At 73.1% G+C, this 54,795-nt stretch carries 44 protein-coding genes and 1 pseudogene; 23 read left to right on the top strand and 22 right to left on the bottom strand.

All coding sequences use genetic code 11. The annotated features are described in order from the left end of the window. Nucleotides 1-108, top strand: a 108-nt coding sequence (locus ACZ4FV_RS37940) for a hypothetical protein (protein WP_402237517.1), incomplete at its 5' end; no start/stop codon positions are given. Nucleotides 109-199: 91 nt separating this feature from the next. Here the strand turns inward: ACZ4FV_RS37940 and ACZ4FV_RS37935 are convergent. From ACZ4FV_RS37935 to ACZ4FV_RS37925, 3 genes are all read right to left on the bottom strand, one after another. Next, nucleotides 200-919 (bottom strand): YqeB family protein, encoded by a 720-nt coding sequence (locus tag ACZ4FV_RS37935; protein ID WP_465325130.1) that lies wholly within the window; start codon nt 917-919, stop codon nt 200-202. After that, complete coding sequence (locus ACZ4FV_RS37930) at nt 897-1,595, bottom strand: TetR/AcrR family transcriptional regulator (RefSeq protein ID WP_465325128.1); 699 nt, start codon at nt 1,593-1,595, stop codon at nt 897-899. Before ACZ4FV_RS37930 ends, ACZ4FV_RS37935 begins: the two co-directional genes overlap by 23 nt. 121 nt (nt 1,596-1,716) lie before the next feature. Further along, nucleotides 1,717-2,214: a MerR family transcriptional regulator gene (locus tag ACZ4FV_RS37925; protein WP_402237502.1), complete on the bottom strand. Its 498-nt coding sequence runs from the start codon at nt 2,212-2,214 to the stop codon at nt 1,717-1,719. Between the two features lie 274 nt (nt 2,215-2,488). Between ACZ4FV_RS37925 and ACZ4FV_RS37920 the strand changes: the two genes are divergently transcribed. From ACZ4FV_RS37920 to ACZ4FV_RS37900, 5 genes are all read left to right on the top strand, one after another. Further along, the gene (locus tag ACZ4FV_RS37920; protein WP_395870313.1) at nt 2,489-3,538 is read left to right on the top strand and encodes an aldo/keto reductase; all 1,050 of its coding nucleotides are present in this window, start codon (nt 2,489-2,491) and stop codon (nt 3,536-3,538) included. A gap of 251 nt (nt 3,539-3,789) precedes the next feature. Then, entirely contained in the window at nt 3,790-4,869 is a 1,080-nt protein-coding gene (locus ACZ4FV_RS37915; RefSeq protein ID WP_402237499.1) for an ABC transporter substrate-binding protein, read from the top strand. Between the two features lie 101 nt (nt 4,870-4,970). Then, entirely contained in the window at nt 4,971-5,972 is a 1,002-nt protein-coding gene (locus tag ACZ4FV_RS37910) for a FecCD family ABC transporter permease (RefSeq protein ID WP_395870338.1), read from the top strand. Then, on the top strand, nt 5,969-6,877 hold the full coding sequence (locus ACZ4FV_RS37905) for an ABC transporter ATP-binding protein (RefSeq protein WP_395870309.1): 909 nt from the start codon (nt 5,969-5,971) through the stop codon (nt 6,875-6,877). Before ACZ4FV_RS37910 ends, ACZ4FV_RS37905 begins: the two co-directional genes overlap by 4 nt. Before the next feature lie 19 nt (nt 6,878-6,896). Further along, nucleotides 6,897-7,700 carry an SAM-dependent methyltransferase gene (locus tag ACZ4FV_RS37900; RefSeq protein ID WP_395870307.1) on the top strand — a complete coding sequence of 268 codons (804 nt, stop codon included), beginning with the start codon at nt 6,897-6,899 and terminating at the stop codon, nt 7,698-7,700. A 90-nt stretch (nt 7,701-7,790) separates the two neighbouring features. Here ACZ4FV_RS37900 and ACZ4FV_RS37895 read toward each other — a convergent pair whose 3' ends face one another. The 4 genes from ACZ4FV_RS37895 to ACZ4FV_RS37880 all read right to left on the bottom strand — a co-directional run bounded on the left by ACZ4FV_RS37895 (nt 7,791) and on the right by ACZ4FV_RS37880 (nt 15,655). Beyond that, the gene (locus ACZ4FV_RS37895) at nt 7,791-9,119 is read right to left on the bottom strand and encodes a cytochrome P450 family protein (RefSeq protein ID WP_465325125.1); all 1,329 of its coding nucleotides are present in this window, start codon (nt 9,117-9,119) and stop codon (nt 7,791-7,793) included. Nucleotides 9,120-9,509: 390 nt separating this feature from the next. Continuing rightward, nucleotides 9,510-12,596 (bottom strand): poly(A) polymerase, encoded by a 3,087-nt coding sequence (locus ACZ4FV_RS37890; protein ID WP_465325123.1) that lies wholly within the window; start codon nt 12,594-12,596, stop codon nt 9,510-9,512. Further along, nucleotides 12,596-14,377: an RNA ligase family protein gene (locus tag ACZ4FV_RS37885; RefSeq protein ID WP_402237489.1), complete on the bottom strand. Its 1,782-nt coding sequence runs from the start codon at nt 14,375-14,377 to the stop codon at nt 12,596-12,598. Before ACZ4FV_RS37885 ends, ACZ4FV_RS37890 begins: the two co-directional genes overlap by 1 nt. A 333-nt stretch (nt 14,378-14,710) precedes the next feature. After that, entirely contained in the window at nt 14,711-15,655 is a 945-nt protein-coding gene (locus ACZ4FV_RS37880) for a D-alanyl-D-alanine carboxypeptidase family protein (protein ID WP_395870300.1), read from the bottom strand. Between the two features lie 122 nt (nt 15,656-15,777). Here ACZ4FV_RS37880 and ACZ4FV_RS37875 point away from each other — a divergent pair, with 122 nt between their 5' ends. The 4 genes from ACZ4FV_RS37875 (at nt 15,778) to ACZ4FV_RS37860 (ending at nt 20,899) form a co-directional block, all read left to right on the top strand. Beyond that, entirely contained in the window at nt 15,778-16,458 is a 681-nt protein-coding gene (locus ACZ4FV_RS37875) for a response regulator (protein WP_395870298.1), read from the top strand. After that, nucleotides 16,455-17,927 (top strand): ATP-binding protein, encoded by a 1,473-nt coding sequence (locus tag ACZ4FV_RS37870; RefSeq protein ID WP_395870296.1) that lies wholly within the window; start codon nt 16,455-16,457, stop codon nt 17,925-17,927. The genes ACZ4FV_RS37875 and ACZ4FV_RS37870 overlap by 4 nt, the downstream gene beginning before the upstream one ends. Then, entirely contained in the window at nt 17,927-18,436 is a 510-nt protein-coding gene (locus tag ACZ4FV_RS37865) for a GerMN domain-containing protein (RefSeq protein WP_395870294.1), read from the top strand. The genes ACZ4FV_RS37870 and ACZ4FV_RS37865 overlap by 1 nt, the downstream gene beginning before the upstream one ends. Nucleotides 18,437-18,742: 306 nt before the next feature. Then, nucleotides 18,743-20,899 (top strand): acyl-CoA dehydrogenase family protein, encoded by a 2,157-nt coding sequence (locus ACZ4FV_RS37860; protein ID WP_465325120.1) that lies wholly within the window; start codon nt 18,743-18,745, stop codon nt 20,897-20,899. Here the strand turns inward: ACZ4FV_RS37860 and ACZ4FV_RS37855 are convergent. Continuing rightward, a complete protein-coding gene (locus ACZ4FV_RS37855) occupies nt 20,882-23,620 on the bottom strand; it encodes a helix-turn-helix transcriptional regulator (RefSeq protein WP_465325118.1) in 2,739 nt (912 codons plus the stop codon). The genes ACZ4FV_RS37860 and ACZ4FV_RS37855 overlap by 18 nt on opposite strands. Nucleotides 23,621-23,779: 159 nt before the next feature. Beyond that, nucleotides 23,780-24,220 carry a VOC family protein gene (locus tag ACZ4FV_RS37850; RefSeq protein WP_395870288.1) on the bottom strand — a complete coding sequence of 147 codons (441 nt, stop codon included), beginning with the start codon at nt 24,218-24,220 and terminating at the stop codon, nt 23,780-23,782. Between the two features lie 427 nt (nt 24,221-24,647). On the opposite strand from ACZ4FV_RS37850, the gene ACZ4FV_RS37845 reads away from it, so the two are divergent. Then, complete coding sequence (locus ACZ4FV_RS37845; protein ID WP_465325115.1) at nt 24,648-25,187, top strand: polysaccharide deacetylase family protein; 540 nt, start codon at nt 24,648-24,650, stop codon at nt 25,185-25,187. A gap of 133 nt (nt 25,188-25,320) precedes the next feature. Here ACZ4FV_RS37845 and ACZ4FV_RS37840 read toward each other — a convergent pair whose 3' ends face one another. Continuing rightward, nucleotides 25,321-26,040, bottom strand: coding sequence for a response regulator (locus ACZ4FV_RS37840; RefSeq protein WP_395870284.1), 720 nt, complete (start codon nt 26,038-26,040; stop codon nt 25,321-25,323). Then, entirely contained in the window at nt 26,037-27,665 is a 1,629-nt protein-coding gene (locus ACZ4FV_RS37835; RefSeq protein WP_402237478.1) for a sensor histidine kinase, read from the bottom strand. The genes ACZ4FV_RS37840 and ACZ4FV_RS37835 overlap by 4 nt, the downstream gene beginning before the upstream one ends. Nucleotides 27,666-27,922: 257 nt before the next feature. Between ACZ4FV_RS37835 and dctA the strand changes: the two genes are divergently transcribed. Then, entirely contained in the window at nt 27,923-29,380 is a 1,458-nt protein-coding gene (gene dctA / locus ACZ4FV_RS37830) for a C4-dicarboxylate transporter DctA (protein WP_465325113.1), read from the top strand. Nucleotides 29,381-29,444: 64 nt separating this feature from the next. Here dctA and ACZ4FV_RS37825 read toward each other — a convergent pair whose 3' ends face one another. Continuing rightward, nucleotides 29,445-30,821 (bottom strand): tannase/feruloyl esterase family alpha/beta hydrolase, encoded by a 1,377-nt coding sequence (locus ACZ4FV_RS37825; protein WP_465325111.1) that lies wholly within the window; start codon nt 30,819-30,821, stop codon nt 29,445-29,447. A gap of 253 nt (nt 30,822-31,074) precedes the next feature. On the opposite strand from ACZ4FV_RS37825, the gene ACZ4FV_RS37820 reads away from it, so the two are divergent. Next, the gene (locus ACZ4FV_RS37820; protein ID WP_465325109.1) at nt 31,075-32,361 is read left to right on the top strand and encodes a sensor histidine kinase; all 1,287 of its coding nucleotides are present in this window, start codon (nt 31,075-31,077) and stop codon (nt 32,359-32,361) included. Then, nucleotides 32,358-33,098 (top strand): response regulator, encoded by a 741-nt coding sequence (locus ACZ4FV_RS37815; RefSeq protein WP_395870274.1) that lies wholly within the window; start codon nt 32,358-32,360, stop codon nt 33,096-33,098. Before ACZ4FV_RS37820 ends, ACZ4FV_RS37815 begins: the two co-directional genes overlap by 4 nt. A 70-nt stretch (nt 33,099-33,168) precedes the next feature. Here ACZ4FV_RS37815 and ACZ4FV_RS37810 read toward each other — a convergent pair whose 3' ends face one another. The 9 genes from ACZ4FV_RS37810 to pgfA form a co-directional block, all read right to left on the bottom strand. Next, nucleotides 33,169-33,957 (bottom strand): FkbM family methyltransferase, encoded by a 789-nt coding sequence (locus tag ACZ4FV_RS37810; RefSeq protein ID WP_465325107.1) that lies wholly within the window; start codon nt 33,955-33,957, stop codon nt 33,169-33,171. Next, a complete protein-coding gene (locus ACZ4FV_RS37805; protein WP_395870271.1) occupies nt 33,954-34,163 on the bottom strand; it encodes a Trm112 family protein in 210 nt (69 codons plus the stop codon). Before ACZ4FV_RS37805 ends, ACZ4FV_RS37810 begins: the two co-directional genes overlap by 4 nt. Further along, entirely contained in the window at nt 34,153-35,082 is a 930-nt protein-coding gene (locus tag ACZ4FV_RS37800; RefSeq protein WP_465325105.1) for a DMT family protein, read from the bottom strand. The genes ACZ4FV_RS37805 and ACZ4FV_RS37800 overlap by 11 nt, the downstream gene beginning before the upstream one ends. A gap of 2 nt (nt 35,083-35,084) precedes the next feature. Then, nucleotides 35,085-35,804 (bottom strand): class I SAM-dependent methyltransferase, encoded by a 720-nt coding sequence (locus ACZ4FV_RS37795; RefSeq protein WP_465325103.1) that lies wholly within the window; start codon nt 35,802-35,804, stop codon nt 35,085-35,087. Further along, the gene (locus ACZ4FV_RS37790) at nt 35,801-37,186 is read right to left on the bottom strand and encodes a condensation protein (protein ID WP_465325101.1); all 1,386 of its coding nucleotides are present in this window, start codon (nt 37,184-37,186) and stop codon (nt 35,801-35,803) included. The genes ACZ4FV_RS37795 and ACZ4FV_RS37790 overlap by 4 nt, the downstream gene beginning before the upstream one ends. Further along, nucleotides 37,183-41,628 carry an alpha-(1->3)-arabinofuranosyltransferase domain-containing protein gene (locus ACZ4FV_RS37785; protein ID WP_465325099.1) on the bottom strand — a complete coding sequence of 1,482 codons (4,446 nt, stop codon included), beginning with the start codon at nt 41,626-41,628 and terminating at the stop codon, nt 37,183-37,185. Before ACZ4FV_RS37785 ends, ACZ4FV_RS37790 begins: the two co-directional genes overlap by 4 nt. Before the next feature lie 84 nt (nt 41,629-41,712). After that, a complete protein-coding gene (locus ACZ4FV_RS37780) occupies nt 41,713-42,438 on the bottom strand; it encodes a class I SAM-dependent methyltransferase (RefSeq protein WP_395870261.1) in 726 nt (241 codons plus the stop codon). A 4-nt stretch (nt 42,439-42,442) separates the two neighbouring features. Continuing rightward, entirely contained in the window at nt 42,443-43,621 is a 1,179-nt protein-coding gene (locus ACZ4FV_RS37775) for a glycosyltransferase family 4 protein (RefSeq protein WP_395870259.1), read from the bottom strand. Nucleotides 43,622-43,774: 153 nt separating this feature from the next. Then, entirely contained in the window at nt 43,775-44,875 is a 1,101-nt protein-coding gene (gene pgfA, locus ACZ4FV_RS37770) for a cell envelope lipid trafficking protein PgfA (protein ID WP_465325132.1), read from the bottom strand. 180 nt (nt 44,876-45,055) lie between these two features. Between pgfA and ACZ4FV_RS37765 the strand changes: the two genes are divergently transcribed. Together ACZ4FV_RS37765 and ACZ4FV_RS37760 are read left to right on the top strand one after the other, a co-directional pair. After that, nucleotides 45,056-45,220, top strand: coding sequence for a hypothetical protein (locus ACZ4FV_RS37765; RefSeq protein ID WP_395870255.1), 165 nt, complete (start codon nt 45,056-45,058; stop codon nt 45,218-45,220). An 89-nt stretch (nt 45,221-45,309) separates the two neighbouring features. Continuing rightward, a complete protein-coding gene (locus ACZ4FV_RS37760; protein WP_395870253.1) occupies nt 45,310-46,524 on the top strand; it encodes a PucR-like N-terminal domain-containing protein in 1,215 nt (404 codons plus the stop codon). A gap of 59 nt (nt 46,525-46,583) precedes the next feature. Here ACZ4FV_RS37760 and ACZ4FV_RS37755 read toward each other — a convergent pair whose 3' ends face one another. Then, nucleotides 46,584-46,889, bottom strand: coding sequence for a hypothetical protein (locus tag ACZ4FV_RS37755; protein ID WP_395870251.1), 306 nt, complete (start codon nt 46,887-46,889; stop codon nt 46,584-46,586). A gap of 281 nt (nt 46,890-47,170) precedes the next feature. On the opposite strand from ACZ4FV_RS37755, the gene ACZ4FV_RS37750 reads away from it, so the two are divergent. The 7 genes and pseudogenes from ACZ4FV_RS37750 (at nt 47,171) to ACZ4FV_RS37720 (ending at nt 53,866) form a co-directional block, all read left to right on the top strand. Continuing rightward, the gene (locus tag ACZ4FV_RS37750) at nt 47,171-47,383 is read left to right on the top strand and encodes a DUF5999 family protein (protein WP_331770600.1); all 213 of its coding nucleotides are present in this window, start codon (nt 47,171-47,173) and stop codon (nt 47,381-47,383) included. Nucleotides 47,384-47,578: 195 nt separating this feature from the next. Continuing rightward, a complete protein-coding gene (locus ACZ4FV_RS37745; protein ID WP_402237457.1) occupies nt 47,579-48,691 on the top strand; it encodes a type III polyketide synthase in 1,113 nt (370 codons plus the stop codon). Next, nucleotides 48,676-49,185: pseudogene (locus tag ACZ4FV_RS37740) on the top strand (cupin domain-containing protein); the annotation flags it as partial. The gene ACZ4FV_RS37745 and the pseudogene ACZ4FV_RS37740, both read left to right, overlap by 16 nt. Nucleotides 49,186-49,319: 134 nt before the next feature. After that, a complete protein-coding gene (accD, locus tag ACZ4FV_RS37735) occupies nt 49,320-51,326 on the top strand; it encodes an acetyl-CoA carboxylase, carboxyltransferase subunit beta (RefSeq protein WP_465325096.1) in 2,007 nt (668 codons plus the stop codon). Continuing rightward, nucleotides 51,323-51,853, top strand: coding sequence for an acetyl-CoA carboxylase biotin carboxyl carrier protein (accB, locus tag ACZ4FV_RS37730; protein ID WP_402237453.1), 531 nt, complete (start codon nt 51,323-51,325; stop codon nt 51,851-51,853). The genes accD and accB overlap by 4 nt, the downstream gene beginning before the upstream one ends. 6 nt (nt 51,854-51,859) lie before the next feature. Then, nucleotides 51,860-53,206, top strand: coding sequence for an acetyl-CoA carboxylase biotin carboxylase subunit (locus ACZ4FV_RS37725; protein WP_402237450.1), 1,347 nt, complete (start codon nt 51,860-51,862; stop codon nt 53,204-53,206). A gap of 15 nt (nt 53,207-53,221) precedes the next feature. After that, nucleotides 53,222-53,866, top strand: a complete 645-nt coding sequence (locus ACZ4FV_RS37720) for an NADPH-dependent FMN reductase (RefSeq protein WP_395870242.1) — start codon at nt 53,222-53,224, stop codon at nt 53,864-53,866. Nucleotides 53,867-54,795 lie beyond the last annotated feature (929 nt).

Here is a 54,795-nt window from a genome sequence, read left to right as displayed (position 1 = left end):
AGCACGTTGATCAACTCGCTGCAGTGGCACGACAAGCAGTGGGGCCTGGAGACCATGTGCGTCGGCGGCGGCATGGGCATGGCGATGGTGCTCGAACGGCTCAGCTAGGCCCTGTCCGGCGGACAGGACCTGTGGGCGGGCCTTTTGGGCGTGCCTTCGGTCGAGCCGCCGAGATCCGCGGACAGGCTCCCGGGTCGGGTCAGTCGGTGTCGTCGCCGTGCCCGGGTGGTTGCCGGCGGTACTGCTGGGCTCCGTGGCGGTCCCGGACGGTGACGCCCAGTTCGCGCAGCCCGTCCAGGGCCTCCTCGGCCGCGCCGGTCCGCTTGTCGGCCAGTGCCCGCTTGCGCGTGCGCAGCAGGGTGTGCGCGGCCGGGTCGAGGTCGGGGGTGCCGTCGACCCACGCGCCGAATTCCGTCTCGCGCGGGTCGGTCGTACCGCGCCACGGGTAGTCGAATCCGGCGAAGGCCTCGCGCAGTCGTTGCGTCGGCAGGTCGGTCGCACGGACCCGGGCGAGTTCGGACTCGGCCCCGTCCAGGGCGACCAGGTCTCGGCCGTCGGTGAAGACGGCGTCGATCCGGTCCCGGCGTACGTGCAGGCCGGAGCCGTCCCGGTGGATCGCGACGTGGTCGGCGGCCACGGTCACCACGGGGCTTTCCCGGAGGGCCTCGGTGATCAGCCACGCGCCGGTCACCGCGCCGAGCACGGTCGCGATCGGTACCGCCCAGACTGTGGGCAGTCGTGCGGCGAGTCGAAGCGGGCCGGGTGCCGCGCCGACCCGGTCGATCAGCCAGTCGACGAGCGGCCCGACCGCGAAGCCGGCGCCGAGGCCGAGCAGGGTGGCGCCGATTCCGATCACCCAGAGCCACACCGGTGGCATCCGGACCGTGACGGTCTGCTTATCCGTCGCTGCGCTGCCCATCGTGCCCCCATGGCTCGTCCGGTGTCGCTTTCGGTCTGTGGTCCGGGTTCGCGTTCGGCGTTCGGTCGGGTGCCTCGTCCCGTATCTCGCTCGGGGCGGGTGCCAGGTACCGCGCGACGGTGCGGCGCAACGCGGGCGTGGCGTCGCGGGACGGTTCGGCGTTCAGGTACACGGCGTCCACGACGGTCTGGAGCCATTCGGCCGCCTCGATCGGGTCGAGCGTCGCGTCGATCGTGCCGTCGGCGATGCCGCGCTCGATCAGGTGGGCCAGACCGTCCCGGACGATTCGGGCGGTGCGGGTGACCACGTCGACCAGTTCGGGATCGCGGTCGACCTGGCGCAGCAGTTCCACGAGCAGCCCGACCGCGCTCGGGTCCCGGGCGTCGGAGGCGAGAGCGGTGGTGAGTTCGACGATCGCCTCGACGGGGTGTTCGGCGTCGGCGAAACGGGTCACCAGGTCGCGGGACAGCGGCAGATCGCGTTCGAAGATCGCGCGGAACACCGCCCGCTTGTCCGGGAAGTAGTAGAAGACGCCGGCCGTGCTGATGCCGGCTGCCCCGGCGATGTCGGCGACGGTCGTCGGCTCGAACCCCTGCTCGGCGAACAGCCGCGCGGCGGCGAGCGTGATGGCCTCACGCCGCCGGGCCGTTCGTGCGGCGTCCACGGTGCGGGGCACGGGGCTGCCTTCCGATTCGATAACCGATTGATCACTCTAAGAATAGCAGCCTCGCTCGGTCGCTGGTGGGGATGTCGTCGGGGTCGGGGCGGGCCGACGGGGGAGCGGGTGGGTCGGCGCGCTACGGAGTCGGTATTTCTCGCTGCGCGGGTGCCGGATCCGGGTCCGGGTCCGGGTTCGATTCGGGTTCGGGATCGGGTTCGGGTTCGGATCCTCGGTGGGGTTCGGATTCGGGTTCCGTCTCGGCGAGGTAGTCCTCGTAGACGCCCACTTTGTAACCGATCAGGTCGAGGCACTTGTGGAGCTGGGCGATCTGGGCGTGGATGCGGGACTGGTGTTCGCGCAGGATGGCCAGGCGCTCGCGTTCGGTGCCATCGCCGGTGCGGGCCAGTTCGGTGTAATGGCGGATGGCGGGGATGGGCATGCCGGAGCCGCGCAGGATCACGCACATGTTGAGCCAGGCGATGTCGTGCTCGGCGTACAGGCGTCGGCCGCCGGGGTCGCGACGGACCGGGTTGGCCAGGATGCCTTCGCGTTCGTAGAAGCGCAGTGTGTCGATGCTCAGGCCGGTACGGGTCGCGACCTGGCCGATGGTCAGGTCCTTGTGGGTGTCTGTCACGGGTCCAAGGATGGGACTTGACCTGGAGTCGGGTCCAGCTCGTAGATTTCCGGTCGGGAACGCCGCCGGGATCGGGGGCGGGAGCACTTCCCGTCGGGCTGCCGGGGTCGTGTCGCACGCGACCGGCCGGCCCGCGGACCATCGTCGAACACGTTCGCAGGGCCATGCCCGGACGCGAGCGCCCACACGCACACGCCCGCACCACGAGGCCGGTGGAACACGCCGGTTCGAGCATCGGCGCCGGCAGGAACACCGAAACAAGAGGAGCACGAACATGCGCTACCGCACCCTCGGCCGCACCGGCATCCAGGTGAGCGTGCAGGCCCTGGGCACGATGATGTTCGGCGCGGTCGGCAATCCCGACCACGACGACTGCGCCAGGATCGTGAACGCCGCGCTGGATCACGGGATCAATTTCGTCGACACGGCCGACATGTACTCGGCCGGTGAATCCGAGGAGATCGTCGGCAAGGCGCTGCGCGGTCGGCGTGACGACGTGGTCCTGGCGACCAAGGTGCACTTCGCGATGGGGGAGGGGGTCAACCGGGGCGGCAACTCGCGGCGCTGGATCACCACGGCGGTGGAGGACAGCCTGCGGCGGTTGCGGACCGATTGGATCGACCTGTACCAGGTCCATCGCCCGGACGACTCGACCGACATCGAGGAGACCCTCTCCGTCCTGACCGACCTGGTGCGGCAGGGCAAGATCCGCACGTTCGGCTGTTCGACCTTCCCGGCCGAGGACGTGGTCGAGGCCCACCACGTGGCCGAGCGGCGCGGATTGCAGCGGTTCCGGACCGAACAGCCGCCCTACTCGATCCTGGCCCGGGGCATCGAGGCATCGCTGCTGCCGGTGTGCGAGCGCCTCGGCATGGGCGTGCTGACCTGGGGCCCGCTGGCGTCCGGCTTCCTCACCGGCAAGTACCGCAAGGGCGGCCCGATCGATCTGACCTCCGGTCGGGCCGGCCTCAACCCCGGACGCTTCGACCCGAGCCTGCCGGTGAACGCCGCCAAGCTCGACATCGTCGAGCAACTGGTCGAACTGGCCGAGGAGATCGGCTGCACGCTGCCCGAACTCGCGGTGGCCTTCCCGACGGCGCACCCGGCGGTCACCTCGGTCATCATCGGGCCGCGCACCATGGCGCAGCTCGACGCGTTGGTCGAGGGGGCGACGCTCACCCTGGACGACGCGGCGCTGGACCGCATCGACACGATCGTCGCGCCGGGCACGAACACGTATCACCCGGACGGCGCGTGGACCCACCCGGCGCTGGCCCGCACCGCCCTGCGCCGACGCCCGGTGACCGATCGCGCGGCCGGCTGACCTCCCCGGACGCTCCCCGGACACCGGATGCGGACCGTACCCGTTCCGGTGTTCATCCGCGGAGTCCGGCACGGGCGTTCCGGGTGGGGGCCGGTGGGCTCGGTGGGCTCGGTCCGCGGGAGAGGCGGGAACCCGACCTCGGTGGGAACTTACCCGGGGTCTCGGCCGACTGAGTGTCCGGGTTCGCGTTCGCGGGCCGACCGTCGGCACTTCCGGGGAGCAAAACTGTGCGGGGCAGCAAGGTGTGTGGCATGGCCGCCGTGGTGGTTTTGTTCGCGACGGCGTGTGGGGGTGACTCGAAGGACACGAACACCGCCGCTTCGGGCCCGACCGCGTCCGCGACGGGAGCGGGCGGAGGCGGGGCGTCGGGCTTCCCGGTGAAGGTGACGGACTGCGCCGGTGCCGAGACGACGTTCACCGAGGCGCCGAAGAAGGTGGTCACGAGCAACGCCTCCAGCCTGGAGATGTTGTTCTGGCTCGGCGCCGGGGACCGGGTGGTCGGCACCGGCTTCCCGCCGGGCAAGGGCACGATGCCGGCGCAGTTCGCGGCGCAGGCCGACAAGGTCCGGGTGCTCGGCGACATGGTGATCCCCAAGGAGCAACTGCTCGGCTCGGGCGCCGACCTGTACATCGACACCTTCGCCGACATGGGCGGCATGGGAGCGATGGGGTCGGGGCCCTCGGCCAAGGAGTTCGCCGCCGCCGGCATCAAGCACATCTATCTCAAGTCCACCGCGTGCGCGACCAAGCGTCCCGGCCCGCAGCAGGACCTGAGCGCGGTCGAGGCGGACATCAAGGAACTCGGGGCGGTGACCGGGACGTCCGCCCGGGCCGACGAACTCGTCGCGGGCATGGAACAGACCGTGGGCACGGTGCGCACCGCACTCGCCGGCCTGCCGCAGGATCGGCGGCCGAGCTACTTCTTCTTCGACTTCGACGCCGGTACCAAGCAGCCGATCGCCGTATGCGGCAAGCAGGTCGCCAACGCGGTGATCACCCAGGCCGGGGCGCGCAACGTGTTCGCCGATTGCGCCGGCGACTTCAAGCCCGTCGCGTGGGAGGACGTGGTCGCCAAGAACCCGGACTGGATCCAGCTCGGCGTCCGGAACAAGGGCAGCGCCGAGGCCAACGCCAAGGCGTTCGACGACGCCGAGCGATTCCTGCGCACTTTCGACGCGACCAAGGGCCTGAACGCGGTCCGGGACGGCAGGTTCGTCCGGATCGGCTCGGAGAGCACCACGATCGCCGGGGTCCGCAACGCCGAGACGGTGCGGCGGATCGCGAGCACGATCCACCCGGACCTGGTCCGGCCCGCACCGGCCGCGGGGTAGGCCCGGTGTTGTCGGTATCCGAGCGCACGACCCGCCGTCGGGACCGGGCGGCGCCGCCGCCGGCCGACGAGGAGCGGGCCCGCCCGGCGCGCACCGCGTGGGTGGTCGCCGTCCTGGCCGTGCTCCTGGTCGTCGCGTTGACCTCGGCGGTGTCGTTGGGTTCGGTGGACATCCCGATCGGTGAGGTGTGGTCGGTGGTCGGGCGCCGGCTGACCGGCGAGCCGCCCGAGGCCGGTACGCGCGACCTGATCGTCTGGCAACTCCGGCTGCCGCGTGCCCTGTTGGCGGCGGTGGTCGGCGCCGGGCTGGGCCTGGTGGGCACCGCCGTACAGGCGCTGGTGCGCAATCCGCTCGCCGACCCGTACCTGCTCGGCATCTCCTCCGGCGCCTCGCTCGGCGCCATCGCGGTGATCGTGCTCGGCGCGAGCACCGGTGGCCTGCTCGGACTCGGCCTTTCCGCCTCGGCGTTCGCCGGTGCGTTGGCGGCGTTCGCCCTGGTGTGGGCCCTGGCCCGACGAGGTGGCGGGTTCTCCCCGCTGCGCCTGGTCCTGGCCGGGATCGGGGTGGGCCAGTTCCTGTCCGGATTCACCAGCTTCCTGGTACTTCAGGCGGGTGACGAACAGCAGACGCGCGGCGTGCTGTTCTGGCTGATGGGCAGCCTCAGCGGCGCGCAATGGGAGCAACTGGCCCTGCCTGCCGCGGCCGTGGCCGCGGGGCTGATCGGGTTGCAGGCCCGGGCCCGGGCGCTCAACGCGTTGCTGATGGGCGACGAGACGGCCGCCGGGCTGGGCGTGGACGTGGCCCGACTGCGGCGCGAACTGTTCGCGGTGACCAGCGTGTTGACCGGTGTCCTGGTCGCCGTGTCGGGGGCGATCGGCTTCGTCGGACTGATGGTTCCGCATGTCTGCCGGCTGCTGATCGGCGGTGACCACCGCCGACTGCTGCCGGTGTCGGCGTTGTTCGGCGCGGTGCTGTTGGTCGCGGTGGACACCGTGGCCCGGACGGCGGTGAGTACGCAGGAGTTGCCGATCGGCGTGGTCACCGCTGTTCTCGGCGCCCCGGTCCTGCTGCTCCTGCTCGATCGACGGCTGGAGACACGATGACGGGCGGCGGCGTGGGCGATCGCGCGGATGGCGGGCCGGGCGAGGAGGTGCGCGGCGTGGGCGCCGAGCAGACGCGAATCACCGTGCACGATCTGCGCGTCGCCCTCTCCGGCCGGGACATCCTGACCGGGGTCGGGCTGATCGCGGCGGGTGGTGAGATCACCGGCCTGGTCGGCCCCAACGGCAGCGGCAAGTCCACCCTGCTGCGCACGATCTACCGACACCTGAAGCCGCAGGCCGGCCGGGTCCTGCTCGGCGATCGGGACCTGCGTGCGATGACCCCGGCGGCGGCGGCCCGACATGTCGCGGCGCTGCCGCAGGAGCGGGAGAACGACTTCGATTTCACCGTGCGCGAGGTGGTCGCGATGGGGCGGACCCCCTACCAGAAGGCGTTCGCCGGGGACAGCGCCGCGGATCGGGCGGCGGTGCTGATCGCGCTGGTCCAGGCCGGAGTCGAGGCACATCAGGGCCGGCGCTTTTCGACCCTGTCCGGCGGTGAACGCCAACGCGTCCTGCTGGCCAGGGCGTTGGCTCAGGAACCGGACGTGCTGGTGCTGGACGAGCCGACCAATCACCTCGATGTGCGGCATCAGGTCGAACTCCTGGCGCTGTTGCGCGCCCAGGATCGTACGACGCTGATCGCGCTGCACGACCTCAACGCGGCGGCCTCGGTGTGCGATCGGCTGCACGTACTGCACCGGGGCCGGTTGCGCGCGTCCGGGTCGCCGCGCGAGGTGCTCACTCCGGAACTGCTCGCCGAGGTGTTCGGCATCCGTGCGGTGATCCTCGACCACCCGCTCACCGGTGATCCGCTGATCGCGGTCGACCACCGGACGACGGCGGCTCCGGTGACTCCGGTGACAGCCGGGCGAGGCGGCGAATTCGGGTTGCGCTCGGGCGGATGATCGGGTTGGGTTCGTGCTCGTGAGTGCCCTGAATGATCTTGTGCGTCCGGACCGCTATCCGCGCTCCTCCCGCTATGACCCCGCCTGGCTGCTCGACCTCGACATGGGGCCGAACCCGTTGTGGTTGCTGGAGGACCTCGCCCGGGACCTCGACCTGCGCCCCGGGATGCGGGTTCTCGACCTCGGCTCCGGCAAGGGTGCCACGTCGGTGTTCCTGGCTCGCGAGTACGGCGTGCAAGTCGTCGCTGCCGACTTGTGGATCGCCCCCGAGGACGCGGCGGCCGTTTTCGCGGACGCGGGTGTCGGCGACCGGGTGGAGGCCGTTCGCGCCGAGGCGCACGCCTTGCCGTTCGAGCAGGAGAGCTTCGACGCCGTCGTGAGCGTCGACGCGTTCGAGTATTTCGGCACGGCGGACAACTATCTGCCCTATCTGGTCGGGTTTCTCCGTCCGGGCGGACAACTGGGCATGGCGACTCCCGCGATGACCCGGGAAGTCCGGGAGATCGGGGCGATCCCGCCGCACATCAAGCAGGTGGTCGGCTGGGAAGCGATCGCCTGGCACACGGCGCAGTGGTGGCGCTTCCACTGGGAGATCACCGAACTGGTCGAGGTCACGTCCGCGCGGTTGCAGCAGGACGCCTGGCGGGACTGGCTGTTGTGGGCTCGGGCAGGGGCCGAGCATCAGCCGGACGGACCAAGCGCGAACCGGGCCGTCATCGACATGCTCACCACGGACGGTGGGGAGTTCCTCTCCTTCGCGTTGGTCACCGCACGCAGGAACCGCGCGGGATCGAGTCGCCCCGATGGGGTGGCCCCGGGCTGATGTCGGTGGTTCGGTACGCGACCTCGGAGGGCGAGGGCGGCGAGGCCCGGGAGGACACGTTCGGGAGATGGACAGGTGACCCGCGCCGGTTCACCTCTCCCCGAAGCCGGGGACAGCGGGTACGGCGGGCGGGCGCCGACCCGGGGTTTCGGGTCGGGCACCGGCCGGGGTCTCGGGTCGGGCGTGGGCCGGTGGTGTGGGGACGATGTCCAGCCGGCTCGGGCCGTTGACCATCAACGACGGGATGGGCGTCGGCGGTTGTTCGGGGTGCGCGAGCGCGAGGTCGGGGAAACGGTCGAACAGGGTGGTCACCGCTATCCGGGTCTCCAACCTGGCCAGGTGCGCGCCGAGGCAGAAGTGCGGGCCGTACCCGAAGGCCAGGTGGCTCTTGTCGGCGCGGGTGGCGTCGAACGCCTCGGGGGCCTCCGGGTGTCGCGCGGGATCGCGGCCGGCGGCGGCGAAGGCGATGATGATCGGATCGCCCCGACCGATGACGACACCCTCCCCGAGGTCGATGTCCTCGATCGCGTAGCGCAACGGGAGATGCATGACCGGGCCTTCGACCCGCAGCGTCTCCTCGATGACGTCCGCCCAGTCGATGGCGTTCGCGCGGAGTCGGTCGAACTGATCCGGGTGGGCGAGCAGTTCGGCCAGGACGTTGGTGATCAGGTTCACCGAGGTCTCGTAGCCGGCGCCGAGCATCAGGAAGAGCGAGTCGAGGAATTCCTGTTCCGAGGGCGTCGTCCCGACGCTCGCGGCCGCGGTGAGCAGGTCACTGGTCAGGTCGGCGCCCGGGTTCGCCCGCTTGTGCTCCAGCAACTCGACCAGCCGGCACTGGAGTTCGATCCGCCGAGCGATCGCCTCCGCGGCGTCGATCGTGGTGTCCATTACCGCGTCGATGGCCCGGCCCAACCCCGGCCGCAGTGCCTCGGGCACGCCGAGCAGGTCGCAGATGACGGTCATCGTCAGCGGCAACGACAACATCTGCCGTACGTCGACGCTCTCGCCGGGCGGCACCGCCGCCAGCACATCGACCAGGCGATCCGCCGTGGCCTGGATCCGCGGGCGCAGCCGCTCCACCCGGCGCGGGGCGAACGAGGGCGCGACCCGTGCGCGCAATCGGCGATGCTCCTCGCCATACGTGTTCACGAAACCCTGTTGGAGCGCGACCGGTGCCATCGGCCAGCCGTCGGGCAGTTCGGCCAGACCGGGCCAGTGCCGACGGAAGTCGCGGGAGACCCGGGGGTCGGTGGTCAGCGCCTGGATCACCTTGTGCCGGGTGATCGACCAGGCCCGCACCCCGCCCGGGAGTTCGACCAGGACGGCCGGACCCCGGGCGCGTAGCGCGGCGGCCTCGGCGTGTGCGTCGCGGGCGGTGGGATCGAGTACGGGACATCGGTGCTGGGGTTCTGCCGACATGCGAGGCTCTCCTCGAGGGAACGTGCAGAGTGGCCACCGCGCCTGCGAGGCGCACGGCGCGGCCGTGTTCGCGCGTCACACCCGACCCCGGCGGGGCCGCATGCCCCTTCTTCTACGCCTGGTTCCGCGTCCTGACAACACCGTCGGCGGGGGCGACCGGCGCTTTGCCTCGATCGGCGACCAGGCCGGCCTGATCGCGCGCCCATCCGCGAGGCTCGTGCGCGCGGTGCGCAAGCCGCGCCGGTTCCCTGGCGCGGGCGCGCGCCCCGTGGCCGGGCGACGTACACCGATCGCCGGGCATTGCCGGGTGGGGTCCGACGCACGGTCCGGGGATCGGCGGCGTTCTGCCGTGGCCTTGGACTCACGGTCGTCCAAGGCGCGGTCGGGTGATCAGCGCAGAGTCGGTACGGAGCCGCCGTCGGCCCAGGTCGTTTCGACGCCGGGCAGGCTCCTGCGCCATCGCTCGGTGAGCTCGGCGAGGTCGGTGGCGCTCGGCGGGTCGGCACCCAGGCCGATCGCGTAGCGGGTGCGCGAGTCGGACACGAACGGGCGGGGCCACGCGTGCGCGTCCTGGACACCAGCCTCCTGCAAGGTGGTGAGCAGGCCGCGGATGCGACCGCGCAACCGTCCGGTGGTGGCCGCGCACTCCTCGGCGGAGGCGGGCAGTACGGTCAGCACCGCCCATGCGGCGTGCCGGCGGTGCAGGGGCGGCGGCTCGATCAGGGCGGCCCACGGGTCGCGATCGTCCCGTTCGGAAGCCTCGCCCGGCGTGAGCAACTCCCACGCGCGGTACAGCTCGTCGACCAGCAGATCGCGCCCGCCGGGGCCGACCTGCTCGGTACACGAGCGCACCGGGTGGGTCGGCGTCAGAATCGACACCGGCCCGCCGGTGACCGTGCCCGCGCGGGCGGTGTCGTCGTCCAGGGCCACCGGTACGCGCCAGTCCCACGCGGCCCAGCCGGCGAAGAAGTACGCCGGCAGGTCCTCGTCGGCCACGTGCGCGGCCTCGCGCGTGGTCCGGGCCGCGAGTACCGACCAAGCCAGGCCCGGGAGTCCGCCGAACGGGGCCGCGTCCAGGCCGCGCGCTCGCGCCCACGCCTTGATCCGTCGGGCCAGGTCGGCGAAGCGCTCGTGGTCCGCGCCGACCGTGCCCCGGATCGCGTCCGCGTCGGTGACCGCGCTCAGGGTCACCGCGGCCGGCTCGCCCAGTTCGGCGCGCCGGGCCACCGCGTCGGCGGGGGCGATCCGCCCGGTGCCGATCAGGGCCAGATCGACGGGCGAGTCGTCGACGCGCAACCGAAGGCCCGGTACCCGCGCGCCGAGCACCGGCCGGATGCCGCCGGCCTCGGGCAGCGCTGCCGCGATCCGCGCCGCGATGTCGGCGGGGTCGACGGTGCCGGGCAGGGCTGCCACCAGATCGAGGTCGGCGTCGGGCGACGCGCAGCCCATCCGACGCGAGCCGACCACCGACACGACGCCCTCGCCCAACGCCGCGGAAACACGCCTGGCGATCCGCCGGGTTCGGGCATCGCCGTCCGGGTCGTCGGCGCGGGGCGCCCGAGTGTCCCCCGGGCGGTCGGAGCGGGGCCGGAGGTGGGCATCGCCTTCGGGATCGGCGGCGCGGTGCTCCCGGGTGTCGTTGCCCGGGTCGGTGGCGAGGGGTGCCCGTGCCGTTCCTTCCCGTTCGGCGCCGACCGGCTCCCGTACCCGATCCGAGGGTTTGCGTGCCCGACCCCCGGCGACGGAACCTTCGCGGCTCCCGGTCGCGTCGGTACCTGCTACCGGATCCGGATCGGGCAGCTCGCGCAGTTCGCCCGTGCCCAGCGTGAGGACGGCTCGCGGGCGCATCGGTTCGTCGCCTCGGCGGGAGAGCAGGACCAGTTCCCCGACACGAGCCGTCATCGGCTCCAGTTCGCGTGCGCACGCGGCGGCGACGCGCTGTGCATCGGTGCCGCGGCCCAGGGTCAGGTGCGGGGTGTAGCCGCTCGTCCGGCCGAGGCAGCGGGGGAAGTGGGCCGCGAAGGCCTCCCGCATCCGGGCCCACGGGAGTTCGTCGGCGGCTGCCGGGTCGAGCCAGACGGTGGCGTCCTCGCGATGGCCGAAGGTGTGTACGCCGTCGAGTTCGGCGGTGAACGGTGTCACTCGCGCGGCGGCCGCGGCCAGCAGCGGCGCGGCCCGGTCGAAGTCGGCTTCCGGCACGAAGCCGAACAGCACGTTGACGTGCGGCGGCCAGCGGTCCACCTGGGGATCGTGCGCGCGGCGGGCCCGTTGCAGCGCGGGCCACAGACGCCCGGGCGGCAGCCAGGCCAGCGCGGTGCGCGCGGTAGGCGCGACGTCCAGGACATCGCCGGCGGGCGGATTCGCGGCGGGGAGCAGATCCGCCTGCACCCCGAAGTGGTCGGACGCGTACAGGCCGTCGGGCCCGGGCGTGTCCCCGCGCAGTACCGCCGTACCCGCCCGCCAGGAGCCGGTGCGCGACAGGATCCGGTCCAGCCGGGCGGCGCGGCCGGTGAGCGAGCCGATCGCCGCGAGCGGGTTGACACCCGGGTCGAACGTCGGCGTGTGGTCGTCGGCGCCGTGTACGTCCGTCCATACGTCCGTCAACCCCAGCGCGGCGGCCGGCCCCGTGGTGCCGTCGTTGAAGTCGCCGACCACCACCAGGTCGCCCGGGATGCCCGCGAACCCGGCGGCGAGCGCGGCCAATTCGATCCGGCGGCGCCCGGCGCCGTCCTGCGTGTGGTCACTGGTGAGGTGCGTGACGGCGAGCACGAGCGGCTCGGCCGGCCCGGCCACGGTGATCGCGGCCACCGCCTTGTACGGCCCCAACGCGTGCCGACCGGCCTCGCGCACCGGCAGCCGGCTCAGCAACAACAGCCCGGTGGCCGGTACATCGCGGCCGGCGGGATCGGTGTCCATCGTGTACGCGGCGCGCACCCACGGTTGGGCCGCCAACAGCAGGGCCAGTTCGGGCTCGACCTCCTGGAGCGCGATCACGTCGGCGTCGGCGGCGGCGAGCGCGGCGAGCAACATCGGCCGCCGGCGTGCGGTGTCGATACGATCGGCGTCGTAGCGATCCCACAGCGTGTTCCAGGTCAGCACGCGGATCCGCGCGGTGTCCGGGAGGCCGATCGGGTCCGCGCCGCTTGCGGTCGCGGGTCGCCAGCGGCCCGTCGACGGGTCGAAGGTGTGCGGTTCGCGCGCGGTGAAGAACGGCGCCCGCAGTCGGCGCGGATCCCGGGCCCGACCGGCGACACAGTGCTCGATCCGGTCCACGCGCGCGGCCCGATCCCACACCACCTCGCCGTCCGCCTCGATCCGCAGCACCCGATGCCACGGGATCTCGCCACCCGGGACGAACGCGGGCAACGGGATGCGCTTGGGGTCCGCGCCGCGTCGGCTGACCTCGAGGACGAAGCGGGCGGGATCGAACCGGGGATCCCAGCGCACTCGGTGGTAGATCTCCTCGCTCGTGCGCATCACGCGTCCTCCGCGTCCAGCGAGCCGGCGACGTCGTCGAGGCCGCCGCCCGCGCCGATGTACCAGGTACGGTGCGCCTGTCCGGGATACGGCGGCGCGAAGCGCCGTGCCTGCGCGGCGAGTACGGCGGGTGGGACCGCGTGTTCGCGCGTGGCGTTGCGCCGGGCCAACTCGTCCTCGCCGACCAGCAGTACGGCGTGCGTGATCAGCGCGTCGCGGCGGTGTGCGATGGCCTGTACCGGCATGCGCTGGCTGCCGGTGAGCGAGGTGGCATCCCACACCACCGTCCCGCCGGCGGCCAGCGCCGCGTCGAGCCGGTCCAACCCCCGGCCCAGCACCTCGCCGTTGGCGCTCTGGTCGGTCCGGGAGCCGCGCGCCGCACGCAGTTCGTCCAGGCTGATCAGCGTGTCGACGCCGGGAAGTTCGCGGGCGAAGGTGCTCTTGCCGCTGCCCGAGCGGCCGATCGTCTGGATCAACCGGGGAAAGTCGCCGCTCCACCACCGGCGGGTGGCCTCGGGCGGCATCGACCACCCCTTGGCGTGGCCCGCGCGCAACTCCGCCCAGCAGCGGTCGGCCACTTCCGAGTCCAGGCCCGCGAACGCGTCCGCGGCCCGGGCGCGCAGAGCCGCGAGCGGGGCCTCCTCCAGCAGGCCCGCGTCCGCCGCGAACAGCGCCGACCACTCCACCTGTTCGCGCTCCGCGTCGGCCTGCGCACCGGTGCGCCCGGTCAGCGTCGCGGCGGCCACCGCGTGCAGCACGCCCACATCCGCGGCGACCGCCAACCGGGCCAGGCCGCGTGGGCGTTCGTCATCCGGGAAGGGCCGGCGCAGGTGTGCCTGCAACCCGACCAGGTCCGCGACACGGCGCGCGGTGGGCAACCCGAGCGCCGGGACGAGTCGGGGCGTCAGCGTCGCCCGCCGTTCGGCATGCAGCGCGGCGGCCAGCACCCCGGCCAGCCGCGCGTCGCCGGTGCGACCCAGTACGTCCAGCCGCGCGCACGCGTCCGCGACCGTCTCGACAACGGCAACCGTCTCGGCACGGGAAATCGCGTCGGCTCCGGCGACCGTCTCGCCTTCGGCGGCCGGTGAATCCGTCGGGTTCAGCAACGCGAGCAGGGCCGGCAGGTCCGGCTTCGCGCCCGAACGCACGGCCCACAGTGCCGCGTTCGGCCCGAGACCGTTCGGCACCACCTCGGCGTGCATCCAGTGCGTATCGGTCTGCACGTGTCCGCGCCGCACCCATTTGGCCACCCGTCGGCCGAAATCCGCGCGCTCGAAGCCCTCGACCGACCGGACCACGAAGCCCTCCCGGCGTGCGGGATCGAGCCGGATCGCGCGCAACTCCCGCTCGTCGAACACCCCGCGCCACAACACCGGCGGCGTCGGCACGCCCAGCCGACGCAGGAAACGCGCACTCTCGTCCCAGTCCAGGCAACGATCACCGGCCCACACCGAGAAACCGTAGAACCAACTCGCCAGCGCGTCATAGCCGATCGAGTGCCGGGCGTACATGTTCTCGCCGCAGATCCGCCACCCGGGCGGGATCCGTGCGCCGATCCGGCCCTGGAGCGCCTTGACCCAGGTCCGCGAGGGGTGGTGCGCGGAGTCCAACGACCGCGCGTGCAGGCCGTCCGGATACAGCGTGGTGTTCTCACCGTCGAGCTTCTCGGTGACCACGACCTCCAGGCCGCGCAGTCCCGACAGGTCGCCGGCGCGCACGTCGTCGGCGCCGGCACCCGGCGACCACGGCACATGCGGGGTGCGGGGATAGTGCGTACGCATGTCCCCTCCCCGATCACCGGCCCGGTCCCGCTGCGACCGAGCATTGCGCGCGGATCCTCGGTCACTGTAGGAGCGGGCCGCGCGGCGGGCCATCGAATTTCGGCCGCCGGCGACCCGGTCGGCCACCCCTGCGGCCACCCGGCGTCGCGCGGCGGACCGAGCGGGAGACGGGAATTCCGGGAGGCGGGACGTGCGGGACGTGCGGGACGTGCGGGAGGTCGGGCCGGGCGGGGCGGGACGAGCGGGAGCCCGCGACCCGAGGAACGCGAGGGACGCCGGGACGCGCGGGCGGCAGCCCGGTGCCACCCGCGCCGCCGACCCCGCCCGCATCCGTCACGGTGCCCCGATCGAACGGATCAGCGTCTCGCTCGCGTTGATCGCGGCGGCCGCCGTGCTGCCCTTGCGCTGGGCCATGACCGCGCAGACCACCAGGTGCGGCTTGCCGTCGACGTGGCGTTCGGCGGCGAAGACCAGGTTGGCGCCGGCGGGGGTGGTGAAACCGGTCTTGCCCGCCAGCACGCCCTCGCGGCCGAGCAGGGTGTTGCTGTTGGGCTTGGTGATCCGCGCCGAGTCGGTGTAGTCGCGGACGCCGGCGACCGCGGCGAAGGCCGGGTCGCGCATCGCCACCGTGAACAGTCGGACCTGGTCGGCGGCGGTGCTCACGGTGGCCCGGTCGAATCCGGAGGGATCGGTGTAGGTGGTGTCGCGCATGCCCAATTCGCGGGCGGTGCGGTTCATCCGGGCCACGAACGCCGCCTCGTTCCCGTCCACCCAGCGGGCGATCTCGTGCGCGATGTTGCTCGCCGATATCGTCATCAGTGCCTCCAGGGCCCGGCGCTGGGTGAACGCCTCGCCCGGGGTCACCGGGGTCAGGCTCTCGAAGCGGCGCAGGCGCTCGGCATAGCGATGGGCCTCCTCCGCCGAGACGGTGAACGTCGGCCCCGCCGCGCCGGGCACGAGCGGCTTGGCCTTGAGGAACACGTACGCGGTCATCACCTTGGCCAGGCTCGCGGTCGGCGTCGGCTTGGCCGCGCCGGACACGATCGGGTCCCGGGCGCCCTCGACCGACACGGCCGCCTGGCCGTCCTTGGGCCATGCGGGGCTGATCGGCTGCGGGAGGTCGAGCCGGCCCGAGAGGGTGGCCGCGGGAGCCGGGTCGGTCCGGCCCGCCTCGCCGGCACACCCCGCCACGAGGGCCAACAGCGCGGCGACGACGGCGAGCACGATCGGCCTAGCCGAGCGGGGACGGCGCACGGGGAGCGAAAAGTGGTTCGTCATGGCTTTGACCATGGCGAGCGGGGATGACCGGAGTCGGCCGAGAACAAGACCGTTCTGTCACAACCGGCCCGATCGCTTCCTCGACGGCTGTTCGCACGGTCGGCCTGATCGATACTGAACCAATGGTTCGTGTGCTCCTGATCGAAGACGACCCCGCCGTGGCCGAGGGCCTGGCCATCGGCCTGCGCCGGCAGGGCCACACGACCGAGGTGCGGCACACCGGCGAGGACGGCCTCGCGGGAGTCGCCGGATTCGCTCCCGACCTGGTGGTGCTCGACCTGATGTTGCCCGGTATCGACGGCTTCGAGGTGTGCCGTCGGATCCGCAGGGCCGGCACCCTGCCGGTGATCATGCTCACCGCGCGCAACGAGGACATGGACGTCGTGGTCGGCCTGGAGGCCGGCGCCGACGACTACGTGGTCAAACCGGTCCAGGCCCGGGTCCTGGAGGCACGGATCCGCGCGGTCCTGCGCCGTACCGAATCCGCCGTCCCGGCCGGGCGGCGCGAGGTCTACGGGGACCTGACCCTGGATCGCACCGCCCTGACCGTGCTCAAGGCCGGGCAGCCGGTCGCCCTCGCCCCCTCCGAACTGCGGCTGCTGCTCGCCCTGTCGGCGTCCCCCGGCCAGGTCTTCAGCCGTGGGCAGTTGTTGGAGTCGGTGTGGGAACACCCCTACCTCGGCGACAGTCGGCTGGTCGACGCGTGCGTCAAGCGGCTGCGGATCAAGATCGAGGAGCCGGACCGGCCGGCCCGCTACATCCAGACCGTACGCGGGTTCGGCTATCGCTTCGGGCCGCTGTGACCGGGCCGCTGGCCTGGCTGCGCGGTCTACGGGTACGACTGGCCGCGGCCTGCCTGCTCGTCGCCGCGTTCGCCGCGCTCGCGACGGCCGCGCTGACCTATCGGGAAGCCCGTACCGCGATGTTGCAACGCACCCAGGACTCGGTGGTGCGCTCGGTGCGCGACCGGGTCGAGGCGGTCGCACCGTCCGTGCCCTTCCCCCCGGACCAGGCGGCGATCGACCGGATCGTCGCGCTGGTGGACACCCGGGGCAACACCGACCACTGGACCGTCCTGGTGAGGTTCGGGGACTTGTGGGCGGCCAGCGACTCCATGACGACTCCCGACGCGATCCCGCGGGAGTTGCGCAGGATCGTCACCGACCACGTCTCGACCGCGTTCCAGCGTGTGGACGACCACGGCATGCTCGCGCTCGCCGTCGGCGTACCGATCACCTTCGCCAACCGCGACGGCCGGGTCGCCTCCGGAGTGCAGGTCTACGTATTCACCTCGATGGTCGTCCAGGTCCAGGAGGAGGCGGCCCTTGTCCGGGCGGCGCGCAACGGCGCGATCCCCGCGGTCCTGCTCGCGCTGGTCCCGGCCCTGATCGTGGCCGGCGGCGTACTGCGGCCGGTCCGCGCCCTCCAGCGGGCCACCCGGCGCCTGGCGCAGGGTCGCCTGGACACCCGGTTGGAAGTCAAGGGCGGTGACGAACTCGCCGAACTGGCGAGCGACTTCAACCACACTGCGGCGGCTCTGGAGGAACACGAGGCGCGGCTGCGGACGATGGAGGCCAGAGCACGCGGCTTCGCGGCCGACGTCTCGCACGAACTGCGCACTCCGCTGGCCGCGATGGCCGCCGTGATCGACGTGCTCGACGAGGACGCCGCCGCCGAGAAGCTGGATCCGGACACCGCCGCCGCGCTGCGCCTGGTCTCCACCGAGACCGGCAAGCTCACCCGGCTGGTGGACGACCTGATGGAGATCTCCCGCTTCGACGCCGGCGCCGCCGCGCTGAACGTGGACGAACTCGACGTGGCGGAGGCGGTACGCCGCTGCCTGGCCGCGCGGGCGTGGTCGGACGCGGTGGTCACCGACCTGCCGGACGGGATCCGGGCCGAGGTCGACCCCCGGCGCTTCGACGTGGTGGTGGCCAATCTGGTGGGCAACGCGCTGCGGCACGGCGCGCCGCCGGTCGAGGTGAGCCTGAGCAGCGAGCGGCGGGCGGACGGCCCGTGGGTCGTGCTGCGGGTCGCCGACCGCGGCCCCGGTCTCGCCGCCGACATCCTGGACCGGGTCTTCGAGCGATTCTTCAAGGCCGACTCGGCCCGCGCGCGCTCGGCCGGCAGCGGCCTGGGCATGGCGATCACGCTGGAGAACGTGCGACTGCACGACGGACGGATCCGGGCGGCGAACCGACCCGACGGTGGAGCGTTGTTCACCGTGGAACTGCCCCGGTACGCCCGGGCCCGAACCGAAGTGGATACGTGATGGCCGCCCGATACCCACTGCTCGCGGCGCTGCTCCTCGCGGTCGGCGTCGGCTGCGGCATTCCCACCACCGGCGTGGTGGAGGCGGGGGAGCCCGCCACAGGCATGATCGCGCCCGCCGACGCGGAGCATCCCGGCAGTGTGTACATCTACCTGGTCGCCGATCACCGGCTGCGCCCCACGCTGCGCACCTCGCTCGCCGGTGCCGGTCCGCAGGCCGCGCTGGACCTGCTGCTGGCGGGGCCCACGGCGCAGGAGGTCGGGAACGGGGTGACAACGACCATCCCGGCGAACGCCGGACCCGCGCGGGTGACGGTGCAGAGCGGCACGATCCGGATCGACCTGGCCGGTTCCGACTCGCTCGCCGACAGTGCGCTGGACCAACTCGTGTGTACCGCGGCGGCGGCCGCAAGCCGCGGCATGTCGGGAGGAGCCGAGACGCCGGTGTCGGTGACCACGACGGTTCGGCGCCTGGAGAACCGGGTCTGCCCGAGTCCGGTGGGGACCTGACCCGATCGCGACGGCCCCGGGCCGGATCAGGGTGCGGCGAGATTCCGACAACGGGCGAATGTCGCCGGGCACAGGCCGTCTTCGGTGTGCCGACCGCCGACCCCAGCCCGATAGGGGTAACAGTCAGGGGTTCCCCAACTACGTTGCGTGTTCATAGGCTGATCACGCCAACCGGTTGACCGCCGCGTCGACGTGCCCAGCGTCGACGCGGCGATTCCCGGTCGGATCAGAGGCGTTCGCGTGGGCCGCCGGAGGGGATCCGGGCTCGAACGCGCGCCCGGGACACACCGCCGAAGGGAGCGCGCCATGGACGTGTCGTACGGGGACGAGGTCGCGGAATTCGCCGGGAACGCGGCGACCCTGGTCGCCCGGCACTGGGGTCGGGCCGGCGCCGCGCCCACCGGGGAACTGGACCGGCTGTGGGATGTGGACGCCGTGCACGGCTGGTTCGACCTCGGCGGCACCGACGCGCTCGCCGCCGCGGTCGCCGTGACACGCGAACTGGGCCGGGCCGCTTGCCCATTGCCGGTGCTGGACGCGTTCGTCGCGACCCGGCTGTTTGCCGCCAACATCGGCCTGGCCGGCGCCATCGGGGACGGAGGCATCCGGGTGGCGACCGCGCTTCCGGGCGGCGGCCCGGACGAGGCCGAGGTCGGCGCGGACTGCCTGATCGAGGCCGGCGACGCGGCGACGCACGTCATGCGCCTGCCGTTCGGCGGCGGCCCGGTGGGGCTGTATCGGATCATGGCGGCGGAACCGGTCGAGGGACTGGCGATGCCCAGGTGGTCCCGGGCCCGCCTCGGTCCGGCGCTCGCGTACAGCGCGATCTCGGCGGACCGGACCGACCGGGTCGTGGCCCTGCTGCGGTTGGGCCTGGCCGTACGCGCGTTCGGCGCCGCCGAGCGGGCCGCGACGTCCGCACTGGCCCACGCACGCGCGCGCACCCGATTCGACGCGCGGGTGGGTGCGTTCGGCGCGGTCCGCGAGCGGGCCGTGAACGGCCGGATCGAACTCGACGCGGGCGACCTGCTGATCGCGGACGCGGTGCGCCGGTACGCCGAGGGCGGCACCGACTGGGTGATCGCCGTCGAACTGGCCGTCGCACACGTGCGCCGGATCGCCCCGCGCCTGCGCGCGGACGTGCACCACCCGCCGCTCTCGGCCGATTGTTGCGACGAACACGAGGCACCGTGGCTGTTCCGGCGGGTACATGCCGACCTGGCCTGCCTGGGCGGATTCGGCTCGCCCGGCGGCGAGGTCGCCGATCGCCTGCTCGACGACGACCCGCACACCGGGGCGGAACTTCCGGAACCGCGACTCGGCCCGGACGGGGACGCCCTGCGCAAGGCGTTGAGCAAGGTGGTCGTCGGTCGGCAGACCTGCCCACCGACCGTCGGCGACCCGGGGGACGACCCCGACGCGGTGGCCGAGTTGGCCGAACACGGTTGGTTCGCACTGGGCTGGTCCGCGGCGCACGGCGGCAGCGGCGGCACCCCCGCCGAGCGGTTCGCGCTGCGCCAGGAGGTCTGCCGGCATCGCCTGCCGGTCGTCGACGCGCTGGCCACCGCGACCTTGTTCGGTGGGCCGATAGCCCGGCACGGTACGCCGGAACAGCGCGAGCGGCTGCTGCCCGCGATCCGCCGGGGCGCGCTGCGGATCGCGCCGGCCTACCGGGCCGTGCGCGAGGAGTTCGACCCGGCCGCGGTGCGGGTCGACGCGGTGCGCGACGACGCCGGCGACTGGACGCTGACCGGCGACCGACTGTGGACCGCCGACGCGCATCGGGCCCGGTACCTGTGGCTGGCGGCGCGTACGCAACCGGGCGCCGCGGCGTTGCGGGCCGCCGTCACGGTCTTCCTGGTGCCGCTGGACGCGCCGGGTGTACGGGTGCGGGCATATCGGACCGCGGCGGGGGAGGCGGGCAGCGACGTCCTGCTCGACCGGGTCCGGGTCCCGGACACCGCCAGGATCGGTGCCGTGCACGGTGGTTGGGAGGTGATCACCGACACTTTCGCCGCCGCCTCGGCCGTGGCCGGCGACGTCGCGGCCACGCTGCATCGCGGACTGGTCGACCTGCTCGCGCTGCTGCGCGCGGGACCGGGAGCGGCCTCGGCGGCGGGAGCGCGCGGGTCCGCGGCCCGGGCGGCGGTGACCGAACTGGCCGTGCGGATCCAGGCGGTACGCCTGTTGGCGGCGGCAGCGGTGTGCACGCCGGGCGCCGACGACGGCGCGGCGCGCCTGCACGCGCTGACGGCGGGCGCGCTGGGCGGTGAACTGGCGGCGGACTTCGGCGCGATGGTGCTCGAACTGCTCGGTCCGGCCGCCGCGCTGGGCACGGGCACGACGGCCGAGGGGGTGTTCGGACACGGACTGCGCGAGGCGCCGACCGAGAGCCTCGGCGGCGGCGGCGACCTGCGTCGCGGCCTGCTCGCCCGGGCGATGGGGCTACCGGTGCGCGTCTGAGCCGGCGAGATCCGAGCCGGTTCGGTCGGTGGTGGTGGCGATGTGCGGGCACGGCCCGGGTCGATACCGATCCGGGTTCGACCGCAGCAGGCCGGGCAGTTGCCGGCGGTTCTTGATGTCGAGTTTGCGATAGACCCGGGTCAGGTGTTGCTCGACGGTGCTGACCGTGATGAACAACTCCTCGGCGATGCCCCGGTTGCTGTACCCGGACGCGGCCAGCGCGGCGACGCGCTTCTCCGACTCGCTCAGGTCCGCCGCGGCGGCGCCGGCGTTGCCGGCGATCAGGTCGGCGTAGGCGTGCGAGACGTTGCGCGAGCGCGGGCGCGCGCCGCACTCCCGGGTCAGGTGCCAGACCCGGGACTGGAGCGTGGCCGCCCGGGCCGGCTCGGCCCGTGCCCGGTACGACTCGGCGAGCGCCTCCAGGGTGCGGGCCAGTTCCAACGGGTCCTCGGAGCGGCGCAGCGCCTCGACCGCCTGGGCGAGCAGCGCCGGGCGCTCGGCGACGTCGACGGTCATCGCGCGCAGTCGCAGCGTGGTGCCGCGTACCCGGCCGCCACCGGGACCGCACAGGCGTAGTTGCTCCGCCACCAACTGCCGGGCACGGTCGGTCTCGTCGAGGCGCAGCAGGGCCTCGGCGGCATCGGTGCGCCAGGGCACCAGGAACGGTTGGTCCACGTCCCAGGCGTGGGCCAACCACGCCACCTGGAGGAAGTCGGCGAGAGCGGCCCGGACCCGGTCGGTGGCCAGCAGGAAGCGGCCCCGGGCGCGCAGGTAGGCGAGCCCGGGCAAGCCGGCGAACAGGGCCTTGCCGACCGGCTGGTTCACGTGGCGCGCGGCGGCCTCGTAGTCGCCCATCGCGGTGTACACGCAGATCAGGCTCGCCAACGGGCCGCCGAGGAACAGGCTTCCGGCGCGCTCGGGCAGCGCGTCCATCGCATCGAGGGCGTAGGTCTCGGCATCCGGCAACCGGCCCTGACGCAGCGCCGCCTCCGCGCATACCGACCCGAACACGGCCTGCCAGCCCGGGGCTTTTCGGCGGAGCGACTCGGTCAGCAGGGACCGGCCGTGGGCCTCCGCGACGCCCGCGCGATCGTGTTCGATCAACAGGCGCAGCGCCGCGACGAGGGAGGAGAGGGTGACGTCGGTCAACCCGGACACGCGCAACCGCCGCTCGGCCGCCTCGAGACGGTCGGCGTGATCGCGCGGCGGCGCGGCGGGACGCGCGGGGGAAACCCATGGCAGCGGCAGATCGGAGTCGATGTGGTCGACCCATTCCGCGCCGGGGTCGGTGCGTTCCCTGAGCCGGTCGAGGACCTGTCGGGCCGCGTCGAGTCGGCCGTGTGCGAGCAACTGGTGTGCCAGCGGCGTCATGCTCGACACCGGCAGGTCGCCGACCGCCAGCGCGGTCAACGGTTCGCCCAGGCAGCGCTGTTCGGCCGCACCGGGGCTGAGTCGCCAGGTGACCTCGGCGAGCCGCACGTGCGTCTCTGCGCGCAGGGCGGGGTCGCGGCACTGCTCGGCGGCCAGTTCCAGGCACGCGACCGCTCGGCGGGCCCGGTCCCGGCCCAGGGCCTCCTCGGCGGCCTCGCGCAGCACGCGCACCGCCCACGCGTCGTCGTCGGGCACCTCACGGGCGGCGAGCAGATGGGTCGCGATCCGGGCCGCCGCCGCGCCCTCGTGCCGCAGTACGCTCGCCGCGCGGCGGTGCAGCGCGCCGTGTTCGGCCGGATCCAGGCTGTTCGACAGCGCGTTCGCGGCCGCGGGGCGTAAGCGGCCCTCGGTCAGCAGCCCGGCGCCGGCCAACGCGCCCACTGCCTGAGCGGTGGCCTCCGGGGTGGTGCCGGCGAGCCGGCCCAGTACCTCCGCCGACGCGTCGGAGTCCAGCACTGCCGCGGCCTTGGCCACCCGCCACATCCCGGTGCCGCCGCGACGCAGGCAGGTCAGCACGGCTCGGCCGTACGGGCCGCCGGGCGCCGGCACGGGAGTTGCCCCGGATCCGCCCGAGGACCGGGACTCGGCCAGCAGTGCGCGCAGCAACAGGGGGTTGCCGCCGGTGAGTTCGTGGAACTCTGCGGCCCTTCCCGGGCCCGGGGGATCGAACCCCTCGGCCAGCAGGCCGGCCACACCGGTCGGGCTCAACGGGCCGAGCCGGATTCGGCCCAGGGCGGGCAACCGCAGGAACTCGGTGTCCGACTGCGGGTCCGGCAGGGCGAAGTCGAGCGAGCGGGCGAGCAGCACGAGCACGCGTGTCCGGCCGGAGTGCCGGGCCAGATGCAACAGGCATTGCACGGAGGCGACATCGGCGTGGTGCACGTCGTCGACGCACACCAGCACCGGTCGGCGCGACGCGACCTCGTGTACTGCGGTGGTCAATCGCCGGGCCGCACGCGGGGTTTCCCCGTCGTCGACCAGCCGCTCGAGGGCGAGGGCAAGGCGCGGGGGTACGGCCGGACCGTCCCGGAACTGGCCGAGGAGCGCCAGGGGTCGAGCGTCGCCGCCTGCCGGCGCGGTGGCGGACAGCACGGTCGCACCCGCGTTCGCGGCCTGTTCGGCGGCCCAGGCGAGCGTCTCGCTCTTGCCGCATCCGACCGCTCCCTCGACCAGGACGATGCCGCCCTGCGCCGCGGCGCACTCCTTCAACGCGGTTTGTAACCTGCCCAGTTCCGGCCCTCGTTCGATGAACTCCATGGCCTCTGCGAGCCCCCATATGTCGGCATGCACACGTTCTCCCACCGGTGCATGAAACCCCGGCCGCGCCGGCCTCGTCAACCATCGGTAACCGGCCACTGACCGGTAGTGACAGTCGAACGGGTTGCTTGCGGCCCCGACCGCCGCGTCGGTGTCGGGGCGGGGCCGCGTCGGGGCCGGGTGGGGTGTCGGTCAGGTTGTCGCCGGGCCGGCGGCGACGCAGAATTCGTTGCCCTCGGGATCGGCCATCACGATGTGGTGGTCGGTGTCCTCGTACAGGACGCTGCCGCCCGCCGCCACCAACCGCGCGGACTCGATCCGGATCCGTTCCCAGCGCTCCTGCGGGGAACCGTGTCCGGGTACCCGGATGTCGAGGTGCAGGCGGTTCTTCGCGGTCTTGGGTTCGGGGACTTTGAGGATCGACAACCGTGGTCCCACACCGTCCGGGTCGCACAACCACGCGGCGTCGTCCACCGACTCGTCCTCCGGCAGATCGAACTGCGCGAACCATTCCTCGCGGGTCTCGAACGGCGCCGGCGGCGGTTCGTCGATGTAGCCCAGAGCGGTCTTCCAGAAGGCCGCCAGGAGCGGTGCGTTCGTGCAATCCAGGGTCAGATCGATGTGTGCTGCCATGCCCGGACCCTAACCCGCCGCGCGGACACCGTCGCCCCGCCACGCGGTCGTTCGGGCCGGGGCGATGATCTTCCAGGGTGTTCTTCATACGACGGCCGGCGTCGTGCGGATGCGGAGGACGGCACGATGGACGTGGGCCGACGTGCGGTGTTGGCGGCTGCCTTGGGCGGGTTGTTGGTGGGGTGTTCGGAGTCGGGCAAGTCCGCGTCGCCGACGACGACGGCACCGCCGGTCCCGGCGGCGGCTCGACCCGTGCTCGCGGATCCGGACCCGAGCCGCACCGCCGGCCCGCCACCCGTCGGTTCCACCCGGGCGGAGATCATCGCCCGGTACGGCCGGCATCCGCCCGCCGGGTGGGGCCTGGAGGTGCCGGGATCGTTGTCCCGGTTGCCGGGCACCGCGAAGGTGGCCGCGCTCACCTCGACGCGTGCGGCGGCAAAGGGGGGGCAGCGAGTACGACAAGGCGCTGGTCGACTTCCTGCGGGAACGCTCGATACCGGCGACCCTGTTCGTAAACTCCCGATGGGTCGACGAAAACCTCTGCACGCTCGGGCAGTTGGCCGCCGATCCGCTCATCGAGATCGCCAACCACGGCACCCGCCACCTGCCGTTGTCGGTGTCCGGGCGCTCCGCCTACGGGATTCCCGGCACCAAGGACGCGGGCGAGGTCTACGACGAGATCTGCGGCAATCGCGCCAAGCCCACCGAACTGCTGGGCCGGCCCACGCGGTTCTTCCGCTCCGGGACGGCCTACTGCGACGATGTCGCGGCGCGCATCGTCACCGACGTCGGCGAACGCTTCGCGGGCTTCCAGGTCAACGCGGACGGCGGCGCCACCTTCACCCCGGAACAGGTGCGCAAGGCGATGCGGGGCGTACGCCCGGGCTCGGTCGTGATCGGCCACATGAACCCCCCGCGCGGCGGCACCGCCGCCGGGATCCGCCTGGCCATACCCGAACTCCTGTAGCAGGGCTACACGTTCGTCCGCCTCTCGGACGCCGCCAAGTCCTGACCGACGGGTGACCGCACTACCCGCGAGCGGCGCCGTTCGACAGCTGTCGACCGCGTCGACCGCGTCGGCCGGGGAATTCTCGGCGGGTCTAGCCCGGTGTCGGTGGTTCGGAGGTTGTCGGTTGTGGGGTGTGCCAGCGGTAGACGTACTCGGGGCGCCCGGCGCCGCCGTAGCGCGGTTCGCGGGAGACCAGGCGGCGGGCGGAGAGGTGGTCCAGATAACGGCGCGCGGTCGGGCGGGAGATGCCGAGGGCGTCGGCGATGTCGGCGGCAGAGGTCACCGCGCCGGTGCCCAGGTGCGCGACGATCGCCTCGAACGTCGCGGCGGCCAGGCCCTTGGGCAGCGGCGGCGCGTCGAAGGTCCGGCGCAGCGCGGCGAACGCCTGATCGACCTCCTGCTGTCCGGTGGCGGTCGGCGCGGCGCTCGGCTCGCCGATCCGGCGGCGGTATTCCGCGTAGCCGTCCAGGCGTTCGCGGAACGCGGCGAACGAGAACGGCTTGAGCAGGTATTGCACCACGCCCAGTGACACCGCCGAGCGCACCAGCCGCAGGTCCCGGGCCGAGGTGACGGCGATGACATCGGCGTCGTGACCCTGGGCGCGCATGCTCCGGCACAGGTCCAGGCCGTGCAGGTCCGGGAGGTAGAGGTCGAGCAGGATCAGGTCGACCGGCCGGGTGGACAGCAGGCGCAGTGCCTCGGCGCCGCTGCCGGTGACGCCGACCACGGTGAAACCCGGGACGCGGCCGGTGAAGACCGCGTGCGCCTCGGCCAGGACCGGGTCGTCCTCGACGATCAGGGTGCGGATCACGCTTCCTCCCCCGGGCGTTGGGCGGGCAGTGCGGGCAGCCGGACGGTGAACACCGCGCCGCCGGTGTCGCCGCGGTCGACGTCCACGGTGCCGTCGTGCCGGGCCACCGTGGCACGGACCAGGGCCAGGCCCAGGCCGCGGCCCTGGGATCCGTAGCCCTCCTTGGTGCTCCAACCACGCTCGAACACGCGCGCGGTGAGCGGTTCGTCGATCCCGGGACCGCTGTCCGCGACGCGCAACAGCAGGGCGCCCGCCGCGTCCGGATCCGTGCCGATGGTGACCTGTACGGTGCGCGGCGGCGGCGCGGACACCGCGGCGTCGATCGCGTTGTCGACCAGGTTGCCCAACACGGTGACCAGGTCCCGCGGTTCGAATCGGGCGGCGAGCGCGTCCAGGGGGTCCGCCTCGTCCGCGCCGGCCGGACCGCCGGTCACGGTCAACTGCACGCCGCGTTCGGCGGCCTGCGCGTGCTTGCCGAACAGCAGTGCGGCCAGGGCGGGTTCGTGCACGGCGGCGGTGAGTTCGTCGGCCAGGTCCTGGGCGGCGGCCAGTTCGCCGGTGGCGAACCGGATCGCCTCCTCGCCGCGGCCGAGTTCGACCAGCGCAACGATGGTGTGCAGCCGGTTGCCCGCCTCGTGCGCGGACGCGCGCAGTGCCTCGGCGAAGCCCTTGACCTGGTCGAGTTCGCCGACCAGCGCCCGCAGTTCGGTGTGGTCGCGGAAGGTGGCCACCATCCGACCGTCCCGGCCGGTGGGGCTGATGTTGACGGCGAGCGCGCGGGTGCCGCACAGGTGGATCTCGTCGGTGACGGTGCGGCCGGCGGCGAGTGTTTCGGCCAGCGTGTCGTCCAGGCCCAGGGTCTGCACGGGCCGCCCCTCGGGTGCGGTGGGCAGCGCGAGCAGCCGCACGGCCTCGTCGTTGGCCAGCACCAGTCGGCCGTCGGCGTCCACCACGATCAGGCCCTCGCGCACGGCGTGCAGAACCGCGTCGTGGTGTTCGTACACGCGCCGCAGCTCGACCGGTCCCAGGCCCAGGGTCTGCCGGCGCAGCCGGTGGTGCACCGCCACGCTCGCCGCGCAGGCCACGACCAGCGCGCCGGCGGCGACCGTGAGCACCAGTGGGACGTCCTCGCCGACCAGCGCGTCGACGCGGCGATTGGTGACGCCGACCGAGACGAGCGCGACGGGGCGACCGTCGGCGCCGGCGACCGGGACGACGGCGCGTACGGAGGGGCCCAGCGAGCCGGTGTAGGTCTCCGTCGAGGTCCGCCCGTGGGCCGCGGCGTCGATGTGGCCGAGGAAGGTCTGCCCGATCCTGGCCGGGTCGGGGTGGGTGTAGCGGATGCCGGCGACGCTCATCACCACCACGAAGTCGACGCCGTTCTCCTTGCGGATCTCCTCGGCCATCGGCTGGAGCCGGACGGTCGGGTCGCCGGCGGTCGCGGCCTCGGCGAGGCCGGGCGCACGGGCGAGCGTGCGCGCCACGTCGAGCGCGCGCTCCCGGGCGGTTTCCGCGCCGGACCGGCGCACGGCGTGCACCGCGACACCGGAGCCGGCCGCGACGAGCAGCAGGACGAGGGCGAGCTGCCACAGCAGCACCTGCCGAGCGATGCTCTGGTTGGCCATGCGCGAATTATCACCGGACGCCCGGGCCGTGCCGCAAGAGAGCCACTGGCGGCATTTCACCCGGTTTCCGGCGATTCGGCGGGAATCCAATCGTGCGCGTAATGCGCGTAATCGACGACGGACACCGGTGCCACGCCAATCTACGTCGCGTAACGCGCTGTTTCGCCGATGTTTCCGCCGCCCGCCCGACCGGGCCAGGCCCCGGTGTCGCAGCGTTCCCGTCCGCTCGACCCGACATCCTCCCCGGGAGGCCCCTCATGTCCCAGGTCACCACCACCGACCAGGCCGCCGGCGCGTCCGGCCCACCGCCCGACGAGGCGCCGGCGCGCCGCCCCTGGTACACGCTGCTGTACGTATGGGTCCTGGTCGGCATCGTCGCCGGTGTCGTGGTCGGCGCCGCCTGGCCGCACACCGGTGAGCAGCTTCGCCCGCTGGGCGACACGTTCGTCAACGCGATCAAGATGATCATCACGCCGATCATCTTCGTCACCGTGGTGACCGGCATCGCGGGCGTGGACAGCCTGCGCGGCGCGGGCCGGATCGGCTGGAAGTCGCTGGTCTACTTCGAGGCGCTGACCACCATCGCGCTGATCCTGGGCCTGGTGGTGATGAACGTGCTGCGTCCCGGCGACGGGGTGCACGCCGACGTCGGCTCGATGAAGGTCTCCGAGGCCGCCCAGGGCTACATCGACAAGGGTGAGGCGCAGTCCTGGTGGCACTTCCTCACCGACCTGGTGCCCAGCAGTGTGGTCGGCGCCTTCGCCGACGGCGACGTGCTCAAGGTGTTGTTCTTCGCGGTCCTGTTCGGCATCGCGATCAAGCTGGTCGGGCGCCCGGCGCAGGGCATCGCGATCGGCGTGGAGCGCACCGGCCGGGTGCTGTTCGCGGTGCTGCGGATCGTGATGTACGCGGCGCCGATCGGCGCGTTCGGCGCGATGGCGTTCACCGTCGGCAAGTACGGGCTCGACACGCTGACCAGCCTGGGCAAGCTGGTGGCGATCTTCTACGGGACGAGCCTGTTCTTCGTCCTGGTGGTACTCGGCCTGGTGATGGCGGCCATCCGGCTGAACATCCTGCACCTGCTGCGGTACATGAAGGACGAACTGCTGATCGTGCTGGGCACCTCTTCCAGCGAGACCGTGTTGCCCCGGGTGATCACCAAGATGGAGAACCTGGGCGTGCCCCGGCAGGTGGCCGGTCTGACCGTGCCCAGCGGGTACTCGTTCAACCTCGACGGGACCTGCATCTACCTGACGCTGGCCGCGCTCTACGTCGCGCAGGCCACCGACACCCCGCTGTCCATGGGGCAACAACTGAGCCTGGTGGCGGTGCTGTTGCTGACCTCCAAGGGTGCGGCCGGGGTGACCGGATCGGGCTTCATCGTGCTGGCCGCGACGTTGTCCACGGTGGGACACGTGCCGGTGGCCGGGATCATGCTGGTGTTCGGCATCGACAAGTTCATGAGCGAGTGCCGGGCGCTGACCAACGTGTGCGGGAACAGCGTGGCCTCGCTTGTGGTGGCCTCGTGGGAGGGCGTGCTGGACCGGGACCGGGCGCGCAAGGTGCTGGCGGGCGAACCGGTCGAGCCGCTCGCCTCCCGTGACCTGGTCGACGCGATCACCGCGACCGCGCCGGTCGAGGAGCCGGCGGTCGCCGCCGGTGGAGTCTCGATCGACAAGCGGGCTCCCGGGGCGCCGGTGGCGACGGCGCACTGAGCGCGGCACCGCCACCCGCGACCGCGCCGAAGGCGGGTCGCGGGTGGCGGCGTGCCGGCTGGGGTCACAACCCGCAGTCGTTGATTCGGTCTGCCTGCTCCGGCGCCGCCGGGACGGTGCGGCTCGCCGGTGGCGGGGTGCCGTTCCGGGTCCATGCGGCCAGCGTGTCGAAGGCCGTGGCGAAGCACGGGGACATCGACTGCACCACCGTCGGCATGGCCCGGTACAGGCCGTCCGCGTGGGTGCCGTTGGTGACCCGGTAGTAGCGGTGCATCCCGCCGCGCCCGGCGTCGTCGACCATCCGCGCGTACACGTCACCACTCCTGGTGATCGGCAACAACGCGTCGAGCGTGCCCTGGAGACTGATCAGCGGACGCTTGATCCGTCCGGTCAGCGACACCTTCTCGATCGCCTCGTGCACGGCGGCCGGGCGATCGGCGTACACGTAGTCGGTGTCGCACCCCTTGATCGTGTTCGGCGGGCAGAACGGCGTGCCGGCCTCCTTCGGGCCGTCGTAGCCGGGATCGACCTCCTCGCGCATGGTGCGCTGGAGCGAGTCCCACAGGTTCCGGTAGTGGAATTCCCAGATCTTCTCGGAGCCGACCGGGTAGCCGGCCGCGTGCATCTCCTCCAGGCCGCCCGGCACGTTGTCGCGGAACTTCGGGTAGGCGCGCAGCGCGGCCGGTGCGGTGTCCAGGATGTTCGGCGAGTCGGGCGTGAACAACACGCCGTGCAATTCGACGCCGCCGGTGAACAGGCCCGGGTTGTTCTCCAACTGCCAGCGCACCAGATAGCCGCCCGCGGACGCGCCCGCCATGTAGGTCGTCGCGGGCCGCCGACCGTAGTGCCGCGCGGCGACCCGCTTGGCGGCCACGGTCAACTGCGCCACCCGCCGGTGCCACTCCGCGATCGCGTCGCCGGGGCGTCGGCCGTCCCGGTAGATCAGCTCGCCGGTGTTGCCCTTGTCGGTGGCCGCGTAGGCGAAGCCCTGCGCGAGCACGTGGTCGGAGATCAGCCGATCGTTGGCGTACTGCTCGCGCAGGCCGGGCGGGCCGGCGACGACCAGGCCGCCGTTCCACTTCTTCGGCAGCCGGATCACGAACTGGCTGTCGTGGTTCCAACCGTGGTTGGTGTTGGTGGTGGAGGTGTCCGGGAAGTAGCCGTCGAGCTGGACGCCCTCGACGCCCGACGGGTTGACCGTGCCGGGCGCCTCCAGGCCGGCCCAGTCGTTCGGGTCGGTGTGTCCGGAGGCGACGGTGCCGGCCGTGGTCAGATCGGCCAGGCATGCGCCGATCACACGCTCCGCGCCGGGTACGCGCACCCTGCACGGCGACGCGGCGATCGAATCGGACTCGGGCACCGCGCTCGCCGCCGTCGAGCCCAGCGTCGCGGCCATCAGCAGCGCGGCGGCGACGGCGAGTGGGCGGGTGGTCTTCAGCAAGGAACTGCCCTTCGTGGAGGGAGGGGGTGGGGAGCCGGAGTCGGCAATGCGAGATTAGGAAGGGCCGGGCACCGGGCCACAGATGCCGAGTGGCCACGACGCGCACAACCCCGGCAGGGGGTACGCGGGGGCCGGCCGAACGGCACATGACCTTCGGCCAAGGTTCGGCACGACCCGCGCCGCGTCGGTCCCGGGCGAGCCGGCCGCGGGTATCGTTCGGCGCACCGCACCGGGATCGAACAGGGGTACCCAGATGACCGCGTCGTCACCGCCGGCCCCGCCCACCGGGTTGTCCCGGCCCATGCCCTGGGTGCCGCCCACGGTGTACGCCGTCGTGCTGATCGGCGGACTGTACGGCGCGGTGATCGAGGCCGGCCCGATCCGACCGCTGCGCTCGGCCGGGTTCGTGGGGTGTCTGCTGCTCCTGATCGCCCTGGATCGGTGGGAGGTACACCGCCACCCGGTCCGCACCCCGCCGCAGCCGGCCGTGTGGTTGCTGATCGGCCGACTCGCGTTGTTCGCGGTGGCGGCCGGCCTCGACCGCTCCGGGGTCTCCCGGGCGCTGTTCGTCCTGGTGCCGATCACCGCCTACTTCGCCTTCGGCCGGCGGGTCGGTGTGGCGCTGAGCGCGGTGTGCGTGGGAATGATCCTGCTCGGCACCCTGCTGCGGGTGCCCGAGTGGTATCTGCGCACCGACATCGTCACCGACCTGCTGATGTCCGGCCTGGGCCTGGTGCTGGCCGTCGCCATGGCCGCGATCGCGGTGGGCGAGCAGGCGGGTCGGGTGCGACTGGAGGACACGTTGGGCGAACTGCGGGATTCGCACGCGCGGTTGGCCGACTACGCGGCGCGGGTCGAGCGGTTGTCGGTGGCTCAGGAACGCAATCGGCTGGCCCGCGAGTTCCACGACGGACTGGGCCACCATCTCACCGCGATCGCCATTCAGTTGGAGAAGGCGTCGGCGTTCCGCGACCTGGACGCCAGGGTCGCCGAGCGGGCGATCACCGACGCGCGCTGGTCGGCAGGCCGAGCGCTCGAGGAAGTCCGGGTGTCGGTACGGGCGTTGCGGGACGAGGGCGAGCCGTTCTCACTGTCGGCGGCGCTCGCGGACCTGGTCCGGCACGTCGACGGCGGGCCGGCCAGGGTGACCCTGGACGTGACCGGCGAGGAACTCGGCTACCACGTCGAATCGCTCACCGCGCTCTACCGCGCCGCGCAGGAGGGACTGACCAACGCGCATCGGCACGCCGGCGCCGCACACGTCGCGGTGTCCGCCCGGTACGGCGAACGCGAGGCACGGCTGGTGGTGGCCGACGACGGACGCGGCTTCGCGCCCGGCGACGGACGCGGCTTCGCGCCCGGCGACGACCTTGGCGACCGGGTGCCGGGTACCCGGGACGGCTTCGGCCTGCGGGCGATGCGCGAACGGGTCGACCTGCTCGGCGGCCGGGTCGAGGTCGACGCCGCACCCGGGCGGGGCACGGTGGTCACCGTGACCGTGCCGCGCGCTCCGGTGCGCGCCGGGGCGTCGACGCGATGAGCGGCCAGGAGGAGGAAGCGGTCCGGGTGTTGGTGGTCGACGACCAGGAACTGGTGCGCGAGGGTATCGCCTCGCTGCTGGGCATCCAGCCCGGCATCACGGTGATCGGCGCGGTCTCGGACGGTCGTCAGGCGGTGGACACCGCGTGCGCCGAGCATCCGGACGTGATCCTGATGGACGTCCGGATGCCGGTGATGGACGGCGTCACCGCGGTCGCGCTGCTGAGCGAACGCGCGCCGCTGTGCCGGGTGGTCATGCTGACCACGTTCGACGACGACGAGTACGTGGCCGACGCGCTGCGCGCGGGCGCGGTCGGCTACCTGCTCAAGAACCTGCCCTCGGCGCAACTGGCCGCCGCGGTACGGCTGGCCCGCGCCGGCGTCGCCCAACTGGACGCCTCGATCATCCGGCGCCTGGCCGCCGGCCCGATCCGCCCGGACCCGGCGCGTGCCGACGGGCCGGGGCGCCTCGACGAGCCGGGGCGCCCCGACGGGCAGGCGTCGAACAGCGATCGCGAACCGGGGCCGACGCCGGGTCCGGATGCCGACGTGCTGACCGAGCGGGAAAGACAGGTACTGCGACTGATCGCCACCGGATCGACCAATCGCGAGATCGCCGCCCGCCTGTTCCTCAGCGAAGGCACGGTCAAGAACCACATCTCGCGGATCCTGGCCCGCCTGGGCCTGCGTGACCGCACCCACGCGGCGATCTACGCGCACGACCGCGGCCTGTTGTGAGCCCGCCGGTCGGGGGCGTCATGCCCGCCGCCCCCGACCGACGAACCCGCCTGGGGAGCCGCGCGGGGGTTCAGCCGGGCGACCCGCGTCCGGCCGGGCCCGGGCGACGCGCCGCCGGCAGGAACAGCACCGAGTTGACATAGCGTCGACTGAACGGCGCCAACGTGCGTCGCAACAAGCCGCGTTCGGCGACATGCGCGGTCTCCGCCTGGTGACCGGCGAGGTCGAAGTCGGCCAGCGGAAGCCAACTGGTGCCCGGCAACACCCAGCCCCGGTAGTCCAGTTCCGCCAGGAGATCGAGCACCGGCTGCGGCGACTGGATGCGCGCCTCCACCTCGATGAACAGCGCCGGGCGATCGCGCCGCACGGTCTCCAGGGCGCCGTGCAACACGGCCGACTCACTGCCGTCCACGTCGATCTTGACGAAGGTGACCCCGGTCAACCCGAGATCGTCCAGCCGCACGCACGGAACGTCCAGTGCGCGATCGTGGATGTCCCTGCGGACCAGCGACGAGACGCCGCGATCACCCTGATCCCCCGGGGGAAGCCACAGCGCGACGGTGCCGGTGCCCCGGTCGCCCGCGGCGGCGGCCACCACCCGCACGTTGGCGGGCGTACCGGCGTCCAACAGCCTGGCCAGACGCGGCACCGGCTCCACCGTCACCACCGACTCCGCGCGCCGCGCCAGGCGCCGCGACCACGGCCCGTACCAGCCGCCCACGTCCACCGCCGTGCCGCCGCGCGGCACGAAGTCGGCGATCCGCCGCAACTCGGGTTCGAAGCGCGGGTACAGCACATCCACCGCGGTGCGGACCAACCTCGGCGACACCCGGGGCGCGAGCCGGGCGGCGAGCGTCATCGGTCGATCCGCAGGCTGATCCGGGCGTGCTCGTCGTCGCAGACGCGGACGCCGGAGGAGGGGAGAAGCTGGGGGATGCCGTCGACGATCGGGTAGCGGCGGCGCAGTCGCGGGTTGTACAAGGCGTCCTCCGGGAGCAGCAGGGTCAGGGGTCCCTTGTCGAGCGGGCAGGCCAGGATTCGCAGTAGCGGATCGTCAGGTTCCATCGGGCGACTCCTCAACCAGGGCGGGGACTTCGGCCGGCGCGGCCGGGGGCTCGTCGTGCCGGGGCAGGACGATCAGGACGGCGATGGCGAGCGTGCCGCCGACCAGGCGCAGGATCAGCCGCAGCCGGTCGTGCGGCAGCGACTCGCCGAAGGCGAGGCTGCCGAGCACGGCGGTGAACAGCGCGGACACCGTGGTGCACACCGGCACGATCAGCGACGCCCGACAGCGTTGCAACGCGGCCTGGGACAAAACCAGTCCGGCCGCGCCGGTGCCGACGAGCAGATAGGGGTGGGGCGTTCGGAGCAGGGCGAGCACCGTGTCGCCGACGCCGCGCCCGGTGAGGCGGCCGGAGACGCCCTTGACGGCCAGCGAACTCACCCCGTACAGCAGGCCCATCGCGACGCCGTACTCGACGCCGGTGGCCGGCGGGCGGGTCGGGTCCCGGGCCCGACGACCGGCGGCCAGATACAGCCACAGCCCGGCCGCGAGCGCCGGCAGACAGACCGCCAGGAGCCGGCCGGTCGGGGCGTGGTCGCCGACCGGGTCCGCGTCGCGCAACGAGGCGACGACCATAGCCAGCGCGGCGAGCACGGCGAGCACGCCCATCCGTTCGCGTACGGTGGGCCGTTCGCCCAGGATCACCGAGGACAGCAGGAGCAGCAGCACCAGGCCCGCGACGAACAGACCCTGCGCCGCGGCGATGGGCAGCGCGCGGTAGACCGCGAGTTGGGCACCGAACCCGGCCGCCAGCGCGAGCGAGCCGGCAAGCCACGCCGGGCTGCCCAGGAGCGACCGGATCAGTCGCAGCGGCCGACCGGCGGTCAATGCCGGAAGGTTGCCCAACGCCCGTTTCTCCAGCACGAATCCGGTGCTGTAGAGCACGTTGGCCAGCAGCGCCGCGGCCACTCCCCACCACACGGCTAGGCCCGCCGGGCGTGCGCGAGCAGGATCGAGGCGAGCGAGGGGGCCGCGCACGCGACCCGATCCAGCGGCCTGAGCACCCGGGGCACGCCGTGGAACGGCGCCCCGGCGATGCGCACCACCTCGAAGCCGGACGCGGTGAGGAGCTCGCGCAGGGCGCGCGCGGTGTACAGCCGCAGGTGGCCGACCACCTGCGAGCCCGGTCGGCCGTGGATGCCGCGCAGACTGACCTCGGAGAAGATCGGCTGCACGCCCGCGAGGAGCAGCGCGCGGTTGTACCACGCGGCCAGGTTCGGCGTGGAGAGCATGAGGTGGCCGCGCGGCTTGAGCACCCGCCGCAGTTCGTCCAGCGCCGCGTCCGGATCCACCAGGTGCTCCAGCACCTCGGCGAACACCGCGGCGTCCACGCCGGCGTCGGCCAACGGCAGTCCGCCGTCCGTGAGTTCGCCGCGCACCAGGTGGGGCATGTGCTTGCTCGCCCGGCGCAGCGCGTCCTGCGACCAGTCGATGCCCACCAGGGTGTGTCCGGCCGGCATGGGACCGGCGAACGAGGCCGCCGAGCCGTCGCCGCACCCGATGTCGACCACCACCGCCGGCCCCGGGCCCAACGCCCGGGCAAGCATCCTGGCCTGGCGCCGACTGCGCTCGGGGCCGGAGGCGACCGGTACCGCCGGGTTCTCGTAGAACGCGCGCAGACCGGCGGGGGAGGTGTCGCTCATCGCGAACCCCCCTCGTGCGCGATCGGGTCGGCGACGACGGCCGAGGATTGCGCGGCCGCCGAGACGGCGGACAGGTAGTGCTCGAAGAGGCCGTACAGCTCCCGGCCGGCCGCGTCCGTCAGCAGCGCGCGCGACCAGCGCAACCCCACATGCAGGCGGCCGAGGGTGCCGGTGGTGGTCACCGTCAGTCCCCGGGGCATCCGGGTGGGCGCCGAGACCCAGACCGCGTTCGCCCGGCCCGCGTCGCCGAAGTTCAGCGGATAGGGGATCCGGCCGAGGTTGCTGAGCAGGGTCGTCGAGGTCCAGGGCCCGAGGGCGCGGCCCAGACCGCGGGTGATCGAGGCCCGCAGGTCGACCGGCAGGAGCGGGGCGGTCAGCAGCGCCGCGCCGCGGCCGAGCGGGGGCCGGGGAGCGGCCCTGAGCGCCTTGGTCCGGCGGGCCGTGCGCCGGAGCAGGGCAAGGATCGCCTCCGGGTCCGGTTCCTGCCCGTACTCCCGGGCGCCGAACGCGACGTCGACCAGTCGGGTGCCGTTGCCGATGGGCATCTCGACACCACGCGGGCGGTCGTCGACCGGCATGGTGATCCGGATCGGCCGGGTCGGCGCGCCGTGCAGCCGGTTCCAGTGGGCGATCATCAGGCAGGTGACCACCAGGAGTTGGTCGTTGACGGTGTACGCGGCGCCGGGTGGGCGCGGGGGGAGCGGCAGTTCGCCGAGCACCAGGCCGTTGCCGGCGCGGTGCTCGGCCCCGCGCGCGGGGGCCGGCGCGACCCGGGCCGAACGGGCCAGGGCGGGGCCCGGGTCGAGGATGGCCTGTTCCGGGTCCTCGGTGCCGGCCGGTGCGGCCCGGTCCGAGGTGGGCCCGGTGCCGGCCCCGCCGTACAACTCCGCCGCGGTGGCCAGCACGCGCAGGAACGAGGGCCCGTCGAGGGCGGTGTGGTGGATGCGGCACAGCAGGACGCATCCGCCGGAGGTCGCCGACGAGCGGATCACGTCCAGCCGCACCGGCGGCGACAGGGTCAGCGGTGGCGCCTCGGCCAGGGCGAATGCCCGGGCCCGGGCCAAGGCGTCCGGACCGGGCGGCGGGAAGCCGACCGGTTCGACGTCGGGGGCGCCGGTGAGTTCCCACTCGTAGCGCCGCCGATACCACCGACCGGGCGCCTCGCGGACCAGGATTCGCGAGTGCCGGCGCAGTGCGGCGCCGAACGCGGCGCGCAGCCGGGCCGGATCCGGCTGCCCGGGCAGCCGGATCTCCATGTGCACCGCGATCGGCTCACCGGGCCGCTGACCCTGTCGGGACATCTCGTCGACGTGTGGGAACGGGATCCGGGCGAGGGCCGGCTCGACCGGGTGTTCGCGCCGAGCCGGGCGCACTGCGCTCATGGGTGTTCGATCTCCTTCGTCCTGCCGTCCGACGGGGGTTCCGGATCGGTCGGCGCGGGCTTCCCGCCGTCCGGCCGCACCGTCGGCAGCGGCGCGGTGTCGGCCTCCGGGGCCCGGTCGTTGACCATCGAGGGTTCGGTGGCCGGATCCCGGTCCGTCGGCGCCGGTTTGGTCATCGACACGGGCGGGGCCGCGGCTTCGGGCGGCGGGCCGGACGATGTGCCCGCAGGCGGATACGCAGGCGGCGGCGCGGACGGCGAACGCCCGTGCCTGGGACCGGAAGTCGCCACGCGTGGGCCGCCGGGATCGGGCCCGCCCACCGTCACCAGTGCCGCGCACAGCGCGATCAGCGCGAGCAGTTGCGCGGCAGGCCCGAAGGAGCCCTCGCCGCCGGCGATCGGCTCGCCCGCCCCGATCGCCGCCGCGATCCCGGCACCGGCCATCGCCACCAGCGCGATCGGTGTGAGCAGCCGGTGCCGCAGGTGCGCGAGCACCGCGAGTGCGAGCACCACCAGCGCGATCGGCCCCGCCACGATCGCGACCACCACGGTCGGCGCGAGCACGCCCAGGATCGGGCCGGGCGGCGGCGGTGCGGCGGGCGGTGCGTCGCTCCCGGCCGAGTCCCGGTTCCGGCGCCGGACGAAGGCGAGCGCGATCAGCGCGGCCAGGGCCACCGCGCCGCCGATCAGTCCGCCCCGGTATATCCCACCCGGCTCGTATTCGAGCTCGACGGTGCCGGCCGCACCGGCGGGCACCAGCCAACCCTGCTGCCAGCCGTCGATCCGGACCGGGCGCAGTTCCTTGCCGTGCAGCGTGGCCTTCCAACCGGAGTTGCGGTTCTCGTACATCTGGAGGTAGGTGGCCTCGCCCGCGCCCATCCGCACCGAGCGGTGGTCGCCGTTCCAGTCCGCGGCGGTGGCCGATCGCGCGGACTGCGGTGCCGGGGGCCGCAGTTGCCCTCGGATCGCGGTCACGTCGGTGATCTGCACCGGCCCCTGGTTGCCGGCCTCGACCGTGTGCATCCCCGCGCCCAGGGGCAGTACGCCGCCCGGCGACTCGGCGGCGCACAACCGCACCGCCACGGACCGGCGTTCGAGCAGGTCGCGCACCGTGCCCGAGGCACTGGTGGCGTGCATGACGCCGTCCACCGCCAACGGCGGTCCCTGCCCGCACGGCAGCGAGAACGCCACCCTCGGGTCCGGCGGGGGCGTGCGCAGCCGGGCCAACGCCGGGATGTGGATCTCGCTCAACCCCACCGGCAGTTGCAAGCGCTTGTCGGCGAGCGGGTTGTGCACGGTCAGCGGCGCGCCGCGGGTGATCGTGACGGTGATCCGGTCGGTGTCGATCGGCCCGAACCGGGCCAGCCCGTTCTCGTCCACGGCGACGGTCACCGAACCGTTGGGCGAGTCGATCCGGATCTCCTCCGGCCGGGTGGACAACCCGCCGGCCGCCCCCAGCACGATCTCGTCGATACTCGTGCGATCGGGCCAGTTCAGGTGGACCACGGGTCGGTCGCCGGCGATCCACGCGGTGGTCAGGTCGCCGTCCACGAGATTGCGCGCGCTGAGCGAGCGGCCGGTGTGGCCGGTGGACTCGGCGGTGGCGGTGATGTGCTTGGCCTGGTCCGGCGCGGCGCCCACCACCAGTCGGTCCAACTCCGGGCCGGGCACCGCGACGGCGCGCATGTCGAACGCGAAGTCACCGCCTTTGGGAGTCTCGAAGCGGCGGTGCAGCCCGTCCTCGGCCGCCACCGGCGAGAGCCCACCGGGGTCGTTGTCCCGGTGCATCGAGTAGACCCCGGTCTCCGCGTCGGAGCGGTCGGCGTCGGTGGGCAGACGCAGTAGCCGAGACACCTGTACACCGGGGATGGCGACCTCGGTGAAGCCCGCGCCGGACAGTCCGGATCGCGCGGTCCGCACGTCCAGGATGGTGACCCTGAGCCACTTCGCCGCTCCCTGCGGCGCCTTGACCTGCTGCGGCGTGCTCTCGGGGCGCAACAGGCTCTCCTGGGAGCCGCGATCGGTTGCGATCCGCACCCGGGTCGGCGCGGCACGCATGCCGTCGCCGGGCAGTGGGGTGAGCGAGAGCGACGCGGGGATCTCGGTGGGCGCGGTGAAGGCGACCTCGAGCCACTGGCCGGCCGGGGTGCCGGGGCTGCCCTCGGCCCACGCGGTCGCCGGGTCGCCGTCGAAGGCGTTCACCGGGTCGTACTGCGGCAGATGGAAGAGCCAGTTGCCGCTGCTGGACGCGGTCACCGACGCGGCCCCGCGCAGCACGGCGGTGCTCTGGTGGGCGGCCCCGTCGACGGGCAGGATCTGCTTCGGCGCGGATCCGGGGTTCTGCGTGCTGTCCGGCGGGTTCCGCTCGCCGGCGGTGTACGGGTAGGACGTGTTGGAGTTGACCAGGCCGAAGCGGGTGTCCGCGCGGCGCAGTCCGTCCGCGACGAACTGCGTGCCGGGCCGGTCGATGCCGGGGTGGGCATCGCCGGTGAGCACGGTGGGTCGGTCGCGTAGACCGGGATCGGCGGACAGTTGCAGCAGCGCCTCCGGGCCGCCGCTGAGCAGCGCGGTGTCGGCGACCGCCCGACCGCCGACCCGTCCGGGCCGAGGCGTGCCCGGGGCGGGCTCGTAGATCTCGACGGCCTGCAGGCGGGTGAACAGCCCCTGCACCTGGACCGGCGTGCCCTCGGGGATTCGACCGCCGGTGATCAACGGCCCGAAACCGGTGACCCGGTGGTAGCCGGAGGCCTCCAGGGTGCGCTTGACGGTGACCGGCGGCACGTAGCCGATCTGGTCCGGGTCCAGGTCGTTGCGGACCACCACCGCGTACAGGCCGGCCCGGGACAGGAAGTCCGCCAGCCCGGGCACTTGGCCGCCGGTGAGCAGGGCCTGTTCCACCGCGTCCGTCATCCGCCGCGCGCCGGGCGTGCCGAACGGGACGAAGTCCCGCTGCGCCCACGGCGAATCGGCCAACGGATCGAGTGGCTGGTCGATCGGCGAACCCCAGGTGTACAGCCCGTGGGCGGTCGCGGGGACCACCAGTGCCCGGCTGTCCGGGGAGTGTTTGTCCAGCCAGTCGGCGGTGTGCCGCCAGTGGTCGGGCAGCTTGGTGAAGGCACCCGATTGCAGCACCGTGCCGTTGAGGTACGGCCAGGCCAGGCCGGGCAGGATCAGCAGCGCGGCGAGCGCGGGCGCGAACCGGCGGGCGGGTCGGGGCAGCGCCGGTTCGTTCGCGCTCACCGTGCCCACCAGATGGGTCAGCCCGAGCACCAGCGCCAGGGCCAGTCCGGGTTCGAACTTGTAGATGTTGCGGAACGGACGCAGCCACCCGTCGAGCCAGTCGCGGGCCGTGCCGTGGAACGGCGCGCCGAACGAACCGCCGTAGCCGGCAAGGGCGATCAGCGCCACGATCAGCACGGTCAGGATCAGCCAGCGGCGCTCGGGAAGGTCGCGACGGGCCAGCCCGGCCAGGCCGAGCGCGGCGGCGAACGCCGAGCAGAGCACGGTGACCACGGCGGTGGCCACGGTCCAGCCGGCCGGCAACCACGGTTCACCGAAGTTGAGATAGGCGACCCAGTCGCCCGCGCCGCGCAGCAGTTCGGTCGCGGACATCGTGCTCGTGGTGGTCTCGGCCTGCTCGATGTACGGCATGAAGTTCTCGCCGTACACGCCGAGCAACAGCAGCGGGATCACCCACCACGCGGTGGCCAGCAGCACCCCGGGAATCCACCAGCCGATCAGTGCCCACTTGCGCGGCCCGGCCGGGCGGGTGAGCAGATACAGCCCCACCGGCAGCAGCGCGGCCAGCGTGGAGGCGGCGTTGACCCCGCCCATGAACGGGATCAGCAGTGCCGAACGGGCCGCGGCCGTACGCGGGTTCAGGTGTGGCGAGGTCAGCGGCAGCAGCACCCACGGCAGCAGGGCGCCGGGCAACACCGCGGCCGAGGTGGAACCGATCACGATGGTGAAGGTCGGCCACAGCGCGTACGCCACCGCGCCCAGCAGTCGGCTGTGCGCGGTGCCCACGCGCAGCCGCTCGGCCAGCCGCAGCGCGCCCCAGAACGCGGCCGTGACGATCAGCGAGAGCCACAACCGCTCGGCGAGCCAGATCGGCAGGTGGATCAGGTCGGCGAGAGCGTAGAACGGCAGGATCGGGAACGCGTAGCCGATGTACTGGTCGGCGATGCCGCCGAAGCCGGCCCGGTCGTGCCACAGGTTGCCCAGGTCGCCGATGAAACCCCACGGATCGGTGACCACGCCCAGCTTGGTCTCGAAGGTCATCTTTCCCGGCGACACGGCCAGGAACGCGACGAAGACGACTGCCCAGAAGGCCGGCAACCGGATCCGCCGGCGCGACCGGTCGGCCGGTGGTTCGGCCGGCGCCGGCTCGGCGGGCGGCCGGCCGGGCCGGGCCGGGGGGAGGGACAGGGTCGTCTCAGTCACGAGTGCCTCCTGCGGAGCGCGCGCGATGCCCGGGGGCCGGGACGCCGGCGGCGGGATCGAGGAACGCGTCGGGCGATGGCGCCGTCACGGGCACCGCCGAAGAATGAGGAGCAGGTTCCAGGTGATGACCTCGCGCAACCCGGGAACGCGGGTGACCGCGCCGGGCAGAAACGGCCAGTAGCGCGAGCGGGCCGACGCCACCACCACGTCCGGACGGGCCCGGACGTGGCGCAGGGTGGGCCCGATGTGCACGGCGAACAGGTTCTCGCCCAGGGTGTGCTTGGCGGCCCGCCCGGTGCGCCGCGCGTACCGGGTACGGGCGCGTTCGGCGCCCAGATAGTGCCAGGGCGCCCACTCGTGACCGCCCCACGGGGAGTACCAGTTGGTGAAGGAGACGTAGATCAACCCGCCCGGGCGGGTGACCCGGACCAGTTCGCTCAGGAAGGTCTGCGGATCCGCCACGTGCTCCAGCACATTGGACGAGAAGCACACGTCGGCGACCCCGTCCGCCAGCGGCAGCAGGTACCCGTCGGCGACCACGGCACCCACGGGCGGGGTGCCCCGCGCGGCCAGCTCCGCGGGGTCGGGTTCGAACAGGTACGCGTTGGCGCCGCGTCGGCGGAACTCGCGGGTGAAGTGCCCGCTGCCGCCGCCCACGTCGACCACCACCCGACCGCGGAGCCGCATGTGCCGTTCGACCTGATCGGCGGCGTCGCGGGCGAGCAGTCCGTAGCACCGGTCCGGGTCCTGCGGCTCCTGCCGAAAGGCGCGAAAAAGCGCGATCGACCGGCGCAGGGACGGGTCCTTCACGCGGTCACCACCCAGTGCCGCGTCCGGGGACCGGGGCGGGCGCGGCCTCGGCGGCCACGGCCCGGAACCGGTGGACCGTGCGGGCCCAGCGAAACCGGGCGGCGCGCAGTCCGGCGGCGGCACTCATCGCCGCGCGGCGCTCGGGGCTGAGCGCCAGCGCGCACCACGCGGCGGCGAACGAGCTCTCGCCGCGGGCCAGCACGCCGGTGACCCCGTCGTCGATCGAGTCGCGCAGGCCCGGGATGTCGAAACCGATGGCCGGCGTGTGCCGGGCCGCGGCCTCGGTGACCACCAGACCCCAGCCCTCGACCAGCGAGGGATGCAGCAACAGCCAGGCCGCGCACAGCAGTCGGTGCTTCTCGGTCTCGGACACCCGGCCGGCGAAATGTACGCCCGGCCCGGCCGAGGCGCGCAGCCGATCGCCTTCCGGCCCGTCGCCGACGATGACCAGCCGGCCACCGGTGACCGGCCGGACCCGATCCCACAGGCGCAGGAGCAGGTCGATGCGCTTGTACTCGACCAGGCGCCCCACCGCCACGAACAACGGCTCGGGCGACTTGGGAACCCTGGGGGCGGGTTCCTCGACGCCGTTGTGCACGACCCGGATGCGATCCGGCGGCACGCCGATCGCCCGCAGCGCGGCGGCGGTCGAGCCGGACACCGCGACGATCAGATTGTCCCGATGCGCGCCGGCCAGCCCCCAACGCTCCAGCCGTCGGCCCAGCCGCGCGGCGGGGCTCGGAAACCGCATGCCCCACAGGTCGGTATGGACGTGGTTGACCAGGCACAGGGTGGGGCCCCGGTGCCACAGCGGAGCCAGGTACGGCATGCCGTTGCAGACCTCGACCAGCAGGTCGCAACCGCCGACCCGACGGTCGAGGGCGCGGTGCGCGCGCAGGTAGTGGTCGGCGTCGCCGCCGGCCGAGACCACGCGGTAGTCGCGGTCGGCGGCCGGTCCGCCGCAGACCAGGGTCACCTGGTGACCCCGGGCGGTGAGACCGTCCGCCAATCGATCGACCAGCAGTTCGGAGCCGCCCGCGGCCGGGTTCGCCAGGTCGCGGCGGGCCAGGAAGACGATGCGGCGAGGGTGAGGGGTCCGGTCGGACGCGGAACCGCGCGGTGAGGAATGCAACGGTGCCGGGCCGGTCACCGGACGCAGCGCGGAAGGCACGTGCTGGGGCATGTGAGCTCCAACTCGTAGCGGGCCTGGAACGAACGCGGAAGGGTGCACGGGAAGTGCGGGATGTGCGGGGTGAGTTCGTAGTTTTCGCCACCAAGTGCGCCGAAGCTACTCACCCAGGTGACAACTTTGACGTTCCGCACGACCGGAGAATTGTCAGTTCGGTGCCGGTCTGCCCGAGTCGCGCCGCCGGATCGGCCCGGTACGGCGGTGCGGCAACCAACGGAAACGGGCGCGCCGGTGTGGATCGGCACCCGGCTCGTGCCCCGGCTCGGGGGCGGGCTCGTGCCCCGGCTCGGCGTCGGGTTCGGGGCGGGGACGGGTGCCGGCTCCGCGGACCAGGAGCAGCACTCCCAGCGCCGTGAGCAGGGCCCCGAGCGCGCTCGCGGCCAGTGGGGCGGTCTCGCCGACCAGTTCCAGTTTGGCGCCGTCCTCCTCGGCCGAGTCCACCTGCCGGCGCCGGGTCTCCTCGGTGAACCGGATGTTGTCGCTGTCCAGCAGCACCACCGAGGCGGAGTTCGCCCCGGGTGCGCGCAGGGTCTTGCGCGGGGCGATTTTGGCGTCGATCACCCGGCCGGTGCGCGGGTCGACGACCAGGTCGACGCCGGCGTTGGCGTACCACTCCTCGGCGAGCACCTGCGGCTGCGCGGGCAGGCCGACCAGGGTGCCCGGCACCTGCCGGCCGCCGACCCGGGTGTCCTGGACGACGCCGGTGAAGCGATAGCCGCGGTGCCCGCGGACCTTCACCGTGCCGCGGTAGTCCAGCGGTACCGCCGCCCCCAATGTCTCGTCCCACCAGCGGTATCGGCGCTTCTCCAGGTCGAACGGGAACTTCAGGAACGCCTCGCCCTGGATCGCGGGCGTCTCCCCGCAGCAGTGCACGGGCGCGTTGGTACGCCGGTCGGTCACCCAGCGGGCCAGCGTCCACTGGAAGGACCGACGCGGGTCGTGCGCGGCCAGCGTGGCCGGAGTGTCGATCGTCGTCGACACGTCCCACACCGCCCGACCGCTGCGCTCGGCAGCCGCGACATCGCCCACCACGCGGCGGGTCACGGTGAGCGTCTCGCCGTGCACCGGCCGCAGCGAGCCGGTGTCGAAATAGCTTCCGGTACCGGCGAACACGACGGTGTCGTCGATGTCGACGGGGGTGCGTTTGGCGTGCGGCTCGACGTACCAGGCCAGCATCGCGGCCAGCACGAGCAGGAAGACCCCGGCTCCGAGCAGAGCCAGGGAGAGGATCGAGGAACGGGAGGAAATGGCGCGGCGCATCCGGCACTCCTGACGGCAAAGGGCCTCGGGGACGTGCACGTCTGTCTCAGGCCGGGAACCGTAGGCGCACCCTTGACGGAGTGTCAATACACCTCGCACACTGTGCTGATATAGAGCCGGTGCATGGGAACGGGCGGGGTGCCCTCCGATCGAGAGGCTCGTCGAAGCATGCGCAGACTGCTCGCCGCCGGCTTGACCGCGATCGTTGCCGCCGCCCTCGCCGTGGCCGCCGCGCTCGGCATCGTCGCCGCGTTGAACGCCACGCCCGACCAACCCAACGTCCCACTCGTGTCCTTCCGCACCGACCCGACGGCGCCGAACGCGCAGCCCTGATGCCGGCGCCGCCGGCAGGCAAACGGGTCCGGTCACGGGCGCACGGCCCCGGCGACGGTGTCGAGCGCCGGCCGCGAGGGAAAGGCGACATGACGGTGCGCACCGCCTGGCGGGACGTGCCTCGGCCGCGACTGTGTCGGTTCGCCGATCTGGCCATGGCCGAGATCCCCGACCTGGCGCAGGACATCCTGCGCGACATCCGGGTCGAGTACCCGGGACTGCCGCTCGTGCCCGACGAGTCCGGCGAGCCGATGGCGCTGGTCGCCATCCGGCGCGCCCTGGTCGACTTCGTCGAGCACCTGCTGGACACCGACGACCGGCAGCACGAACGCCTGGAGCTGTTCGAGCTGTTCGGCCGCGTCGAGGTGCTCCAGGGCCGAAGCCTGGATTCGCTCCAGGCCGTCTACCGGCTCGGCGTACGACTCGCGTGGCGGCGACTGGCCGAGATCGGCCAGCAGGTGGAGATCCCGCCGCCCGCGATGTACGAACTCGCCGAGGCCGGATTCGAATACCTGGACGGCCTGGTCGCCCAGTCCGTGCACGGCTACGCCGAGGCCGCCGCCCGGCAGGTCGGCGAACGCCTGTGGGCGCAGAAGCGATTGATCAAGATGATGCTCACCGAATACGGCACCGAACCCGCGAGCGCACTGGCCGAGCACGCCGCCCGGATCGGCTGGCCACTACCCGAACAGGTGGCCGTGGGCGTGCTGTTGCGTCCCGCACCGGACGCGGTTGCCCCGGCGGTGGGCCGGGACGTACTCCTGGACATGGAGTGCGAACGACCCCGGATGATCGTGCCCGACCCGGACGCGGCCGGCCGGCCCGAACTGCTGCGCCGGGCGATGACCGGCTGGACCGGCGCGATCGGCCCGTCCGTCCCGCTCGCCGACGCGGCCAAGTCGCTGCACTGGGCCTGCACCGCACTGCGCCTGATGGAGCGCGGGCACCTGCCGGACGGGCGGGTGATCCGCTGTACCGAGCACACCGAGGCATTGGTGCTGCTGCCGCCGGAGGAGCTGATCGAGGATCTGGCCCGGCGCTGCCTGGCACCGCTGGACAACTGCTCGCCCACGCACGCCCGGCGACTGGCCGAGACGCTGCTCGCGTGGCTGGAGACGCGCGGCGGCGCACCGGAGATCGCGGCCCGGATCGGGGTGCACGCGCAGACCGTGCGGTATCGGCTGCGGCAGATCCGCGAACTGCTGGGCGACGAGATGGACGAGCCCGATCGCCGCTTCGAACTGGAACTGGTGCTGAGGGCACGTCGGTTGCGTGACGAGCAGGAGGGTCTGGACCGGAACTGAGACTCTGCGAAATGGAGTTCAGTGGCCACGCGCCGATTCGGGGCGGGCGCCGTCGGAGGTCACGGGCTCGTGGGGCGCGCCGAAGCGGTTGCCGACGCCGAGGTCGGGACTGCGGTCGGCGACGAGGACGGCGCCGACGTCGACCACGGTGTCGGCGGGCGCCACTCCCGGACGTCCGGCCGGCTCTCATGCGGGTTCGGTGAGGCGAACGGGCCCGCGCGCTTGTTCATCGGGGCCGGCGCGACCACGACGAGGATCACGGTGAGCACGGTCAGTGCCAAGCCGATGGGGTCGCGGACGTTGTAGGTGTAGCGGTCCGTCCCCCACCTGTCCCGCTTGCACACCGGCTCGTCGTCGTCCCACACACCGGCCACCCTGCGCCGGGCAATCGAACGTCCGTACCGGCTCCCTCCGAGCTGCTTCGGCCCGTCGGCGATGCCCGGGATCCGTGGGGCGTCGCGCCGCGTCGGGTGCCGCCGACGCCCTCCCGGGCGACTCGGGACATCGGCCGGCGAATCGGGGCCGTGGGCTCATCCGCCCGGGACGGTGGGCGGCGCACCGTTGGCATGTGACCAACCAGCCGACGGACCACCCGGCAGCTCGTGAACCCGCTGCCGACCACGGCACTCCCGGAAGGACCAGGACCATGTGCCGGCATTCTCCCCCATGTCCCGCCGCATCGGCCTCCGACCACCTGGCGGCACACGTCGTACAGAGCCATCCCGAACAGGGCTGGAGCCTGCTGTGCAACGGCGTGGTGATCTTCGAGGACACCGGCGCGCTGCTGCCCGACGGTGCGATCGAGGCGCCGCATCGGGTGTGCGGTCCCCGGGCGATGTCGATGGAAGCCGCCGGATAGGCGGACGGCCGAGGCGCCGAGGCGCCGAGGCGCCGAGGCGCTGAAGGACCGAAGGGCCGAAGAGCAGAAGCGCGGAAGCGCCGAACAGCGATCCGGGGGTCTTCGGGAGCCGACTCCCGAAGACCCCCGGATGTATCACCCCTCCGTAGCTCCGGATCCTCGCGAAGGCTCCGGACCAGGCAAGGAAGACAGCTCGTGAGTACTCTGTGCCGGCCCGCCGTGGCCGTCCCCGAAAACGTGATCACCATGGACGAGTCGCTCGACATCGCCCGGCGACTGCACGCGGACAACCCCCGGCTGCCGCTCGCGCTGCGGCTGATCGCGAACACCGGTGTCCGCCGACGACATCTCGTCCAGCCGATCGAGCGGACCCTGCGACACCCCGGCTTCGAGGCCCGCAACCTGCTCTATCAGGAACAGGCCAAGCTGCGCGTGCCGCCGGTGATCCGCCGGGCGCTCGCCAACGCGGAGGTGGAGATACGCGACATCGACCTGCTGATCTACGTCTCGTGCACCGGGTTCAGCATGCCGTCGATGACCGCCTGGCTGATCAACGAACTGGGCATGCGCTCCGATACCCGCCAACTGCCGATCGCCCAGCTCGGCTGCGCGGCCGGTGGCGCCGCGATCAATCGGGCGCACGACTTCTGTACCGCGTATCCCGAGCTCAACGCGCTGATCGTGGCGTGCGAGTTCTGCTCGCTGTGCTACCAGCCCGACGACGCCGACATCGGGTCGCTGCTCTCCGACGGCCTGTTCGGCGACGCGGTCGCCGCGGCCGTGGTGCGCGGCGCGGGCGGTACCGGCGTGCGGCTCGAACGCAACGGTTCGTACCTCATCCCACACACCCAGGACTGGATCTCCTACGCGGTCAAGGACACCGGATTCCACTTCCGCCTGGACAAGCGGGTGCCCACCACGATGGCGCCGCTCGCGCCGGTCATCGACGAACTGGTCGCCCGACACGAATGGGACGCCTCGGCGCTGGACTTCTACGTCGTACACGCCGGCGGGCCGCGGATCCTGGACGACCTGAGCAGGTTCCTCGGAGTGGTTCCCGAGGCGTTTCGACACAGCCGGGCGACCCTCACCGAGTACGGGAACATCGCGAGCGCGGTGGTCTTCGACGCCCTGGACCGGTTGTACGCGGCGGGCGGACCCGCCGTCGGCGGACGCGGCATCGTGGCCGGTTTCGGCCCCGGGATCACCGCGGAGATGGCCCTCGGCACCTGGGTCGCCGGCGAACCGGCCGGCGTCGGGGTCCGGCGGCCGACGAACGAGGAGGTGCCGTCATGGTCGACGGCCTGATCATGCCGCCCGGAGCGGGTCGACGACTGGTCACCGCCGCGCAGGAGGTCACCTACAAGGTGACCGGCGCGCATGCCCGACACACCTCGACCTTCGAGGTGGTCGTGCCACCCGGCTTCGACGTCGGCGCGCACGTGCACGCGCGGGGCGAGGAGTTCTTCTACGTCCTCGACGGCGAACTCGACGTGCTCGCCTTCGAACCCCGCCGGCGCACCCGCGACGACTGGCGCGGCTGGCGCTCGGAAACCGGCCGGGGACCGGTCCGGGCCGGGGCCGGGAGCTGCATGTTCGTACCGCCGGGCTGCCCGCACGCGTTCGCCAACCCGACCGCACGGCCGGCCAGGATGTTGTTCCAGTCGACGCCGGCGCCCGATCACGAACGCTACTTCGAGGAACTGATCGAGATCTTCGGCGCGGGGGAGCGGGTCGACTCCGAGCGCGTGGCCCGACTGCGCGAGAACTACGACGTCCAACAGATCACCCCACTGCGGCACGCGTCGCCGAGGGCCGGCGGCATCGCCGGTCCCGGATCGGGCGCCGGACCCGGTGCCGGCTCGAGGGCCGGATCGGGGGCCGGACCCGGTACCGGATCGAGCGCCGCGCCGCACCCGGACCAGGGGAGACCGCGATGAACACCGCTTCCGTACCCGCCGCCGAGCAGCCGGCGCCGGCCGACTGGCTGGCCTGTCCGAGCTGCCGGGCGCTGGTCTACCGCAAACGTTTCGAGCGCGCCGACCGGGTGTGTCCCGGCTGCGGCACGCACACCCCGCTCGACGCGGGCCGGCGGCTCGACGCGCTGCTCGACCCGGGCAGTGCCCGGCCGCTGACCCCGACCGAGACCGTGCACGACCCCCTGCGCTTCGAGGATCTCAAGCCGTACCCGGACCGCCTGGCCGCCGCCCGGGTGGCGACCGGACATGACGACGCGGTCCGGGTGGCGCTCGGCACCGTGGTCGGGCACCCGGTGGTGCTGGCCGTGATGGACTTCGCCTTCATGGGCGGCAGCCTGGGCGTGGCCGCGGGCGAGGCGGTCACCACGGCCGCGGACGCCGCTTTGGCCCGGCGGGTACCGCTGATCCTGGTCACCTCCTCCGGCGGGGCCCGGATGCAGGAGGGCGCGCTGGCCCTGATGCAGATGGCCAAGACCTCGGCGGCGATGGCCGAACTGGACGAGGCCGGCATCCTCACCGTCACCGTCGTCGCCGACCCGACCTACGGCGGCGTGGCCGCGTCGTTCGCCACGCTGGCCGATGTGGTGGTGTGCGAACCGGGTGCGCGGATGGGCTTCGCCGGACCGCGGGTGATCGAGGAGACCATCGGGGAGCGGCTGCCGGAGGGTTTCCAGACGGCGGAGTTCCTGCTGCGACACGGCCTGGTGGACGCGGTCCGGCCGCGTGGCGAGCTACGCCGCACGCTCGCGGTCCTGCTGGCGTCGGCACGGGGGGCGGACGGGGCGGAGCGGGCCGACGGGGGCGATGGGGCGCGCGAACCCGAAGGAGCGGGTGCACCCGAGCGGGTCGAGGCGGAGGAACGGTCGGGCGTGCCCGATCGGGCCGAGGTCTTCGACGGGTCGGGTGGGTCGGATGGGTCGGGTGGGTCGAATGGGTCGGGTGGGTCGAATGGGCCGAACGGGGCGGATGGGGCGGATGCGTGCGATCGATCCGACGGGACCGGGACCGGGTCGCCCTCTGCGACCCTCGCGTGCCGTCGGATCGACCCGGCGCGCGGCGCCCCGTCGACGCCGATGTCGGGTCCCGCGCCCGTCGAGCCGCCCGTTCGTCCGGCGCACGAGGTGGTCGCCGCCGCGCGGGACCTCGGTCGGCCCACCACGCGTGACCATCTCGCGTATTGGATGGACGCGTTCGTCGAGCTGCGCGGCGACCGGGCGGGTGGCGACTGCCCGGCGATCGTCGGCGGCCTGGGCCTGGTGGACGGCCGCGCGATGCTGGTGCTCGGGCACCAGAAGGGCCATACCACCGCCGATCTGGTCCGGGCCAACTTCGCGATGGCCTCGCCGGCCGGCTACCGCAAGGTGGTCCGGCTCGCGCGTCTGGCGGAGAAGCTCGGCGTGCCGTTGGTGACCCTGATCGACACGCCCGGTGCCCACCCGGGGATCGAGGCCGAACAGCAGGGCCAGGCCGGGGCGATTGCCGCATGCCTGCGCGTGCTCGCCGGACTGCGGGTGCCCGTGGTGGCCGTGGTCACCGGTGAGGGCGGCAGTGGCGGCGCGCTCGCGCTCGGTGTCGCCGACCGGGTGCTGATCAGCGCGAACGCGCTGTACTCGGTGATCAGTCCGGAGGGTTGCGCGGCGATTCTGTGGAAAACCCGGGAGCAGAGCCCGGCGGCTGCCCGCGCGCTCGGCCTGGACGCACGCTCGCTGCTCGAACTCGGCGTGGTGGACCGGGTGGTCCCCGAACCCGAGGGCGGCGCGCATACCGATCCGGCCGCCGCGAGCCTGGCCCTGCGGGACGCGGTCCTGGAGACGGTGGCCGAACTCGCGGCGGTCGAACCGGCCGAGCGCGTCGTGCTGCGCCGGCGGCGGTTTCGGGCCTTCGGGTTGCCCGCCGTGCGGCCGGCCGGCGCCGGCGACCCGGACGACGGCAACGCCTACGACTTCGAGGAGGAATCGGCATGACCGGCACCGACGGCGAAGGCCGCGCGGCAAGCCTGACCGCGCTGCGCAGCGCGCTGGGCCACGTCCTGAACGATGCCCCGCGACCGCCCACGCGGATCGTGGTGCGTTCCGGAGGGGAGAGTATCGAGGTCGCGTGGTCCGACCCGTCGGGCGCGCCCGGGCCGTCGCCGGCCGCGTCCGATTCCGAGCCCGTTGCCGTTGCCGCGAGGGCGGCCGAACCGGACCGGCCCGCGGAGACCGCGCCGGCGGGCCAATCCTCGGGCCATCTCGTCCGCGCCCCGCTGGTGGGCACCCTCTACCGCGCGCCGGAGCCCGGGGCGGCGGCGTTCGTCGAGGTCGGCGACGTGGTCCGGGCCGGCCAACAGGTGGCCATCATCGAGGCGATGAAGCTGATGAACCCGATCGAGGCGGACCGCGACGGCCGGGTCACCGCGGTGCTGGTCGACAACGGCCAGGGCGTCGAGTACGACCAACCGCTGCTCGAACTCGAACCAGAACCCGATGCCGACTCCGACGTTGCGAGGTGACCCGCCGTGTTCGACACCGTACTGATCGCCAACCGCGGTGAGATCGCGCTCCGCGTGGTGCGAACCTGCCGGGACATGGGCATCGCCACCGTGGTGGTGCACTCCGGCGCGGACCGTGACTCGGCCGCCGTACGCGCGGCCGACCACCACGTGAACATCGGCCCCGCCGACCCGCATCGCAGCTATCTGTACGCGCCGGCGGTGATCGAGGCGGCCCGCAACACGGGCGCGCAGGCGATTCATCCCGGCTACGGATTCCTGTCCGAGGACCCCGACTTCGCCACCATCTGTGCGGAGAACGGGATCGTCTTCGTCGGTCCGGCCCCGGAGGTGATGGCCCGGCTCGGCGACAAGTCGACGGCCCGGCGAATCATGGCGGACGCGGGACTCCCGGTGCTGCCCGGCTCGCGCGAGCCGGTCGGCACGGCCGACGAGGCCGCCGAGGTGGCGCGGGCGATCGGGTTCCCGCTGATCGTCAAGGCGGTCGCGGGTGGCGGCGGCCGGGGCATGGCGGTGGTGCCGGACGCCGGCGCGCTCTTGCCCACCTTCCGCGCCACGCGCGCCACGGCCCAGGCGGCCTTCGGCGACAACCGCGTCTACCTGGAGCAGTACCTGGCCGGCGCCCGGCACATCGAGATCCAGATCCTTGCCGACGCGCACGGGAACGTGGTGCATCTCGGTGAGCGCGACTGCTCGGTACAGCGCCGACACCAAAAGCTCGTCGAGGAGTCGCCCGCCGCCCGCCTGCCCGCCGAACTGGCCGAACGGCTGGCCGCGCACGCGGTCGCCGGGGCCCGGGCGGTGGGGTATCGGGGAGCGGGCACCTTCGAGTTCCTGGTGCGTGGCGAGGACGCGGCGTTCATCGAGGTGAACTCGCGGATCCAGGTCGAGCATCCGGTGACCGAGACGGTGACCGGCATCGACATCGTCCGCGAGCAGTTGCTGATCGCCGCCGGCCGACCGCTGGACTTCGGTCAGGATCGGGTGCACCGCCGCGGGGTCTCGGTGGAGTGCCGGATCAACGCCGAGGACCCGGCGCGCGATTTCGCGCCCTGCCCGGGCACGCTCACCGCGTTCGAGGCGCCGGCCGGTCCGTTCGTCCGGGTGGACACCCACGCGTTTCCCGGAGCCCGGGCTCGGCCGGAGTACGACTCGCTGCTGGCCAAGATCGTCACGTGGGGGCCGGATCGCGACCAGGCGCTGGCCCGGATGCGGCGTGCGCTGCGCGAACTGCGGGTCGAGGGCCCGGGTGTGCACACCACCGCGCCGCTGCTGGCCGAGGTGCTGGACGAACCGGACTTCCGAGCCGGACGCCACGACACGACCCTGCTCGACCGCCGTACCGCACCCTGAAGAAAGGCGCGTGCCATGTCCGCTTTCGGGACCACTCCGATGCCCCCGTCGCCCGCCCGCGTGTTGGCGATCTCCGGTTCGCTGCGCGCGGAATCGGCCAACACCCGACTGCTGGCCGCGTTGCCCGCGCTCGCGCCACCGGGCATGTCCTTCGACGTCTATCCGACGCTGGGCGAACTGCCGTTGTACAACCAGGACTTGGACGTGCATCCGGCGCTGCCGGCGGTGCGGAGGTGGCGCACCGCGATCAGTCGGGCGGACGGGTTGGTGATCGCCACGCCGGAGTACAACCACTCGATTCCCGGGGTCCTGAAGAATGCGGTCGACTGGGCCTCGCGCCCGCGCGGCGACGCGTCCCTGTGCGGGAAGGGCATCGCCGTGATGGTGGTGACGGCCAGTCGGCTGCACGGGTTCCGCGGGTTGACCGACACGGTGCGGATCCTGACCGGGCTGGGCAACCTGGTGGTCCCCGATCCGGAGGTGGTGGTGGGCGGCGCGCCCGAGGCGCTGACCCGCGACGCCGACGGCTCGGTACGCCCGGCCGACCCGCTGGTCGCCGCCCGGATCCGCGTCCAACTACAGGCCCTCTCCGACGTCATCCGCACCGGCGCCGCGTCCGCAGCCCTGGTTGCCCCGGCCCACGACCGCCGAAGGGCGTGACCGCGCGCCGTGCCTCGGTCACTGTCCTGCGCGTACGGGTCGCCACGGCGGGTGGGCGTGATTGCATCGGCGCCGCGTCCGCAGCCCTGGTTGCCCCGGCCCACGACCGCCGAAGGGCGTGACCGCGCGCCGCGCCTCGGTCACCGTCCTGCGCGTACGGGTCGCCACGGCGGGTGGGCGTGATTGCACCGGCGCCGGCTCCGCAGCCCTGGTTGCCCCGCATCGCCACCGCCGAAGGATGCGGTTGCGCTGCCGTGCCCGGGTTGCCGTCCGGTGGGTGCCACCGTCTTCGGATCGCCGCGAGCGGGCGGGCGGATGTGACCGGCACCGGCGCGGGGTCCGCTGCCGTGGTCGCCCCGGCCCGCCACCGCCGAGGCGCGTGGCCAACTACCGCCCCACTCGGGTCACACCACCCGGCGGCTGCCATCGTCCCCATACCGCCACGAGTGGGCGGTTGGGCGTAATGGGCACCGGCTGCGCATCCGCGACCCGGGCCGACCCGCCCCGTCACCGTCGAAAACCGCGACCATCCGCCGGCCTCCCGGGTTGCCGTCCGGTGGGGGCTGCCGTCCGCGGCTTGCCGCGCGTGGGCGACCGGACGTGATCGGCAGCGGTGCTGCGCCGGTGGCCCTGGTCGGTCCGTTTCGTCGTTGCGAGGGGCATGACCACGCTGCCGTTCCGGGGTCGCCGTCCGATGGGTGGCGTCGTCTCCAAGTGGCTGCGAGGGGGTGATGGGACCAGACGAGCACCGGCTCGCATCCGCGACCCGGCCGGCCCGCCCCGCGTCCCCGCGCCCGCGCCCGCGCCCCGAGTGCGCCCGGGTGTGCCGCCGCCCCCGCCGTCGGGGGGGGGGGGGGGGGGGGGGGCGGAAGAGGGGGGGGGGGGGGAGGGGGGGGTTTTGCCACATTTTTGCTCCTGTTGTGTCTTTT

Source organism: Embleya sp. NPDC025285, assembly GCF_055558835.1.
Note: the sequence above shows the minus strand (reverse complement) of the source record. Positions and strands in the feature narration are given on the sequence as shown.

Excerpts from the sequence above, each read along its gene's own strand:
- ACZ4FV_RS37935 (WP_465325130.1), bottom strand. The coding sequence starts at position 919 with ATGGGCAGCGCAGCGACGGATAAGCAGACCGTCACGGTCCGGATGCCA.
- ACZ4FV_RS37920 (WP_395870313.1), top strand. The coding sequence starts at position 2,489 with ATGCGCTACCGCACCCTCGGCCGCACCGGCATCCAGGTGAGCGTGCAG.
- ACZ4FV_RS37915 (WP_402237499.1), top strand. The coding sequence starts at position 3,790 with ATGGCCGCCGTGGTGGTTTTGTTCGCGACGGCGTGTGGGGGTGACTCG.
- ACZ4FV_RS37905 (WP_395870309.1), top strand. The coding sequence starts at position 5,969 with ATGACGGGCGGCGGCGTGGGCGATCGCGCGGATGGCGGGCCGGGCGAG.
- ACZ4FV_RS37895 (WP_465325125.1), bottom strand. The coding sequence starts at position 9,119 with ATGTCGGCAGAACCCCAGCACCGATGTCCCGTACTCGATCCCACCGCC.
- ACZ4FV_RS37890 (WP_465325123.1), bottom strand. The coding sequence starts at position 12,596 with ATGCGCACGAGCGAGGAGATCTACCACCGAGTGCGCTGGGATCCCCGG.
- ACZ4FV_RS37885 (WP_402237489.1), bottom strand. The coding sequence starts at position 14,377 with ATGCGTACGCACTATCCCCGCACCCCGCATGTGCCGTGGTCGCCGGGT.
- ACZ4FV_RS37880 (WP_395870300.1), bottom strand. The coding sequence starts at position 15,655 with ATGACGAACCACTTTTCGCTCCCCGTGCGCCGTCCCCGCTCGGCTAGG.
- ACZ4FV_RS37875 (WP_395870298.1), top strand. The coding sequence starts at position 15,778 with ATGGTTCGTGTGCTCCTGATCGAAGACGACCCCGCCGTGGCCGAGGGC.
- ACZ4FV_RS37865 (WP_395870294.1), top strand. The coding sequence starts at position 17,927 with ATGGCCGCCCGATACCCACTGCTCGCGGCGCTGCTCCTCGCGGTCGGC.
- ACZ4FV_RS37860 (WP_465325120.1), top strand. The coding sequence starts at position 18,743 with ATGGACGTGTCGTACGGGGACGAGGTCGCGGAATTCGCCGGGAACGCG.
- ACZ4FV_RS37850 (WP_395870288.1), bottom strand. The coding sequence starts at position 24,220 with ATGGCAGCACACATCGATCTGACCCTGGATTGCACGAACGCACCGCTC.
- ACZ4FV_RS37835 (WP_402237478.1), bottom strand. The coding sequence starts at position 27,665 with ATGGCCAACCAGAGCATCGCTCGGCAGGTGCTGCTGTGGCAGCTCGCC.
- dctA (WP_465325113.1), top strand. The coding sequence starts at position 27,923 with ATGTCCCAGGTCACCACCACCGACCAGGCCGCCGGCGCGTCCGGCCCA.
- ACZ4FV_RS37820 (WP_465325109.1), top strand. The coding sequence starts at position 31,075 with ATGACCGCGTCGTCACCGCCGGCCCCGCCCACCGGGTTGTCCCGGCCC.
- ACZ4FV_RS37815 (WP_395870274.1), top strand. The coding sequence starts at position 32,358 with ATGAGCGGCCAGGAGGAGGAAGCGGTCCGGGTGTTGGTGGTCGACGAC.
- ACZ4FV_RS37810 (WP_465325107.1), bottom strand. The coding sequence starts at position 33,957 with ATGACGCTCGCCGCCCGGCTCGCGCCCCGGGTGTCGCCGAGGTTGGTC.
- ACZ4FV_RS37805 (WP_395870271.1), bottom strand. The coding sequence starts at position 34,163 with ATGGAACCTGACGATCCGCTACTGCGAATCCTGGCCTGCCCGCTCGAC.
- ACZ4FV_RS37795 (WP_465325103.1), bottom strand. The coding sequence starts at position 35,804 with ATGAGCGACACCTCCCCCGCCGGTCTGCGCGCGTTCTACGAGAACCCG.
- ACZ4FV_RS37790 (WP_465325101.1), bottom strand. The coding sequence starts at position 37,186 with ATGAGCGCAGTGCGCCCGGCTCGGCGCGAACACCCGGTCGAGCCGGCC.
- ACZ4FV_RS37775 (WP_395870259.1), bottom strand. The coding sequence starts at position 43,621 with ATGCCCCAGCACGTGCCTTCCGCGCTGCGTCCGGTGACCGGCCCGGCA.
- ACZ4FV_RS37765 (WP_395870255.1), top strand. The coding sequence starts at position 45,056 with ATGCGCAGACTGCTCGCCGCCGGCTTGACCGCGATCGTTGCCGCCGCC.
- ACZ4FV_RS37760 (WP_395870253.1), top strand. The coding sequence starts at position 45,310 with ATGACGGTGCGCACCGCCTGGCGGGACGTGCCTCGGCCGCGACTGTGT.
- ACZ4FV_RS37750 (WP_331770600.1), top strand. The coding sequence starts at position 47,171 with ATGTGCCGGCATTCTCCCCCATGTCCCGCCGCATCGGCCTCCGACCAC.
- accD (WP_465325096.1), top strand. The coding sequence starts at position 49,320 with ATGAACACCGCTTCCGTACCCGCCGCCGAGCAGCCGGCGCCGGCCGAC.
- accB (WP_402237453.1), top strand. The coding sequence starts at position 51,323 with ATGACCGGCACCGACGGCGAAGGCCGCGCGGCAAGCCTGACCGCGCTG.
- ACZ4FV_RS37720 (WP_395870242.1), top strand. The coding sequence starts at position 53,222 with ATGTCCGCTTTCGGGACCACTCCGATGCCCCCGTCGCCCGCCCGCGTG.